Annotated in this window: 38 protein-coding genes; 7 read left to right on the top strand and 31 right to left on the bottom strand. The window is 60.8% G+C overall.

What is annotated here, in order from left to right:
• Positions 1–88 precede the first annotated feature (88 nt).
• Complete coding sequence (locus HMPREF2749_RS00970) at positions 89–874, bottom strand: hypothetical protein (RefSeq protein ID WP_070593066.1); 786 nt, start codon at positions 872–874, stop codon at positions 89–91.
• Positions 875–967: 93 nt separating this feature from the next.
• On the opposite strand from HMPREF2749_RS00970, the gene HMPREF2749_RS00965 reads away from it, so the two are divergent.
• Positions 968–1,987, top strand: a complete 1,020-nt coding sequence (locus tag HMPREF2749_RS00965) for an HhH-GPD family protein (protein WP_070593064.1) — start codon at positions 968–970, stop codon at positions 1,985–1,987.
• Between the two features lie 137 nt (positions 1,988–2,124).
• Here the strand turns inward: HMPREF2749_RS00965 and HMPREF2749_RS00960 are convergent, their stop codons facing one another.
• The 11 genes from HMPREF2749_RS00960 to folP all read right to left on the bottom strand — a co-directional run bounded on the left by HMPREF2749_RS00960 (position 2,125) and on the right by folP (position 15,835).
• Positions 2,125–4,692, bottom strand: coding sequence for an ATP-dependent Clp protease ATP-binding subunit (locus tag HMPREF2749_RS00960; RefSeq protein ID WP_070593062.1), 2,568 nt, complete (start codon positions 4,690–4,692; stop codon positions 2,125–2,127).
• 1,117 nt (positions 4,693–5,809) lie between these two features.
• Positions 5,810–6,163, bottom strand: a complete 354-nt coding sequence (locus HMPREF2749_RS00955; protein WP_012902780.1) for a histone-like nucleoid-structuring protein Lsr2 — start codon at positions 6,161–6,163, stop codon at positions 5,810–5,812.
• 713 nt (positions 6,164–6,876) lie between these two features.
• Positions 6,877–8,460: a lysine--tRNA ligase gene (gene lysS / locus HMPREF2749_RS00950; RefSeq protein WP_083301072.1), complete on the bottom strand. Its 1,584-nt coding sequence runs from the start codon at positions 8,458–8,460 to the stop codon at positions 6,877–6,879.
• Between the two features lie 52 nt (positions 8,461–8,512).
• Positions 8,513–9,460, bottom strand: coding sequence for a pantoate--beta-alanine ligase (gene panC, locus HMPREF2749_RS00945; protein ID WP_049349896.1), 948 nt, complete (start codon positions 9,458–9,460; stop codon positions 8,513–8,515).
• Positions 9,457–10,419 carry a Rossmann-like and DUF2520 domain-containing protein gene (locus HMPREF2749_RS00940; protein ID WP_012902776.1) on the bottom strand — a complete coding sequence of 321 codons (963 nt, stop codon included), beginning with the start codon at positions 10,417–10,419 and terminating at the stop codon, positions 9,457–9,459. Before HMPREF2749_RS00940 ends, panC begins: the two co-directional genes overlap by 4 nt.
• A 128-nt stretch (positions 10,420–10,547) precedes the next feature.
• Positions 10,548–12,386: a PH domain-containing protein gene (locus HMPREF2749_RS00935; protein WP_070593058.1), complete on the bottom strand. Its 1,839-nt coding sequence runs from the start codon at positions 12,384–12,386 to the stop codon at positions 10,548–10,550.
• Positions 12,386–13,219 carry a PH domain-containing protein gene (locus HMPREF2749_RS00930; RefSeq protein WP_049352733.1) on the bottom strand — a complete coding sequence of 278 codons (834 nt, stop codon included), beginning with the start codon at positions 13,217–13,219 and terminating at the stop codon, positions 12,386–12,388. Before HMPREF2749_RS00930 ends, HMPREF2749_RS00935 begins: the two co-directional genes overlap by 1 nt.
• Entirely contained in the window at positions 13,206–13,724 is a 519-nt protein-coding gene (locus HMPREF2749_RS00925) for a DUF3180 domain-containing protein (RefSeq protein WP_012902773.1), read from the bottom strand. Before HMPREF2749_RS00925 ends, HMPREF2749_RS00930 begins: the two co-directional genes overlap by 14 nt.
• A gap of 45 nt (positions 13,725–13,769) precedes the next feature.
• Positions 13,770–14,390, bottom strand: coding sequence for a 2-amino-4-hydroxy-6-hydroxymethyldihydropteridine diphosphokinase (gene folK / locus HMPREF2749_RS00920; protein WP_049349892.1), 621 nt, complete (start codon positions 14,388–14,390; stop codon positions 13,770–13,772).
• On the bottom strand, positions 14,390–14,803 hold the full coding sequence (gene folB / locus HMPREF2749_RS00915; RefSeq protein WP_049340452.1) for a dihydroneopterin aldolase: 414 nt from the start codon (positions 14,801–14,803) through the stop codon (positions 14,390–14,392). The genes folK and folB overlap by 1 nt, the downstream gene beginning before the upstream one ends.
• Positions 14,804–14,875: 72 nt before the next feature.
• Positions 14,876–15,835 (bottom strand): dihydropteroate synthase, encoded by a 960-nt coding sequence (folP, locus tag HMPREF2749_RS00910; RefSeq protein ID WP_070593056.1) that lies wholly within the window; start codon positions 15,833–15,835, stop codon positions 14,876–14,878.
• 229 nt (positions 15,836–16,064) lie between these two features.
• Here folP and HMPREF2749_RS00905 point away from each other — a divergent pair, with 229 nt between their 5' ends.
• The gene (locus tag HMPREF2749_RS00905; RefSeq protein WP_070593054.1) at positions 16,065–16,271 is read left to right on the top strand and encodes a hypothetical protein; all 207 of its coding nucleotides are present in this window, start codon (positions 16,065–16,067) and stop codon (positions 16,269–16,271) included.
• A gap of 161 nt (positions 16,272–16,432) precedes the next feature.
• Here the strand turns inward: HMPREF2749_RS00905 and HMPREF2749_RS00900 are convergent, their stop codons facing one another.
• From HMPREF2749_RS00900 to ppa, 8 genes are all read right to left on the bottom strand, one after another.
• The gene (locus HMPREF2749_RS00900) at positions 16,433–17,398 is read right to left on the bottom strand and encodes an Abi family protein (protein ID WP_070593051.1); all 966 of its coding nucleotides are present in this window, start codon (positions 17,396–17,398) and stop codon (positions 16,433–16,435) included.
• A gap of 453 nt (positions 17,399–17,851) precedes the next feature.
• Entirely contained in the window at positions 17,852–18,436 is a 585-nt protein-coding gene (folE, locus tag HMPREF2749_RS00895) for a GTP cyclohydrolase I FolE (protein ID WP_005507626.1), read from the bottom strand.
• Positions 18,423–20,597 carry an ATP-dependent zinc metalloprotease FtsH gene (ftsH, locus tag HMPREF2749_RS00890; RefSeq protein WP_070593049.1) on the bottom strand — a complete coding sequence of 725 codons (2,175 nt, stop codon included), beginning with the start codon at positions 20,595–20,597 and terminating at the stop codon, positions 18,423–18,425. Before ftsH ends, folE begins: the two co-directional genes overlap by 14 nt.
• A gap of 295 nt (positions 20,598–20,892) precedes the next feature.
• Complete coding sequence (gene hpt / locus HMPREF2749_RS00885) at positions 20,893–21,444, bottom strand: hypoxanthine phosphoribosyltransferase (RefSeq protein ID WP_005504342.1); 552 nt, start codon at positions 21,442–21,444, stop codon at positions 20,893–20,895.
• 197 nt (positions 21,445–21,641) lie between these two features.
• On the bottom strand, positions 21,642–22,775 hold the full coding sequence (tilS, locus tag HMPREF2749_RS00880; RefSeq protein WP_070593047.1) for a tRNA lysidine(34) synthetase TilS: 1,134 nt from the start codon (positions 22,773–22,775) through the stop codon (positions 21,642–21,644).
• Positions 22,776–22,807: 32 nt separating this feature from the next.
• Positions 22,808–23,032 (bottom strand): helix-turn-helix domain-containing protein, encoded by a 225-nt coding sequence (locus HMPREF2749_RS00875; protein ID WP_005504337.1) that lies wholly within the window; start codon positions 23,030–23,032, stop codon positions 22,808–22,810.
• 256 nt (positions 23,033–23,288) lie between these two features.
• Positions 23,289–24,116 carry an S-layer homology domain-containing protein gene (locus HMPREF2749_RS00870; RefSeq protein WP_070593044.1) on the bottom strand — a complete coding sequence of 276 codons (828 nt, stop codon included), beginning with the start codon at positions 24,114–24,116 and terminating at the stop codon, positions 23,289–23,291.
• Positions 24,117–24,349: 233 nt separating this feature from the next.
• Positions 24,350–24,835 (bottom strand): inorganic diphosphatase, encoded by a 486-nt coding sequence (gene ppa, locus HMPREF2749_RS00865; RefSeq protein ID WP_005504328.1) that lies wholly within the window; start codon positions 24,833–24,835, stop codon positions 24,350–24,352.
• Positions 24,836–25,166: 331 nt separating this feature from the next.
• Between ppa and dacB the strand changes: the two genes are divergently transcribed.
• The 5 genes from dacB to HMPREF2749_RS00840 all read left to right on the top strand — a co-directional run bounded on the left by dacB (position 25,167) and on the right by HMPREF2749_RS00840 (position 33,640).
• Positions 25,167–26,747 (top strand): D-alanyl-D-alanine carboxypeptidase/D-alanyl-D-alanine endopeptidase, encoded by a 1,581-nt coding sequence (gene dacB / locus HMPREF2749_RS00860; RefSeq protein WP_070593042.1) that lies wholly within the window; start codon positions 25,167–25,169, stop codon positions 26,745–26,747.
• A 207-nt stretch (positions 26,748–26,954) separates the two neighbouring features.
• Positions 26,955–30,053 (top strand): DEAD/DEAH box helicase, encoded by a 3,099-nt coding sequence (locus HMPREF2749_RS00855; RefSeq protein WP_070593040.1) that lies wholly within the window; start codon positions 26,955–26,957, stop codon positions 30,051–30,053.
• A 532-nt stretch (positions 30,054–30,585) separates the two neighbouring features.
• Positions 30,586–31,827 carry an MFS transporter gene (locus HMPREF2749_RS00850; RefSeq protein ID WP_070593038.1) on the top strand — a complete coding sequence of 414 codons (1,242 nt, stop codon included), beginning with the start codon at positions 30,586–30,588 and terminating at the stop codon, positions 31,825–31,827.
• Positions 31,828–32,068: 241 nt separating this feature from the next.
• Positions 32,069–32,689 (top strand): hypothetical protein, encoded by a 621-nt coding sequence (locus HMPREF2749_RS00845; RefSeq protein ID WP_005507641.1) that lies wholly within the window; start codon positions 32,069–32,071, stop codon positions 32,687–32,689.
• A gap of 219 nt (positions 32,690–32,908) precedes the next feature.
• Complete coding sequence (locus tag HMPREF2749_RS00840) at positions 32,909–33,640, top strand: metal-dependent transcriptional regulator (RefSeq protein WP_005504316.1); 732 nt, start codon at positions 32,909–32,911, stop codon at positions 33,638–33,640.
• Positions 33,641–33,801: 161 nt separating this feature from the next.
• Here HMPREF2749_RS00840 and HMPREF2749_RS00835 read toward each other — a convergent pair whose 3' ends face one another.
• The 11 genes from HMPREF2749_RS00835 to HMPREF2749_RS00790 form a co-directional block, all read right to left on the bottom strand.
• Positions 33,802–34,686, bottom strand: a complete 885-nt coding sequence (locus tag HMPREF2749_RS00835) for a metal ABC transporter permease (protein WP_049349882.1) — start codon at positions 34,684–34,686, stop codon at positions 33,802–33,804.
• Positions 34,687–35,511, bottom strand: a complete 825-nt coding sequence (locus HMPREF2749_RS00830) for a metal ABC transporter ATP-binding protein (protein ID WP_049349881.1) — start codon at positions 35,509–35,511, stop codon at positions 34,687–34,689.
• A 194-nt stretch (positions 35,512–35,705) separates the two neighbouring features.
• Positions 35,706–36,668: a metal ABC transporter substrate-binding protein gene (locus HMPREF2749_RS00825; RefSeq protein WP_049349880.1), complete on the bottom strand. Its 963-nt coding sequence runs from the start codon at positions 36,666–36,668 to the stop codon at positions 35,706–35,708.
• Between the two features lie 301 nt (positions 36,669–36,969).
• Positions 36,970–37,770, bottom strand: coding sequence for an exodeoxyribonuclease III (locus HMPREF2749_RS00820; RefSeq protein WP_070593036.1), 801 nt, complete (start codon positions 37,768–37,770; stop codon positions 36,970–36,972).
• Between the two features lie 211 nt (positions 37,771–37,981).
• On the bottom strand, positions 37,982–38,794 hold the full coding sequence (locus HMPREF2749_RS00815) for an S-layer homology domain-containing protein (protein ID WP_070593034.1): 813 nt from the start codon (positions 38,792–38,794) through the stop codon (positions 37,982–37,984).
• Between the two features lie 508 nt (positions 38,795–39,302).
• Positions 39,303–40,133 (bottom strand): hypothetical protein, encoded by an 831-nt coding sequence (locus HMPREF2749_RS09355; RefSeq protein ID WP_246823470.1) that lies wholly within the window; start codon positions 40,131–40,133, stop codon positions 39,303–39,305.
• Positions 40,048–40,632 carry a glycoside hydrolase family 55 protein gene (locus HMPREF2749_RS09350; RefSeq protein WP_246823469.1) on the bottom strand — a complete coding sequence of 195 codons (585 nt, stop codon included), beginning with the start codon at positions 40,630–40,632 and terminating at the stop codon, positions 40,048–40,050. Before HMPREF2749_RS09350 ends, HMPREF2749_RS09355 begins: the two co-directional genes overlap by 86 nt.
• 404 nt (positions 40,633–41,036) lie before the next feature.
• Positions 41,037–42,383: a glycosyl hydrolase family 28-related protein gene (locus HMPREF2749_RS00805; RefSeq protein ID WP_070593032.1), complete on the bottom strand. Its 1,347-nt coding sequence runs from the start codon at positions 42,381–42,383 to the stop codon at positions 41,037–41,039.
• A 589-nt stretch (positions 42,384–42,972) separates the two neighbouring features.
• Positions 42,973–43,971 (bottom strand): bile acid:sodium symporter family protein, encoded by a 999-nt coding sequence (locus HMPREF2749_RS00800; protein ID WP_371325928.1) that lies wholly within the window; start codon positions 43,969–43,971, stop codon positions 42,973–42,975.
• Positions 43,972–44,150: 179 nt separating this feature from the next.
• Entirely contained in the window at positions 44,151–45,776 is a 1,626-nt protein-coding gene (locus HMPREF2749_RS00795) for a M48 family metallopeptidase (RefSeq protein ID WP_070593028.1), read from the bottom strand.
• 260 nt (positions 45,777–46,036) lie between these two features.
• Positions 46,037–47,173: an acetate/propionate family kinase gene (locus HMPREF2749_RS00790; RefSeq protein WP_005507659.1), complete on the bottom strand. Its 1,137-nt coding sequence runs from the start codon at positions 47,171–47,173 to the stop codon at positions 46,037–46,039.
• Positions 47,174–48,013: the final 840 nt, after the last annotated feature.

Below are 48,013 nucleotides of genomic sequence, written 5' to 3'. Positions count from 1 at the left end.
TTTTTGTTGTCCAAGAAACGGGAGGCAGTTCATATCCAGCACGGGGGCTTTTGCGTGCCCATTCACGGGCGAAAACTATAGAAGTGAACTACTGAATCACAAAGTTCACCTGAGCCGAAGTCACACCATTCACCGTGGCAGTCGCCCAGTAAGATCCCTTCTGAGCGGTCGAAGCGGAGGAGCAACCCAGCACGTTGATCTTACGGTCCCACGCCAGGTCGGTTGCGCCCTCGGCACCTGCGGCCACCTCAGACTTCTGAACGGCGGTCGCCGCGCACAGGCTGCGGGTGTACACCTGAGCCGCACCGGAGGTGATGTTCAGGTCCACGCCGGTGTTCGCGCCCTCGCCACCCACAGCGCAGGGGGTCTTCGAGGAGTTCGTGTAGGTCACGTGGAAGGACACCTGCTCACCGGCCGCGAAGGTACGCTTCGCGGGGGTGACGGTCACCTTCAGGTCGTTCGCGGTGCACGCCGCAACAGCAGCCGCAGTGGTCACCGAGGGTGCGGGGGTAGTCGGAGTCGGCGCGGGCGTGGTCGGGGTTGCTACGGGGGTAGCGGTGGTCGCGCTTGCAGTGGGTGCCGCAGAAGCGGTCACCGAGGGGGTTGCCGAAGCAGTAGCGCTAGCCGAGGCAGTCGCGCTAGCGGACGGGGTTGCCGAAGCAGTTTCGGAGGGGCGAGCACTGAAGCTCTGGAAGGGTGCACCGGAAGCCGTCGCGGTGGAGGCTACGGTAGCCTCCTTCTTGCCGTTAATCATGCCGACCATGGAGGTCACGCCGGCAACCAGCAGCAGAATAATAGCGAGCAGAGCAATAACCGCCACGATGCGACGGCGGCGGTAGACTTCGGGAGGCAGAACGGGACCATTTTCAGACATACTCTTAAGGATACCGGGTTTAACCCTGAGAATCACAGTGAACTCTGTTCATGCAGTTTTGGGAATATATGCCCTGTGGCGTAGGCTTTTCGGATGACCACAGAAGCATCCACCCCTACTCAGCACCTCCCCGAAGGAACCAATGTTGAAGCGCTTCACCAACGCATTAACCAGTGGTTCCTCGACCAGGCACGCGATTTGCCGTGGCGTCGTGACGAATGCACCCCCTGGGGCGTAATGGTCAGCGAGTTTATGCTGCAGCAGACCCCCGTCAAGCGCGTTCTACCCGTGTGGGAGGAGTGGATGCTCCGCTGGCCCACCCCCGCCGACCTTGCCGCCGAGCCCGCCTCGGAGGCGGTGCGCGCCTGGGGCCGCCTGGGTTACCCGCGCCGCGCGCAGCGTCTGCACGGTGCCGCTGTGGCGATTGTGGAGCAGCACGGCGGAGAGGTTCCCGCCGACTACGAGGCGCTACTGGCTCTGCCGGGCGTGGGCTCCTACACGGCGGCGGCGATTAGCGTGTTCGCATTCGGTCTACGCGCGACGGTGATTGATACGAATATCCGCCGCGTGCACGCGCGCGCGGTATCCGGTAAGGCGCTACCCTCGCGTTCGTTGACGGCGGCTGAGACTCGCCTGGCGGAGGCGCTCATGCCCGCCGATACCCCCACCTCCTGCCTGTGGAATGCGGCGACCATGGAGCTCGGTGCGCTGGTCTGCACGGCAAAGTCCCCGACCTGCGAACTGTGCCCGGTGGAGGATCTGTGCGCCTGGGTTGCGGCGGGCAAGCCGGAGGCGGACTACACCCCCAAGGGTCAGAGCTGGCACGGCACGGACCGCCAGGTGCGCGGGGCGGTCATGGCGGTGTTGCGTGCGGCGCATGAGCCGGTGGAACGCGAGCTGATTTTGAGCGCGGGTGTAGCTGCGGCTAGCGATACGGCTTCCCCTGACTTTGCGTTCCCGGCTGATGCACCCGCCGCGGTGCACCGCCCACTCAAGGCGCTGTATGCGCTCTCCCCCGCCGCCGAGCAGCTGCAGCGCTGCTACGCAGGGCTTCTGGCGGACTCTCTGGCACGCGAAGTCGCCCAGGGTGGTGCAGTGCTCGTCTCGCTCTAGTACCTGCCGCAGAAAGGCTCCTGGCGGCTCCTGGGGCTTATAATAGAAACGCCTGAGGGGCGGTACCGGATAATTTCGGTACCGCCCCTCAGGCGTTTAGTGCGCTAAGCCTAGTTACCTAGGACTTATTCCAGAGCTTAGTCATTGCCCTGACCTTCAGCAGCAGGTGCCTCAGCTGCGGGAGCCTCTGCGGCATCCTCGTTCAGCTCCTGCACCGAGTCCAGAGCCAGCTCCTTCATCGGCTGAGAAGAGAAGACGAACTTCGCGGAGTCGCCCTCGCCCTCAACGTCCACGGTGATCTTCTCACCGGGCTTGATGTCGCCGAAGAGGATCTTCTCAGACAGGGCGTCCTCAATGTTGCGCTGCATCTCACGGCGCAGCGGACGAGCACCCATGGACGGGTCGTAACCCTTAGCCGCCATGAGGACCTTCGCAGCGTTGGTCAGCTCAATGGACATATCCTGCTCCGCCAGGCGCTTAGCCAGGCGACCCACGAACAGGTCCACAATCTGCAGAATCTCAGACTCGGAGAGCTGCGGGAAGACGATAATGTCATCCACGCGGTTGAGGAACTCGGGGCGGAAGTGCTCCTTGAGGTTCTCCATCACGCGTGCCTGCATGCGCTCGTAGTCGGCTGCGGTGTCGTCCATCGCCTGGAAACCGACCGGGATGCGGCGGTTCACGTCACGCGAGCCCAGGTTGGTGGTCATGATGATGACGGTGTTCTTGAAGTCCACCACGCGACCCTGCGAGTCGGTCAGGCGACCGTCTTCCAGGATCTGCAGCAGCGAGTTGAACAGGTCGGCGTGAGCCTTCTCCACCTCGTCGAACAGGACCACGGAGAAGGGCTTGCGGCGGACCTTCTCGGTCAGCTGGCCGCCCTCATCGTAGCCAACGTAGCCGGGAGGCGCACCGAACAGACGGGAGACGGTGTGCTTCTCCTGGTACTCGGACATATCCAGGGTGATGAGCGAATCCTCATCGCCGAACAGGAACTCGGCAAGTGCCTTGGCAAGCTCGGTCTTACCCACACCGGTCGGGCCGGCGAAGATGAACGAACCACCGGGGCGGCGCGGGTCCTTCAGACCTGCGCGGGTACGGCGGATAGCGCGGGACAGTGCCGCAATAGCGTGCTCCTGGCCGATAACGCGCTTGTGGAGCTCCTGCTCCATGGTCAGCAGGCGGCTGGACTCTTCCTCGGTGATCTTGTAGACCGGAACACCGGTGGAAGCGGCCAGAACCTCAGAAATAACCTCGGGGGTCACGGTGCCGAATGCGTCGCCGCCTTCGCGCCATGCCTTCTCGGCTTCTTCCTTCTCAGCCAGGACCTTCTGCTCCTGATCACGCAGGCCTGCGGCCTTCTCGTAATCCTGGGAGTTGATGGCGTCTTCCTTCTGCTGGCGCAACTTGGCTGCCTTCTCGTCGAGCAGCTTGATTTCCGGGGGTGCGGTCATGCGCTTGATGCGCAGACGTGCGCCCGCCTCGTCAATCAGGTCGACAGCCTTATCCGGCAGGAAGCGGTCAGAGATGTAGCGTGCCGCAAGGTTCACGGCAGTCTCAATGGCCTCGTCGGTAATGGTGACGCGGTGGTGCGCCTCGTACTTATCGCGCACACCCTTGAGGATTTGCACGGCAAGCTCCTGAGAGGGCTCCTCAACCTGAATCGGCTGGAAGCGGCGCTCCAGAGCGGCGTCCTTCTCAATGTGCTTGCGGTATTCGTCCAGGGTGGTTGCACCGATGGTCTGCAGTTCGCCTCGAGCCAGCATGGGCTTGAGGATGGAGGCAGCGTCAATCGCGCCCTCTGCGGCACCTGCACCAACGAGGGTGTGAATCTCGTCAATGAACAGGATGATGTCGCCGCGGGAGCGGATTTCCTTCAGGACCTTCTTCAGGCGCTCTTCGAAGTCACCGCGGTAGCGCGAACCTGCGACCAGGGAGCCGAGGTCCAGGGTGTACAGGTGCTTGTCCTTGAGGGTTTCGGGAACGTCACCGTGCACGATAGCCTGTGCCAGGCCCTCCACGACGGCGGTCTTACCGACGCCGGGCTCACCAATCAGCACGGGGTTGTTCTTAGTACGGCGGGAGAGGACCTGCATGACGCGTTCCATCTCCTTGTGGCGGCCGATGACCGGGTCCAGCTCGCCCTCACGCGCTGCTGCGGTGAGGTTGCGGCCGAACTGATCCAGGATGGTCGAACCCGCGGGAGTGCCTTCGCGAGAGTTACCTGCACCCACGCCGGCGGTTTCCTTATCGCCAGAGTTGTTACCGGGGTAGCCGGAAATCAGGTCCATAACAGCCTGGCGCACGGCAGCGGGCTCAGCGCCCAGCTTGACCAGCACCTGGTTTGCCACGCCCTCGTTTGCACGAACCATGCCCAGCAGGATGTGTTCGGTGCCGATGTAGCCGTGGTTCAGCTGAATAGCCTCGCGCATGGACAGTTCGAGAACCTTCTTCGCACGCGGGGTGAAGGGGATATGGCCGTTAGGCGCCTGGGGGCCGGGGCCGACGATGTCCTGAACCTGCTCACGTACTGCGTTCAGGGTAACGCCCAATGATTCCAGGGCGCGGGCACCGATGCCTTCGCCCTCGTGAATCAGACCGAGCAGAAGGTGTTCGGTACCGATATAGTTGTGGTTGAGCATGCGTGCCTCTTCCTGGGCAAGCACCACAACACGCCGAGCTCGATCGGTAAAGCGTTCAAACATTTACGCACTCCTTGCATTTTCCTATTGATACAAGAGTACGTTGAGCGCGGCTGAAAGGGCGGGCTGATGGGCGTCTGTTCGCCATCAAGAGAACAGATGAGCTGTTCGGGGCGTTTTAGGCGCGGTTTCGGGGCTTCTGGCGGGGTGCAGGGGTAGTTTTGAGGGGTCTAGCTCACGCAGGTGAGCCTACCTGAAGGTGGATGGGTGCCGCCAGGTCGGTGCTAGCTGTTTTTGTCGGTGCTGACTGCTTCTCCCGAGGCCAGCTGTTTTTGCCGGGGCTAGCTACTTTTGCCGGTCCTAGCTGCTTTTCCCGGGGTTGGCTGCTTTTCCCGGGGTTTCCTGTGCAGAGTGTGCGCATATTGCCGTCGGATGTACCGCGGACAGGTGCTACAAGTGGGTTCCGAGGGTCTACGGTGCCGATACGAGGGTTTGCGGGAGGGGCGAACACACAAGAACCCACATAGACCAACACCTAAACCGCTTGTTTCCTGCACGTGCATGAATATATTGCAGAAATTTTTAAAAATTTATATGTTTAAGTGAGAAATTTCAATAATTCGCAAAAAATATTTGCCGGATAACGCGGCGCTTATTTTCCGGATAATTCCCGCATCATTTCGGCGCCCCATCAAGAGATAATCCGTAAGTTCTGAAAGCCCCACCGAAGATGCAGGGCTCCCAATTATTCGAAAATTTCAGTCAGTACATTCCAGCCCCTTCGATGGAATACCCAACGCAACGATCGCATGAATATCACAGTGCATATCCCCCGCTTTGAAGAGATTAATGCAACATTACCTTTAGTGTTCCTGCCAATGCATGAAACCTAAATGGGGAACCCGCACTCGACACCAGATTGCGCATCCGATTCCCCACTCTTCCTCCTAATAATTCAGAAGCGGGCATCAGCAAAGGATCAATATATTTTACATGTAAATAGTTAATTGGGGTGGGTGATATAAAAACACCCCACCACCCCCAGCAGATATGCAACTCATATCAAGAAATACCGGGGCAAAACTAAAGGCGGACAGTGAGAACACCATCCGCCTTTAGCGCCCGGAGGATTAGAACCCTAAAGCACTAAACCCTCCGACAACGTGAATACTGAGAGCCTTTAGCCCTGAGCCTTCATTGCTTCGTAGTATGCGTCCTGAACATCCTGGTGGATGCGGCCACGGTCAGAAACCTTGTGGCCGTTAGCCTTAGCCCACTCGCGAATTGCTGCGGTCTCGGGGTTGCGCTTAACCGGAGCAGCGGTACCACGGGGGGCACGGGTGCGCTGGGTAGCGGTGCCCTGCACGCGGCGGGACTTCGCTACGAAGGGGCGGATAGCGTCACGCAGGCGAGCTGCGTTTGCGGAGGACAAATCGATTTCGTAGTGAGCGCCGTCCAGACCAAAACGGATAGTTTCGTCTGCGGGGCCGCCATCGAGATCGTCTTCAAGGATGATGCGAACCTTCTGTGCCATTGAGGCACCTCCTCATCTGTTGCATATATCCTGTGGAGTAAACTCAAAAGCCTCTATCGGGATTGAGAAAATAGTGTGCCGGATATATTTATGTACTAATTTTCTTTCATATAGTATCAGAAATATATTAAAGATTCCGAAAATATTCTGAGCTTTGAAACAATACGCCAATCATCCGCAGCGATATATCGCTTCTGTGCATCCCCGTTAAATCTGCACTCGCTACAAGAACATTAAAGTGAAGTTTAGAGTGCAAATACTTTGGATTCTTCCAGGAATCAGACACAGCCCCAAGAGACAATGACACCTAATAATGCGCCCCGGCGTCCCCGACAATCTGAGTGAAATATAGCACCCGTACAAGACTGCACATTAGACCATTCGCACCGTACATTTCAGTTCTATCCAAAAGCGAAATTCTTCCACCTCCCATCCCCTCATTATTTTCTATGTAACGCATTCATGTATAAGAGCAGAAACCCCCGCCAGAGTGAATAGAACAGCATAAATCAGCGCCAGAATGGAGCAAAAAAGCACCGAAAATGCCCCCGACCTGTGCAAATACCAACTCAAGTCCACCTCAGAAGCTATACACCGTGCAAAAGAGTGCGCAGAAAACGGCGGGTACCGCAGATACAACCGTATCCGCGGCACCCGCCGCACTAACACCCCTAAAGGCAAAGTTAAAGAAACCCTAGAGGTGAAGCTAAAACTTAGGCTTCCGGCTTCATCAAGGGGAAGAGAATAGTCTCACGAATACCGGGCTGACGCACCACAGTACCCGGACGCTCCGGATCCTGATCGCCCGCCAGCAACATAATCAGACGGTCAATGCCCAGACCCAGGCCACCCATCGGGGGTGCACCGTGCTCCAGGGCGCGCAGGAAGTCCTCATCCAGCTCCATCGCCTCATCGTCACCGGCAGCAGCCAGCAGCGACTGAGCGGTCAGGCGCTCACGCTGAATGACCGGGTCAATCAGCTCAGAGAACGCGGTACCGCGCTCCATACCGCCAATAATCAGGTCCCACGCCTCAATCAGGGGCTCACCGGAACGGTGCGGACGAGCCAGCGGCTGAGCGCTCGGCGGGTAATCATACACGAAGGTCGGGTTCACCAGGGTCGGCTCAACAATCTCACCGAACAGCTCGGTCACCAGCTTCTCAGCGTCCCACTTCGGGTCGATATCAACCTCGTGCTTCTCAGCAATCTCACGCAGAACGGAAGCGTCAGTCTCAGGGGTGATCTCAACGCCCACAGCCTCAGACAGGCCCGGGTACACGCCAACCCACTTCCACTCACCGAACAGGTCGATGGTGCCGTTCTCAGTCTCAATACGCTCGGTACCGACAGCCTTCGCGCAGGACTGGATAATCTCCTTCATGCGCTCAGCCATCACAAACTGGTCAGCGTAGGTCTCGTAGCACTCCAGGGTGGTGAACTCGGGGCTGTGGGTCGAGTCCACACCCTCGTTACGGAACACGCGGCCAATCTCGTACACGCGCTCAATACCGCCCACCACTGCACGCTTGAGCGGTAGCTCGGTCGCAATACGCATCGTCATCGGCTGATCAAAAGCGTTCAGGTGGGTGCGGAACGGGCGAGCAGTCGCGCCACCGTGCACCAGCTGCAGAACGGGGGTCTCAACCTCAATGTAGCCGTGATCCTCCAGCACGCGGCGGACGGTGCGGGTAATCAGGGCGCGCTTCTTCACCAGCTCGCGAGCCTCCTCGCGAACCATCAGGTCCAGGTAACGCTGGCGAACGCGGGTTTCCTCGTTCAGGTCCTTGTGCAGAACCGGCATGGGGCGCAGCGCCTTCGACGCCATCTTCCAGTCGGTCACCATAATGGACAGCTCGCCACGGCGAGAAACAATCACGCGGCCGGTCACGAACACGTGGTCGCCCAGGTCAACCAGGGACTTCCACTCAGACAGGGACTCCTCGCCCACCTCAGCCAGCGACAGCATCGCCTGGATACGCTTACCCTCGGTACCACCCTGCAGGGTCGCAAAGCACAGCTTACCGGTGTTACGGACGAACACCACGCGGCCACCCACGTGCACCACACGGTCAGTCTCGTCGCCAGCCTTCAGCTCCTCAGCAGCCAGCTTCGGATCGTACTCGGCGCGCAGACCCTCAATGTGGTTGGGCTCCACGCGGTTACCCTCAGAATCCAGCAGACCCACCGGGTATGCCTCGCGACCCGACTCGATCAGCTTCGCACGCTTCTCCAGGCGAATCTGCATCTGCTCGGACATATCAGCAATCGCCGGTGCGGCAGTGTGCTCAGTGCTCACAGTGATACCTATCTGTGTAGTGTGTTGGGGACTCTTCTAAACGAACGAACGCTTAGCGCAGGTCCATGTTGTCAATCAGGCGGGTCGGGCCAACGAACGCAGCAACCAGTGCCAGCACTCGCTCCGACTCCTCAGTCGGCTCACCGAAAGTCATCGGGTCGACCAGTTCCAGGTAGTCAAGGCGCACACCCGGAGTGGAGTTGATACGCTCACGCGCACCGTCCAAATCAATCTCGTGGAAGCCACGGTTCAGCGAATTCTCACGCAGCATCGCCAGGGTGCGGGACAGCACCAGGGCAGACTCGCGCTCCTCATCCGACAGGTAGCTATTACGCGAAGACAGCGCCAGGCCGTTATCGTCGCGAACAATCGACACAGGACGCATAGTCACGTCATGATTGAAATCGCGCACCATACGCTGAATCAGGATGTACTGCTGAGCGTCCTTCTGACCGAAGTACGCATTCACCGGGTGGTTACCGGCTGCGGGGCGAATAATGTTGAAGAACTTATTGACCACGGTCAGCACGCCATCAAAGTGGCCCGGACGGGTCGCACCTTCAAACTTGGTGCCCAACTCGCCGCTCGAAATGCGGATGAGCGGGTCACCATCGGGATACATTTCCTCCACAGAAGGTGCGAAGATGATGCTCACGCCGGCGGCACCAGCCAGGGCAGCGTCTGCCTCCAGGGTGCGCGGGTATGCTTCGTAATCCTCGCCGGGGCCAAACTGCAGCGGGTTCACAAAAATGGAGGCGACCACTACATCATTCTGTTCAGTGGCGCGACGCAACAGGGTTGCGTGGCCGTCGTGCAGGGCGCCCATGGTGGGCACGTAGCCCAGGGATGCGTTCGTGTACTGAACTGCGGTGCCGTTCTGCTCCGCCTCCTGGCGGGCTGTCCGGTCCAGTTCTTCCTGCGCTGCGGCAAGGGATTCGGTGATTGCCGTGCGGAAATCCGCAATGGTGGTCACGACTCGGGGCATCGAAGTCTCAGTCATGACGAGAACTCCTTGTTTTCGGGGGCTGAATCATCAATATCGCCGGGGTGGTTGCGGTCCGAAGACTCACCCAGCAGATTCTCAATTCGTCCCAGTTGTTCATCGTTTAACAAACCTCTATTATGCGCTCTTTTTGCGGTTGCGTGTGCCAGAGCGGCATAAGAGTCTGTAATATCACCTGTTTTCTCATGCTCTGAGTACTCATTCAGAGCCTGAAGGTGAGCCTTCACGGTGCCTGCGTCTCCGCGTGCCACGGGCCCGGTGAGAGCACCCTCACCGCTGGCGAGCGCATTGTCCACGGCGGCTCGCACGAGCGGCCCCATGTAGCGTGCCGGGTCCTCAATACCGATAGAGGCGAGCATCTGCTGGGACTGACCCAGGATGGTCACGAGGTGGTTCGCGGCGTGCGCTAAAGCTGCATGGTAGAGCGCTCGGTCAGCCTCGGCAACGTGCACGGGTTCGCCGCCCATCTCCACCACGAGTGCCTGAGCAATCGGGATGAACGGTGCAGGCCCGGTCACGGCGAAGCAGGTGCCGTTCAGACGCTGCAGGTCCACGGACATGCCGGTAAACGTCATGGCGGGGTGAATCGCCAAACCGATAGCGCCCAGCGCGGTCGCCGGTGCGAGAACCTCGGTGCCGTGACGGCCGGAGGTGTGCACCAGAATCTGACCGGCGGTAATACTTCCCGAGGACGCCAGGTAGGTGACAAGACCCGGCAGCTCATCATCGGGAACCGCAAGAATCAGCAATTCGCTACGCTCAGCAATCTGCTCCACCGGTAGCAGCGGCACATCGGGAAGCAGCATCGCGGCGCGCTCCTGAGAAGCCTCAGACACCGCGTGAACACCCACAATAGTGTGCTCGCAGGCGCGCAAAGCCGCACCGAGGACGGATCCGACCCTCCCGGCGGAAATAATTCCAATGCCCAAACGCGCAGGTTTTGAATGCTGTATCACGGCTTTAAGTATATTCTCCCTTTCACGCCGACCCTGCCGCCGGTGTCACGAAGAACACTGACGGCAGGGCGCGACCTGTAGTTTTGCTGCCCGCTTAGCTGGCTGGTTAGCTTAGCTAGCGGGCTGGCTTAGGGGCGTCCGCTCAGTACCGGCTCAGGTACGCGGTAGTAGGGTTCAATACCCTCCAACCGAACCGTCATCAACCACACCAAATCCTCGCAGATACGCGGCGGCAAGTGCATCATGAGCGTGCGCACCGGGCCGGGCACCGTACCGAAATGCACGCTCGCGCATCCGAAGGCACGCTGCAGCGGGCCCTGACCTCGGCTCACGCTCAGCACACGGCTGACCGGAACAATCGACAGCGTGCGGATAAAGTAGCCGCCACGAATCAGCAGCAGGTCGCCCCGCGTATGCTCACCAACGCTCGAACGTGCCGCATCAGAATCAATGCGGGTGCTCGCCTGCACCGAACCGGCAGTGTAACCGACCGTGGTCACGCCGTTACGCTTCCAGGTGAGCAGGTCCATCCAGCGCGCCGAAGAGGGCGTCACAATCATTGCCGGAACCTGCGGCTTCTGACTCTTCAGCGAACCGTCGGCGGTATCCAGCAGCACCTGCGCCTGCGCCTCATCCAGGGCGGGCAACAGCAGACGCAACACCATCAGCGTTTCCTGCTTGTTGCCGACCGGCAGGGCAACGTTGCGGGTCACCAGCTTCTGGTTGTCGTTCTTCTCAATACCAATACCGGCAATGGTCATCTTGATGCGGTACCAGCCGAACGCACGCCACAGGATGGACTGCTCCACAGCGAGTGCCTGAATACGCTCAACCATCACGTTCTGCGTGTGCGTGCCGGTGAAACCGTAGCGCAGGGTCACGCCGCCCTGACCGCTGGGGGTGATTTTGAAGTTCGCAGCACCGTCAAAACGTGTCCAGAGGGCAACCACATAACCGACCATGGGCGCGAACATACCGGGCAGCATCGCCATGAAAATGAAGAACGGGTTCTCACCGCTCACCACCGCAGCCAAGACGGCTGCACCCAGCATGAGGCACACGACGGGCACCAGCCACACCAGGTGCTCCAGCATGATGGAGGCAATCAGACGCACATTCGAGATGCGGAAAATCGGCGGCTGCGAGGGGTCAGCCGCGACCGGCATCGGCATGCGAGCGCCGCGGCGGGATGCGCCGGGGTACTGAGTACCGGGCTGCTGGGGTGTGGGCTGCAAGTAACCGCCCTGCTGAGGTTCTACCTGCTGATTAGCGGGCTGGGTACCGCCCTGCACGGGTGCGCCATAAGAGGCTTCGTAGGACGCCTCGAACGGCTGATGCAGCTGATCGGCAGCCGGCATGCGCTCCGCCGAAATCTGCATACTGCCGGGCAGCACATCGACCGGGCGGCCAGCCGCCTCCGAACGTAGCAGGTTAATACTCGCCATCGCGGTGCGGCGCAGAACCTCCGCCTTACGGGCTGAAACGTACTTGATGTGTAGCGCCTCCGAAGAGCCGTCAGCCACCTCAAAACGCAGCTCCGACAGGCCCAGCAGGCGCGCCACCAGAGGACGCGAAATGTCCACGCTCTGCACGCTCTCCAGACGGATCGTGCGGTTCTTCTTGAACAGAAAACCGCTACGGCGGTGAATCGCCAAATCGTCCAGGCTGTAGCGGGTAAACCACCAGTCAATCGAGCCAGCAACCAGAATCAGCATGAGCACGGCGAAGCCGATAAGCTGCGAATACGTTGCACTGAAGTAGCTACTGTTCTCATCGAATGCCTGCGTCAGGCGCGCGCCCCACTCGTTCGGCGGGGTGGTCAAAATATTCAGGATGATGCTCTGGAAGAAGCCGAACGCCAGCAGAATAATGAACCAGAGGTTCATGATGAACGTGCGGATATCGGCACGCCACCACTTCTGCTCCTGAGAGTTCGGGGCGTTATTATTCGGAACCGGGGTACTCATTAAAGTGCCGCCATTCGCTCATCGGCGCGGCGCACCAGATCCGCACGCAGCTCCTCCGCCACGTTCAGCGGAATACCGAACAGCACCATCGTGCCGGTGGTCGTACCCGCGGTGCGCACCGTCAGGCGGGCAACACCGCACATGCGCTCCAGTGGACCCGAATCCACATCAACATACTGGATGCGGCCGTACGGCATGGAGCTCATCGAACGGAACACGATACCGCGGCGAGCCATCAGGTGATTCGACTCCAGCGCGTAGCCAAGCGCGCGAGTACGGCGCGGCGTGGTCAGAATCCACCACAGACCCCACAGACCAAACACCGCGACCACCACCAGGCCGACGATGCGTAGCACCTCCGGGCCGCCAAAGAACGCACCCGCACAATACAAAGCCGCACCCGCAAGAATCGGGAACACCAAAGCAGAAATAGTGTGAACAAAACGAACCGTCAGGTAGCCGGAGGCGGCGGGCACCCACTGCGGCTCCGGCACGGGCTGCGAGGTAACCGGCTGGGGGCTTACCGGCTGCGCAGGCTGAGAAGGTGCCTGCTGAGGCGCGTTCGGGTACGCGGCAGCCGGCGGAACCTGCTGACCGTACTGTGCTTGCTGTCCATACTGCGCCTGCTGGTCATGCTGGGTTTGCTGTCCATGCTGGGCACCAGGCTGACCGTAAGCCGCCTGCTGGTACTGCCCATACTGGTTCTGCCCGTACTGACCCTGCTGACCGGGCTGACCGGGCTGACTCTGCCCATACTGACCGTATTGGCCGTTCTGAGCGTCCTGCCCGTACCGACCATTTGGCGAATAACTATTCTGGTTAGGAGCCGACATAGGTTCCTCCCTCTCGCGGCTTTACAGCACCGGAAGAGGAGGCCGCATCCTCATCATCCTCCGGCGGAATACGACAACAATGCTGAGCCCATAGCCCAGCAATCAGCAGGGCAACACTGCCCACACAATTAACAAGGACCTCCCAAAAGACCACCGAAAAACCGCGCACAGACACCATCGCCACATGGTAACCAAGAATCGCAGCGCACCAGCCCGTCAAGAGGGCACCGGTCATGATGGAACCCTGCGCATACGCCACCGCACGCGCCGCAAGAATCGGGCCCATATGCGGCACCTTCTCACGCGTCTGAATACGACGATAACGAGCCACCTGCACACCCAGCCACACGGCACCCGCCGCAACCAGCAGGCACACCGCGCCGAGCATCCACGAAAAATTCATCTCACCAAAACCGGCGCCAATCATCACGGAATTCACCATAAGAGCGGCAGCGGCACCGCACACAGCCGCCACAATAATCGCCCGATAACTCAGGGGCTTCATGGTGTTTCCTTTCGGTAGGTTCCTCTACCTTCCAGAGTGCCACATTTAAGGCTGATCAGGTACCTGCATCTCACGCATATAGCTGATAGCGTCTTCATCCGCCCCAAGCAGCGTGCGGGACAGCTCCGCAACGTTCACGACCTCGCGGCTCAGCGGCGCAGGAACCTCATCCGGCCGCTCCCCCGAAGGCTCCGCACGCCGGGTCACCGTCAAGTGTGCCTGCGGGTCCATCTGCGCCCACGGCACCAGCACGAAAGCACGCTCCTGCGCCCGCGGATGCGGCAAAGTCAGCACCGGATCCTCAGAGATCACGCCGTCATAGTCAATCACGTCAATATCGAGGGTGCGCGGGCCCCAACGCACCAGGCGCTCACGGTGATGCGCCGCCTCCACCGCATTACACAGCTTCAGCAGCTCGTAGGCGCCCAGGTCAGTGGCCACCTCAATGACCGCGTTCACGAAATCCGGCTGACCCACCGGGCCACCCACCGGGGCGGTACGGTACAGCCCGGAGGCGCGCACCAGCTGCACGCCGCCCGCCACCAGGTCGGCGACGGCACGCTCCAGGGTGTCTTCGCTTTCGCCCAGATTCGAGCCCAACGCCAGCACCGCGCGGTGTTTCAGGGTGTTGGGCTTCTGCGTATCGGTTGTCTGGGTGCCAGCCACTAGCGGCCGCCCTCCACGACACGCTCCGCGGCACGCTCACGGAACACGCTCACCGCAACGTTACCGAACGGCAACTCAATCGGCGCCTGCGGCTTCGATACGGTAATCTCCGCCGCCTCCACAAGCTCAAACATCGCAAGGATACCCTCGGCAATGTTCACCGCAAGGGTCTCAATCAGGTCCAGCGAACCGTTCGTCACGTGGCGGTGAATCAGGTCAACCACGAGCGCGTAGTTCGTGGTCTTCGTCAGGTCATCCGTGGCGGCTGCGGCGGAAAAATCACTGTACAGGGTCGCGTCCACGACGAAGGGCTGGCCGTCGCGCTTCTCAAAGTCGAGCACGCCGTGGTAGCCCTTGGCGGTAATGCCGGTGAGGGTGATGCGGTCGTGGCGGGCGTAATCTGCCTGGGTCATTGGGGGTCTCCTAGAGGGTATTCGGGTAATCGGAGGTTGTGGGCGGGGTTGGTGGTTCTAGCTGGCAGAGCCTTAGCTTACGGAGCGCAGCGCGGAGGCGACCGTCACCGCATCCACGCTGGCGGGCACGTCGTGCACGCGCACCGCCCACACGCCGCGCGCCGCCACCAGGGCGGTCACCGCCGCGGAGGCTGCCGCACGGTGCTCAGCCGGGCGCGGCTCCGACAGCGACTGCCACAGTTCGCGTTCCGCCTCGCCCGCATCGGTTGCGGTGAAGCCGCTCGCGTTCAGGCGCTCAGCCAGCGCCATATCCGCCGCCGTGAGGGCGTTCGCGATAAAACGCTTGCGGGAACCAGCAATGAGCAGGCGGTGGCCCAAGCCCTGTAGCTCGTCAAGGGCGGCGAGCAGCTCCCAGTCCTGCATGCCGCCCTTCGCAAAGCCCAGACCCAGGTCAAGAATCAGGTTCTGCGGCAGCACACCGGCGGCAAGGAAACGCTCACGCAGATCGGTCAGCTCCTCCACAACCTCGGTGACCACGCCGCGCGGGTACTCCGCCAGGCTGTCCATGGTCTGGGAGGTGCCGCGGGCGTGCATGAGGATGTACGGCACCTGCAGTTCAGCGGCGGTTTCAATCATTTCATTGCTCACGTTCAGACCGGACACATCGTTGATGATGTGCGCACCGGCGGCAATGGCGGCGCGAGCGGTCTGCGGGTTCATGGTGTCAACGCTGATGGTGGTGCCCATCTGCGCGACTGCCTCGATGACGGGCAGGATGCGGCGCTGCTCCTCCTCCACGCTGATGCGCACGGCACCGGGGCGGGTGGACTCACCGCCAATGTCGATAATGGAGGCGCCCTCGGCAATCATGCGGGCGGCATGGGCGATGGCGTCGGTGGCGGCGTAGTGCTGGCCGCCGTCGCTGAAGGAGTCGGGGGTGACGTTCAGGATGCCCATGATGAGGGTGCGTTCGGCGGCGAGCGCGTCGCAGGGCAGGAGGGCTACACGGGTGGTGTGTGTGGATTCAGTCATAAATTTATCGTACCGAATCTGTGGTGCTCCCATGTTTGCCGCTGTGATTGGAAGGGGGATTGAGGCGGGGGTTGGGACAGCGACGGGACGATTTTGGGGACACAACATGCAATATTTGCATTACAGATACCTATTTAAGGGTATGCTGGGAGGGCACGCATACCGTGCCTGGCGCGTTCCCGGTCGGTGGCGCGCACCCACACATACATACTCTAGGAAGTGACTCATTGTGAACTTGAAGACCGGAGCTTGGATCCTCTCCCTGGTGGCTCTTGCCGCGCTGGTGACTATTGTGCTCGCTGAAGGTGCTCCTGCCGTGCGTTGGATTGCTTTCGGCACCGCGACCGGTTGCGGTTTCATTGCCGTGGGCTTGATCGTGACTCTTGCCCTGGGTTGGGATAATCCGAGCGAGTCGAAGGGTAGCTTGCAGCGTTAGCGGCGGGCTCTTCTAGCTTCTGCGGTGCGGCATGATCGGCGCCGCCACGCCCCGCGGAAGGTACCGGCTCAGAACACATTCTCAGAGCACTTTGGCGATGCGAAAAGGGGCGGAGGTTTTCACCTCCGCCCCTTTCAGCGTGTCTATAAGCTGTGAAGATTTTAGCTCCACAAACGGGTTTCTTCCCACCCTTGCGGTATACCCATAGCCCGCGATACATCAACCCCAGGAACGGAAATATCAGGACGTTCCTTCAGAATCCGGGTTAGAGATTCCGTATCCCCGATTCCGCCCTGGTCCATCAGATATTTGAGGAGGGTGAGCATGCCGAAGGTCTTACACATCTTATGGTTCTCTTCAGCCTGCGGCACACCAAACAGGTCAACAACCTCACGGATTTCAGGACTCTCAACTCTTCCACCTCTCAACACACGTGGCAAACGAGGCTCTGGGTGCAGCTTATTGTAGAACCTACTTTGATGCGCACAAATATTGCGCATTACCCGCAGCGAATTAATCCAAGTTTCCAACTGAGGGTCAGTACACCCCAAGGCTTTCGCGATATCTCGTCGAATATTTGGCGGAGAGACCAAATACAGATTCTGTAGAGCCCCCAAATCTAGAACTTCCACCACAACCCACACGGGCAACTTCCCGCCGTATTGTTCACGGTGATGCTTCACGAATTCTTCTTCAGAAGTACGAATAAGCTGTTCGCTTTTTCTCGTGAATCTGCTCCACGCAGTGCGCCTTTTACTGCCTTGAAGGTCGCACCGGGTTTCATCCTCGTATATGAGTGGATCCACTTCCCCCAGTAAATTCCCTAGGCGGGACCGCAAATACACCTCAAACTGCGAGAAATACGAAAACGCAATGGACCGAAGATTACGGTCATATTCATACAGGGCCACGATATCTTCAAAGACAGTTCCGGGTATGAAAGTATCCGAGCGATGCACGCTTCCCGACGACCGCCGAAACGAATAATAGTAACCACTCAGACGGTAGTAACTAACACGCTCGAGGACATAAACAGCACGTTCTTGCGAACCTACGAGCATCCCCCGCTCTTGCAAGATACCAACCTGCTGTTCATATGATTTAAATGGTTTTACGCTTGAAAACATGTATTATCCATCGCTTGATATCGTTTCATCATTGTAACTCTTTAATAATATCAACATAAGGATATTAAGGGTATAACTACATGCCCTGTAAGCCATCTGCTTTGCTAAGGCAATCATTTAAAAACGATGACCGGTTCTGGACCCATGAGGGGAGGAACCGGTCGCGGTTATTTTCGTTTCAGATGAGACGAGGAACAGCCATGCTTGCACTAACAACGGTACGTAAAGAACGCGATACGTAGCGTTGTTAAAAAAGAAGACCGGTCCTGTACTCCCGAAGGAGTGGTGCCGGTACTAGTGGTACTACTCTACAGCTGATGACGCCCTCTACGCAAGGGCACTCGTCATGCGGCCCAACACATGCGACCGCACAGCGCAGGGGTATAGCGCAAGGGGGCAGGATTCCTTAGAATCCTGCCCCCTGGCGTATAGCTATATGCTCATTGCATGCGCTTAGCGCTGCGAGAAGATCAGGCTCATCGCCTCCGCACGGGTTGCGCCGTTCATCAGCGCACCGCGCACCGCGCTGGTCACGGTCTTCGCGCCCGGCTTACGCACACCGCGCATCGACATGCACATGTGCTCAGCCTCAATCACCACAATCGCGCCGCGCGGGTTCAGATGCTCCTCCAGAGCCTCCACCACCTGCGTGGTCAGACGCTCCTGCACCTGCGGGCGGCGAGCGTACAAATCCACCACGCGGGCGAGCTTGCTCAGGCCGGTAACCTTACCGTCCGGGCCCGGAATGTAACCCACATGCGCCACGCCGTGGAACGGCACCAGGTGGTGCTCACAGGTCGAGTAGAACGGAATGTCCTTCACCAGCACCATCTCAGAGTGGGCGATGTCGAAGGTCGTACCCAGAATCTCGCCGGCGTCCTGGTGCAGGCCCGAGAAGAACTCCGCGTAGGCGCGCGCCACACGTGCAGGGGTCTGCTGCAGACCGTCACGGTCCGGGTCCTCACCAATCGCGAGCAGAATCTCACGGACGGCAGCCTCAATACGCGGCTGGTCGACGGCGTTCTTAGCCTCGCTCATTCTCTGCTCCATTCTGGTTCGGGTTGCCGTTCTCCGGGCGCTGCGCCGGAGGGGCGGGGTAGTTCGGGTACTGCTGGGTGGGCATTGCGACGGTCGGATCGGCGTCCGGGTCGCTGAGGGGTGCCTGAGGCGGTAGAGGCTGCGTAGGTGCTACCGGAACAGTCGGCGCCTCGGCAGGTGCTTCCTCAGCCTTCTGTGCCTCCTGAGCCAGCTCGCTCGGTGCCTTCACCGGCGGGATGTCGGTACGCTCGCGGGTCGGCTTGGAGTACCAGTGCTCACGCTCGGGGCGCTTACGAACGTCCTTGAAGATTTCGGCAATCTCGTTCTCGAGCAGGGTTTCCTTCTCGAGCAGGGCGTACGCCAGGCGGTCCAGAATATCGCGGTTTTCCAGCAGAATCTGGAACGCCTCGTCGTGTGCCTGCTCCAGCAGGGCACGAATCTCAGCGTCAACCTTTGCCGCGGTCGCGTCGGAGTAGTTGCGTGCCGAAGCGCCGCCACCACCGAGGAACGGTTCGGTGTCTTCGCCGCCGAGCTTCACGGAACCAATCACGGCGCTCATGCCGTAGTCGGTGACCATCTTGCGGGCGGTGTCGGTTGCCTTCTGAATATCGTTAGAGGCACCGGTCGAGGGATCGTGGAAGACGATTTCCTCAGCCGCACGGCCACCCATCGCGTACGCCATCTGGTCGAGCAGTTCGTGGCGGGTCGTGGAGTACTTGTCGTCCTGCGGCATGACCATGGTGTAACCCAGGGCGCGGCCGCGCGGAAGAATCGTAATCTTGGTGACCGGCGCGGAGTTACGCAGTGCCGCCGCGACCAGGGCGTGACCGCCCTCGTGGTATGCGGTGACCTTACGCTCGTGCTCGTTCATGATGCGCGAGGAACGCTGCGGACCAGCCATGACGCGGTCAATCGCCTCGTCGATAGCGCGGTCGTCAATCACGTTGCCGTTATCGCGGGCGGTCAGCAGAGCCGCCTCATTCATGACGTTCGCCAGGTCAGCACCGGTGAAGCCGGGGGTGCGCTTAGCGACCTGAGCCAGGTCAACGGTGTTAGCGATTGGCTTGCCTGCGGCGTGCACGCGCAGGATGTGTTCGCGGCCCTGCATGTCGGGGGCGTCCACACCAATCTGACGGTCAAAACGGCCGGGACGCAGCAGTGCCGGGTCCAGAACGTCGGGTCGGTTCGTTGCCGCAATGACGATGACGTTCGAGTTGCCGTCGAAGCCGTCCATCTCAACCAGCAACTGGTTCAGGGTCTGCTCACGCTCATCATTACCGCCGCCCATGCCGACGCCGCGGCGGCGGCCAACAGCGTCAATCTCGTCGACGAAGACGATGGCGGCGGGGTCGCTCTTCGCTTCCTTGAACAGGTCGCGCACGCGGGACGCACCCACACCCACGAACATTTCAACGAAGTCAGAGCCAGAAATCGAGTAGAACGGCACGCCAGCCTCGCCCGCCACAGCCTTGGCGAGCAGGGTCTTACCGGTGCCGGGAGGGCCGTACAGCAGAACACCCTTGGGGATCTTTGCACCCAGGCGGGTGAACTTTTCGGGTTCAGCCAGGAACTCGCGGACTTCTTCCAGTTCGGCGAGCGCCTCGTCCACGCCGGCGACGTCGCTGAAGCGAACCTCCGGCTTGTCCTTGGTGAACTTCTTCGCGCGGGACTTGGAGAAGCTCATGACGGAGGAGCCGCCTCCGACTCGTCCCATCAGGAACCAGAAGAGCACACCAAAGAGCAGAATCGGCAGCAGCAGGGACACCAGGGAGCCCAGGAAGCTGTGCTCAACCGGCTGGTCCGTGTAGCTTTCCAGCTCGGCGGATTCCATTGCCTTAGCAACTTCGTCGCCGCGGGGCTGCACGTAGTAGAAGCGCACCGACTTACCGTAGTTGTCGTTGCCCTTCTTGTAGTCGTCCTTAAGCTGCAGCTCGACGCGCTGGTCGCCGTCGTAAATCTTTGCGCTCTTGACCTGGTGGTCGTTGAGCAGCTGAAGACCGACGTTGGTGTCCACCTGACGCGAGGGCTGAGTGAAGAAGGAGGCCATGAGGAAACCCAGCATGACTACGATAGCTGCGCCCGGGAAGAACCAGGAGCTATGAATCAGCTTCTTCAGGAAGGCCTCCGAGCCTTTCTGCGGAGTATTGGGGTTTTGCGCCAATGCTTTGTCCTTACGTTGCGGCTGTAACCCGTTGGGGTGCGGCATGCCTGCCGGAACACCCAACGGTGCAACCTTAAATGTACCCTACCCCGGCGGGCGGCTAGGTACCGGGCTTCTCTATTTCACCTGCGGGCTAAAGGGTTGTAGCACTCGGCGGGGGTGAAAGTGCATCTTCTGCGGCGGGTACATCCGCCCCCGAGTACATTCGCCGCCGGGTACAGCAACGCCCCGCTCCCCCACAAGCGTGAGGAGGCGGGGCGTCACCACCTTACAGCATGGTTGCTGAGGTGAAGGCTTAGGAGTAAACGTGCGGGTGCAGGGTTGCGACGCAGTCCAGGTTGCGGTACTTCTCAGCGAAGTCCAGGCCGTAACCAACAACGAACTCGGGCTCGATGTCCCAGCCGACGTACTTGACCTCAACGTCAGCCTTGACGACCTTGGGCTTGCGCAGCAGGGTGCAAATCTCAACGGAAGCTGCGCCGCGAGAAATCAGGTTCTGCTGCAGCCATGCCAGGGTCAAGCCGGAGTCAATGATGTCTTCAACGATCAGGACGTTGCGGCCCACCAGGTCGGTGTCCAGGTCCTTGAGGATACGCACAACGCCGGAGGACTTGGTGCCGGAACCGTAAGAAGAAACAGCCATCCAATCCATGGTGTAGTGGCCCTTGAGAGCGCGGGAAAGGTCAGCCATGATCATGATGGCGCCCTTGAGAACACCCACCAACAGCACGTCCTTACCGGCGTAGTCTTCGTCGATGCGCGCCGCCAGTTCGGCGACCTTCGCGTTAATCTCTTCCTTGCTGAAGAGAACGTTCTTGATATCGTCCTGCACGTCGATAGCCTGCACGATGTATTCCTTCGTATTCTTTTAGACGCTCTGCGCCTCCGCCGGGGGCCCCGGGTGCGGGGGTTTCATGCCTTCCCACAGCGGACAATGTGGATGGTGTTCGCCTTAAGTATGGCTTAAAACGGCGCCGCGGCGCACCTCACCACGCAGATAGTGTGTGCTGAGGATGCTCCGCGGGCATCTAGCTGGGCACCTAGTTAGGGTCGAGTTGGCACTAATACGAGCACGTCCAGGCGTTCACCGGTTGCCGGATGCACAATTTTGCGGCGGCGGTACGCGCTCACGTGACCGGGCATCTGAACGGGCCCAGCTACCGCGTATTCGGCGGTGAAAGAGTCCAGCGCCTGCAGTCGCTCGAAGCCGGGGTTCTCTCCCCCGGCGGTCTTGCAGGCGGTCGCAAGCACACGCAATCGAAGCGCCGGGTGTAGCGCCGCCACCTGCGCACGGTCCAGTAGCACGGCGTCCTCACGTTCGATGCCACGCACGGTGGTTCCGGCGGGTAGGAGCGCCTGCTCGTAGACTACCTGTGCCTGCTCGTCGAGGTATTCGGCATCGGGGCCGGCCACCGCGGCGGTGCGCGCCAGGGAGCGGGCGACGTCCCCGCCGAGGTGCTCCTCCAGGTAGGGCAGCACACTGTGGCGGATACGGGCACGCATGAGGGTTTCGTCGGTGTTGGTCGGGTCGATCCAGGGGGTGAGGGTTTCGGCATCGCAGATGTCGAGCATGTCGGTGCGGCGCAGACCGAGGAAGGGACGCAGGTAGGTGACGCCCCTTTCGACGCGTACGGGCGGCATACCGGCAAGGGAGCGTGTGCCGGAGCCGCGGCTTAGGCCGAGTAGCACGGTTTCTGCCTGGTCGTCGAGGGTGTGGCCGAGTAGTACGGCGCGGGCGCCGGTGGCTTCGACGGCTTTCGTGAAGGCGGTGTAGCGGGCGGTGCGCGCCGCCATTTCGGGGCCCATGTTCCCGACGGGAACCTGCACTTTTTCGGTGATGACGGGGTGAAGCCCCAGGTCGGTGAGGGTCTGCGCGGTCTGCGCGGCGACTGCGGCGGAGTCTTCTTGCAGGCCGTGGTCGACGATGATGGCGCCTACGCGCACGTCGCCGCGGCGGGCGAAGTGCGCGGCAATTGCCGCCAGGGCGAGGGAGTCGGGGCCGCCGCTGCAGGCGACCAGGAGCAGGGGTAGATCGGCGGGGTCCGCGGTGGAGGCGGTGCGGGAGCGTCCGGTGGCTTTGATGCTTCCGGCACCGAGGAGCTTTTCGAGGGAGGCGGCGAGGTGGCGGCGGGCAGTGCCGACGGCGGGGTGCAGGCGTCCTGCGCGTCCATTCTGCATGGTGGTTCCTTTATATAGGCGTGCGGGAGGGGTTAGGTGAGAGGGTTAGTAATGGCCAGCTCAATGCCGAGCTCTTGGGCGACCTTGAGGACCGCACCAATTGACGGGCCGGGTAGCCCACGCTCAATATCGCGGATCGTTTTATCGCTGAGCCCAACCATCCATGCCAACTCCATTTGGGTGATTTTTTCGTACTTGCGGACGGCGCGAACCTGGGCACCAAATTCCTGTGCGAACCCCGTTGCGTCGAATGCCATGGGGGTTTCCTCCTCACCGCTACAGAACCTCACGTTATACGAACTATTCTTCGTAATATGCCCATAATAGCACCTCGAGAAGCTCTCTGAGGCTATTTTCCGAAGAATAGTTCGGTTACGCACCCTTCCACGGAACCTCCGAACACAATCAAGGAGCACAACAAAAGGGGGCGTGCCCACCGCCTCCAGCACGCACGAAAACTCGCACGAACCAGACACGGGGAACACGCCCAGCAAGCCCTCCGCTCACCTGCCGCTAGGACAGCGACTGCAGACGAGCCACAATGGGCGCCAACTCCTCGTGGTAATCAAGAACCATGAGAGGGGTGAAAATAGTGCGGTACGAAGCGTAATAGAAATCCGGTGTTTTATTGAAATCCCACGGCGTGTACCCGTTAGTGAAGAAGTTAGTGTCATACGCCCGAATATCTCCCCCCTTCGCCAGCGCATGCTGGTACACCCAGCTCATTGCTCGATGCAACTCACTCCCTTCCTTAATGGGAGCAGCACCCTTCTCAGCACGCACAGCATTCGCCGCATCCAGGGATTCCAGAGTCACCTTGGGGCTACCCGCAGCACGATAAAGGAAGGTAAAGTAGGCGCCACGGCTCGCCGGAGTGTCATAGTGGAAGGAGCCGTCAGACCAACCAGCGCTCAAACCCACGCGGGTCGCCCAGATAGCAACCTTATAACGAGCATCGCCCGGAGTCAGGTCGGTGTACGGGGACTTCTCCGGCAGGTTCTTCACCTCGGGTGAACCCGCCAGATGGTACAGGTACTCCAGCAAGCGGCCACGCGAGATAGTCATGACCCCGTTCGGCAACTTATCTTCATCGGTTGTAGCCAGCCCAACAACCTGATTCTTCGTAATCAGGCCAGTGCACTCTGCCCACTTCAAACTGCTTATAGCGTTCTTGCCGTAATAGAAGTACATATCAAAACAATTAATATCAAATTCCAGCTCTTCAACAGGCTGTGCAGATTTCGGATGAATGTATGCCGCCTGGGCTACACCCTGGCCCATATACCCCATAGCCAGTGCCAACAGTGCCGCCGCGCCGCGGGTCGAAAGGTTTTTCTTCATTTTCTATCCTCGGTGAAAGGTGTGAGAGTAGAAGAAGAGTGAATCCCTTTGACCATACCCGGAATCTGCACCTCGCGCAATCAACTACGCCCGGCGTGCAGGCAGATGCGGCGAAAGACACAACAAAAAGGGGGCGTGCCCACCGCCTCCAGCACGCACGAAAACTCGCACAAACCAGACACGGGGAACACGCCCCCCTGATAAAAACCGGGTGCACCTAACGGTGCGGCAGCTTAGTGACCCTCAGCTGCGAAACGGTCGATAGCCTCCTGGACCATCTTCTCAGCAGCAGCCAGGTCTTCCCAGCCCTCGCCCTTAACCCACTTGCCGGGCTCCAGGTCCTTGTAACGCTCGAAGAAGTGCTGAATCTCAGCCTTCAGCTGCTCCGGAACATCAGCCAGGGACTTGATGTGGTCGTAGCGCTTGTCGGTGGGAACGCACAGAACCTTAGCGTCGCCGCCAGCCTCGTCGGTCATGTTGAACACTGCGACCGGGCGGGACTCAACCAGCACGCCGGGAACAACGTCAACGTCCAGGATCAGCATTGCGTCCAGCGGGTCGCCGTCCTCACCGAGGGTGTTCTCGAAGTAGCCGTAAGCGGTGGGGTACTGCATGGAGGTGAACAGCACACGGTCCAGGCGCAGGCGGCCGGTCTCGTGGTCCACTTCGTACTTCACGCGGGAGCCGCGGGGAATTTCAATAGTGACGTCGAGTTCCATCGGAACCTTCTTTCTCGTGAGTTAGAGTCACTTTCGCGGCGACTTCGGCGCGCAAGGTGCGAAAGTTAGGTGTTGAACTCACCCATTGTAACCCGTTCACGCACACCGAAACCGCGTATTTGGCGCCAAAACCAGCGTAATTTACCACGCTCACACCACAGTTAACATTCCGCCTAGTCCCGCGCCCGCCAGCACACCCCGCCGCCGCACCCCGCCACCATGCCGGACAGGTCAGATAGGGGTTATAAGGGGCAGCAGGAGCACGGCATGAGCATCCCAGCACCGGCGCGTAAATTCGATAGGCACCCCATCCGCCCGCTATGCTCAAAAGATGCCTTCCAACAAGCACAACACCCAGACCACCACCCTCACCCGCCGCGCCGCCCTCACCCTCGGTGGCATGTTCCTCCTCACCGCCTGCGGATCCGCCGCAACCGAACAGAAACGCCCCGAAGGTTCCGCAAGCCCCACCGGCAGCGCAACCGGCAGCCCCACCGGCACCGCCGAGGCGACCGCCTCCGCAACCCCGAGCGCCACCCCGACCCTCGCACCCGCACTGACCGAAGCGGAACAGGAGCAACTACGTGCCGCCCTTACCGCGCTCTTCGCAGACGGCACCTACCCGCAGTACAGCCTGCTCGTCACCGGCATGGACGGCAACCTGCCCAGCATCAAGGCGGCCACCGCACCCGCCGACCTCTACGCCGCCAACGCCGACACCGCACGCGTACCCGCCTCCACTTTTAAGGTGCTGACCCTGTTCGCACTCAACCACTACGCGAACCTGCAGGCGCGCCTGCGCACACGCGTCACCCGCGACTCCGCCGGACTGTACCTCATGGCAGGCGGCGACACCCTGCTCGGTGCGGGCGCCTCCAACCCGAAGCAGATCGTGGGGCGCGCAGGCCTGACCACCCTCGCCGAGCTAACCGTGAAGGCACTGAACGAGGGCGAAAAGCCCACCGCGGCGCTACCCGTCTACCTGGACGGCACCTTCTTCACCGGCCCCAGCGTGAACCCCGGCTGGGAAGACGCCGACGTGGCGTCCGGCCAGATCACGCCCATCCACCCGATTGCGCTCGAATCGCACACGGTGCCGGGCAAGTCGACCGCAAGCAACCCGGTACGCCCGGATGATGCGGCGGTTGCCGCCCAGCAGGCGTTCGTGGATGCACTCAACACCGCCGGCAAGGAGTCCGGCCTGAGCTTCACCCTGGCTGAGCGCCGCACCGCCCCCGCGGAAGCGGTCGAAATCGCCGCGGTCGAATCGGCAACCCTGCTTGAGCAGGCGCAGCACATGATGCTCGAATCCGATAACGCCCTGGCTGAGGTTCTCGGTCGTTGCGCCGCCATTGCCGCCGGTAAGGAAGGCAGCGGCGAAGCGGCACAGCAGACCGTGCGCCAGGCGCTCGTGGACGCCGGCGTGAACATTGAACACCTGGTGCAGGCGGACGTATGCGGCATGTCCCTAACGGACCGCGTGACCGCCCGAACCCTCGTGCAGGTTGTGGCTCTGCTGAATGCTGACGAGCATGCGGAGCAGCTGATGAGCACGTTCCCGGTCGCGGGCGTGAGCGGCACCCTGACCGGTCGTTTTGGTGCGGCAAACGCCGTGCACGCGCGCACCTTTGTGCAGGCGAAGACCGGCACCTTGTACACGGTGTCTTCGCTGTGCGGTGTGGCGACCCGACCCGACGGCACCCGCCTGATTTTCGCGATTATTCTGAACGATCTGGGCGGTGCGGATGCGCTGCCCGCCGCGAAGGAACGCGTGGACGCGGCGGCGGCGGCGATTGCGAACCGTTCGACTGCGCCGAGTGCTTCTGCCAGCCCCTCTGCGGTAGCGGCGAGCGCTTCGGCGGCGCCCGCGGCGGCAGTTTCTACCGCGGCCGCGGCGAGTGCAGTCTCCTAGTGTGTTCACCCGGATAGCCCCGAAATCCCCCCTAAATCATCCCACTTAGGTTGATTTTCTGTAATGTTTCACGTGAAACCTGAAAATCAACCTCTCGGGGTGAGAGGGGCACGGGGTGCCGACAGACTCCTCAACCGGGACTCGCGCCCGCTCACCCGGCAGGGTTTCACGCCCGCTTTGTTTCTCTCCTCCAGCAGAAAAGTCACCATGGACCTTACCTTCACCCTCGCTGATCTGACCGCTACCTCCGCCTGCGAGCTGCGGCTCTACACCGAGCTTCGGGAGCGTGCGCAGAAGCAGTCTGCCCACCCGACCCACGAGAAGTTGGAGCGCGCCCGCGAAGCGTACCGCGAGTGCCTGCGGGCGCTAACCGCCGGTGGAATGGTCGGCTGTGGAGTAGGCAGCAGTGAGCACGCGGGCGGCACAGCGCGCCCGGTGCCGCTGGTGGCGACCTCCGCGGCGGGGCTGACCTACACGGTGGAGCTCGACCGTCTGGAGTACTCGCCTGAGAACAGCACCTCCGAGAGCAATACCGCCCGAATCGCCTGCACCCCGCACCTGGGTGAGGCGGCACATCGGGCACTATTGCGAGGTGCCCTGGCGGCGCACCTGCTGACCGCTAGTGCAACCGAGAGTGCCGAGAATGCCGCGCGCCTCGACCTTCATCTGGGGCACGGCGCGGATGAGTACGGCGCAGAACCTGATTCGGAGCCCACTGAGCATTCCTCCCCCGTTCCTCAACCTCACCGGGTTGATTCGGCGCGTATTCTGCCGCTAATTCGCCTGCAAGAGCAACGTCTCCTGCTGCTCACCCAGGCGCTGAACGAGGGTGTAGAACCGGCGGAACTTGCCGAGCGCATCCCCTATTTTCTGACCTGCGACGAGTGCCCGGCGTGCCTGAACGCGGCGGCTTCTCTTGCCCTCGCGACCGATGCCCCGGAGCTCGTCACCGAAGACACTGCCGAAGATACCGCCGAGAATCCCGAAACTGAGGAGCACCCGGTCATGTACCGGGTGCCCGCCGCCGTCGAGAACGACAGCGAACAGTACCGCCTGCAGTGCCTGCTGGATGCCCAGCTCGCCTCCCTGGAGGAGCACGCGGCGGAGCACGGCTGGGGTGCCGGTGAGCTTGAGGCGGCGATGCTGTTGTCCATGACGAATTATCACCGCCGCGAGCGTGCCCCGTTCTGGCGTGAGCACATTCGCCGCCTGGAGGACGGCCCGACGGCGTGGGTGGCGAGCCGCGATTACGCGTACCTTAATCGGGTGCAGGTGCTTTCGGTGGAGCATGCGCATGCTCTTCTGAATACCCCCGCAGACCTGGAGGCGCTAGCCGCCGCCATGAAGGAGCCCACCGAGGTTGAAGACGCCCCCGGCTGGTATCGTGTGCGCGGCGCGCAGGTGCGCCTGTTGCGTGCGCGAATTGAGGCTGACCCGAGCCTGGTGATTGCGCCCTCTGACCGTGCGGTGTTTTGTGCGTATGAGGCGGGTTTGAGCCCGCAGATTGCGCTGGACCGTATGGAGTCGCAGGTGAATTATTTCCGTGCGTCGAATCCGGGTGAGCGTGTGCCTGCCGAGTTGGCGGCGACGGGTTTCTTTGGCATGCGTGTGCTGGCGGTGGCGCAGGGCGGTTTCCGTGCCGGTTCCGCGGATTCTGTGGACCCCGAAGAGGCTGCCCCAGAGTCCGGCAAGTCGACCGGCGAGTCGGCTGGCGAGTTCTTGGAGGTGCTTCTGCAGGAGCGCATCCGCGTGAAGGATGAGCCGCACGGTGCCCTGCCTTCGGGTATTGGTCCTGGCGATCCGGTGTCTACGGCGACGATTGAGGCGGCTCTGCAGGCTGATGTGCACGGGCTGCTGTTCAACGGCACCCTCATGCCGAGCGACCCCGTGCTTAATGGCCCCGTGCCCGGCGAGGATTCCAAGCCCTCCAATACCCCCTCCTCCCCCAGCACCCTGCCGAGCGTGCTCGATGCGGCGGCTTCGCTGACGGGGGTGGAGAGTGCCTCCACGGATTTGTTGTTCCGCCGCGCGCCGCGCCTGAAGAAGGGCGCCTCGAACGCCAAGAATGCAGAAAATCTACCCCTTGAGGTTGATTTTTCCGCCTCTGACCTGCCCACGGTGGATGCCGTGCACGCGGCGGTTCGCGCTCTCGACCATTCCTATGTGGCGGTTCAGGGCCCTCCGGGTGCGGGTAAGACCTTCCTCGCCTCGCATGTGATTGCGCGTCTGGTGGCTGAGGGTGCGAAGGTGGGCGTGGTGGCTCAGTCGCATGCGGTGATTGAGAATCTCATGTTGGCGTGCTGTGCCCGTGATGGTTTTGATGTTTCGCGTGCGGTGCGTCTGCGCGGTAAGTCGGTGACTCCGGACGCCCCGTGGTCTGAGGTGTCTGATTCTGAGCTGGTGGAGCTGATTTCTGGTGCGGGCGGCCTGCTGTTTGGCGGTACGGTGTGGGATTACGTGAGTGAGCGTCGCGTGCCTGCCGGGTCGCTAGATGTTCTGGTGGTTGATGAGGCGGGCCAGTTCTCGCTCACGAATACGGTGGCGGCGGCTCGTGCGGCTCGTTCGGTGCTGCTGTTGGGCGATCCGCAGCAGTTGCCGCAGGTGTCGACGGGTGTGCACCCGTACCCGGTGGATGTTTCGGCGCTGGGTTGGTTGTCTGATGGTGCGGCGGCGTTGGATCCTCGTTTTGGCTATTTCTTGGGTGAGTCGTGGCGCATGGATTCGGCGTTGTGCGAGCGGGTTTCGTGGCTGTCGTATGATGGCGCGTTGGCGAGCGCGGCGGCGACCGCCGGTCGTGCCCTGCAGGGCGTTGAGCCGGGTCTGGTGTCGTATCCGGTGGAGCATGTGGGCTGTTCGGTGCGTTCTGTGCAGGAGGCGCAGGCGGTGGTGGATTGCGTGCGCGAGTTGTTGGGCAGTGAGTGGGTTCCGGCGGCTGGTGCTGAGCCGCGCCCGTTGGCGGCGGAGGATTGCATTGTGGTGGCGGCGTATAACGCGCAGGTTGATTGTGTGCGTGAGGCGCTGATTGCTGCTGGTTTGGCGGATTCTTCAGGTGCTGGCGTGCGTGTGGGTACGGTGGATAAGTTCCAGGGTCAGGAGGCTGCGGTGGTGTTGGTGTCGTTGGCATCGTCGCGGGTTGATTCTGGGCGCGGTGCCGGGTTTGTGCTGTCGCCGAATCGTTTGAATGTGGCGGTGTCGCGCGGTCAGTGGCAGGCGGTGTTGGTGCATTCGCCGTGGGTGGCGCGTTCGGTGCCGCAGGATGTTGAGGAGGTGCTGGCTCTGTCGGGCTTCGCGGGCCTGGTGGAGTAGCACCCCTAGTGCGGCCCTTATTCTGCGCTCTTCTACACTCCCCCACCCGCTGCGTTGCGGGGCTGACTGTAACAGGGTCTGGCGGTGTGGATTGGCGGAGCCTGGTTGCGGGCGTCTTTGGTGTGCCCGGAATCGGGTCAGCCGGGTTTAGTCAGGGCTCAGCCGGGCGGAAGCACCAAGAATGAATTATAGTCAAACTAACCCTAATGTCAATACTCAAAATGAGGAAAGTTTTTCAACCAGCGTTCATGTATATGATTAACATCTCTTATAGAATCTAAAGTATCGCGCGACACACTTCTTGTGCGGGGGTGGCTCCCGATGAGCCGCCCAGTGCACCCTCAACCACCCCGTGATGACCGGCGGGCCCGTCATGACCGGCGGGCACAGGCGAAAACAAGCGAATACAGGCAGGCACAGCCGGCTGTCGGGGTATTCACTCATACGATTGCGCGCTACGAATTGCGCACAATGAACTACGCACGACGGACTGCACGCCGCGCGACACCCAACCCCATCGTGGAGGTCCCCCATGAGTGTCAACACCGAGCTACTCAAGAATAGAGATTTTCGAAATACTCTCTTTGCCATTGGAGCCAACCAGCTCTCAGACTCGATGAGCTATATCACCACGCCCATCATTATTTTGGCGCTGACCGGCTCCCCCGAAGCTGCGAGTATCACCCTCTTCGTCGCGGGTGTTCTCGCCACCTGCGCCGGAGCAATATCTGGAACGTGGGTCGACAGAATCGGCCCCTCAAAGTGCCTGGCACTGTCCTGTATCGGCCAGTCACTGTCCTGGATAGCGATTCTTCTCTACCTCGTTTTCAACGTCACCAATATTTACGTTTTGGTGATCACGATTTCTCTCGCCGCTATCATTTCCACCTTTGACTACCCGAGTGAACAGTCCATCATCACCCGTGTAGTCCCCAAGGAACACCTGGGGTACGCCTCCGGTATGGGCGAGACGCGCGAGTCCACCGCTAACCTGCTGGGCGGCCCGGTCGCCGGCATCATTATCGGCTTCTCGACCGTGCTCATGACCGCAGTTCACGCGGTCGTCAACCTGCTGGCATTCATCGTCGCGCCCAAGAGCTACGGCGCTAGTCGGCAGCCCGCAGAAGAGGAGGAAGGCGAGAAAACCAGCTTCTGGCAGGACTCAAAAGCCGGTTTCGAGTACATCCTGAAGAACAAAGTACTGGTGTCCATTGCGTTCGTTTCAACGCTTGCAAACTTTGGAACGGTCGGCATTCCGCTCACCTTCATCTACTACTACACCCTGGAGGGCGCACACCCGCTCTTCATCGGCATCTTTGCGAGCGCCTTCGGCGTGGGCGTGTTGCTCGGTTCGTTCCTGGTCGGCCCGCTGACCGAGAAGTTTGCGCTCGGCCCGTTGGGTATCACCTCCCTGGCCATCATGTCGGCCTGCTACCTGTTGCTGCCGGTGGTTCATTCGATGCTGTGGGCGGTGTGCCTGCTGATTGTGCTGGCGGGTATTGTACTCCCCTCCTTCAATTCGAGCATCATTGCGTACATTAACGCATCCACCCCGGAGCACATGATCGGTCGCGTGCACTCGGTGCAGGGCATCCCGAACATGGCGCTGACCCCGCTGGCTGTTCTGCTGGCTGGCTTCCTCATTGTTGATTGGGGTATTACGTACACGGCACTGTTCTACGCGGTGTTCATTTTCCTGTCGCTGGTGGTGATGGTATTCCAGAAGCCGCTGCGTCAGCTGCCGCATATCTCGCAGGTAACGAACGCACAGTAGTTCCGCGGTAGCCCCGTCTATCAACTCCACTCAACGCCCCCGAAAGCGAATAATTCAACGTGCACTTGCATGAAAATTATTTTCCTTTCGGGGGTGTTCTACGTCCTTTCGAGGATTTCTGCACACAGTGCATGCTCACGATAATTCCCCTTATCAATGCGTATTTTTAGGGGTTTAAATGTTGCCGGTATTACGGCGAACCTTACGCCGCTTGTTGAAGGTTTTACGGCATAATAGGAAGGTGTTCGTTCTAACCTTTATTCAACGTTCCGCACAGCACTCACTCACTGCACTGTCGGACGAACTCGCAAAGCTCAACCCGCGTGTTGCCTTCGCCCAGACATACCCTGACGAAATTCAGGGCGCCTTCGACCGCGCCAGCGACGCACTCCACGCGGCGCTCATTGCCGCGCGCGATAACGGCTTCTGGGTCGGCATCGGAATCGGCGAGCTCAACATCCCCCGATTCGCAGGCGCACTCGGCGCCGTCAGCACCACCGACTGCACCGGCGACGCCCTCGAATTCTCACGCCTCGCCGTCGAAGAAGCACAAGGAGGCGCACCCGTACGCTGCATCAGCGTCAGCGCCGACAACCGCCACCTCGCCGACCTCGCCGCAGGCTCCGCACGCCTGCTCTACCGCGTATGCGCCGACCGTACCGACGCCGAATGGCGCGTAGTAAACCTGCTCGTACCCGGCGTGCGCGGCCAGCAGAAAGCAGCCGCAACCGCGCTCGGCATCACCACCCAGGCGGTCAGCCGCACCCTCGTCCGCTCCCTCTGGCATGAGGAGCAGGCGGCACGCGGTGCCCTCATCGAGCTGCTGACCCGTATTGACCGTTCGCGCCGCCGCGCCACCTAACCGCCGCCGCGCATCCCTCATTCTTTCGCGCCTGCCAGCCTTTCGTACCTGGTACCTGCCAGCCTTCTGTACCTGCCGGCGCGGAACCGAACACCTGATCCCGCCCGTGATGGTCGCCCCCTGCCAGGGGTGAACTATCCGGGCGGGACGCTTTTTAAGCCCGCGCTGAATACCCTGTAGCTCGACGGGCAAAACCAGAGAAAAGGTAAACTTATCTTTATGCCTCTTTCAGAACTTTCCGTCAGCACCCAGAACTACCTCAAGGAAATCTGGAGCCTCGAAGAATGGACCAAAACCCCTGCCACCGCATCCGCCCTGGCAGAACGCATGGGCCTGCGCATTTCTTCGGTATCTGACGGCCTCAAGCGCCTCGCCGCCGCCGACCTGATCGAGCATCAGCCCTACGGCGCTATTGAGCTCACTGAAACCGGCCGCTCCTACGCGCTGGCAATGATCCGCCGCCACCGCCTCATTGAGACGTTCCTCGTGGAGACCCTCGGCTACACCTGGGACCGTGTGCACGACGAGGCGGAGGTTCTGGAGCACGCGGTATCCGACTTCATGGTGGACCGCATCGACACCCTGCTGGGGCACCCGACCCGCGACCCGCACGGCGACCCGATCCCGGATTCTTCGGGGCATATTAGTTTTCCGCAGACCGTGCCGCTGAGCCAGTGCGAACCCGGCGAAACAGTCGTGCTCGAACGCATTAACGATGACGACCCGCGCCTGCTGCGCTACCTGCAGGGCCACGGCTTTGTGCCCGGCGTGCGCCTACACATTGAGGAGGGTGCGCCCTTCTCGGAGGCGGTGAACGTGAGCGTGGTCGGTGCCGGTTCCGGCAACCTGCACGAGACGGACGCGGCCGGTGCGGTGAAGCCCGGCGGCACCATTATTCCGTTGGGTGCGGAGGCGACCGCCTCCCTGTTCGTGTCCCGCACGGTGCGGTAGATACAGGGCTCTAGCAGCGGACTTCTAGCCCGGAAATCCGGGCGGGTACGCGCCCCTAACCTTCAAAAGATAGCAATAGGCGGAAAGCCCCACGGTGGGACTTTCCGCCTATTGCTGTATGTTGTGAGCGTACTCAGTGGGCTTTCACAGAGTGAGCTTTCTTAGGAAGCTGACGGCTCAGTTTTCGTTGCACCAGTGTTGAGCCGGCGGGCACGCATCCTGCCCAGCAGACCGTAGCGCGGGGCGAACACGTACGCCAGGGCGAACAGTATGCCCTGCGTGACGACCACGGCACCACCGGGGGATACGTCCGCGTAGTAGCTGGCGTACAGGCCGGTCAGCGTGCCCACCAGGGACACACCCACGCTCACCGCGAGCATCGGCACGAACCGGTCGGTAATGAGGCGCGCCGTGGAGCCGGGGATGACGAGCATCGCCACGACCAGCACCACACCCACAATCTGCAGCGCCACCACGGAAGTCAGCGCCAGCATAATGAGTAGCAGCGCACCGAGCAGACGCGGACGCAACCCCACCGCCTGCGCAAAGCCCGGGTCGAAGGCGTACAGCACAAAGTCGCGGCGCTTGACCAGCAGCACGGCGGCAACCACCACCGCGAGGATAGCGACCTGCCAGACGTCCGACCAGGACACACCCAGCACGTTACCGAAGAGAATATGGTTCAGGTCGGTATTCGACGGCGTAACCGAAATCAGCACCAGACCGAACGCGAACAAGGTCGTAAACACGATGCCGATCGCGGCATCCTCGCGCACGCGTCCGCTACGCCGCACCCCGCCGATGAGCGCCACCGCCACGAGCGCGGCAATGACCGCACCCACCGCGAAGGGCGCACCAAAAATGTAGGCGAGCACCACGCCGGGCAGCACCGCGTGCGAGATCGCATCGCCCATGAGCGACCAGCCGAGCAGCACGAGCCAGCAAGAGAGCAGGGCGCAGACGGCGGCGGCGATGACGGTGACCACGAATGCGCGGAGCATGAAGGGCAGGGTCAGCGGCTCCACCAGAAAGTTGAGGATGTCCATTTAGTTCTTCCCTTCCGCAGAGCTGATCGTAGTAGTGCCAGAGGTAGTAGCGCTGGAGGCGGCAGTCGGCGCGCCGGCGTCCACTTCCATGCCGAAGGCACGCACCAGGTTCTCGGGGGCGAGCACCTTCTCGGGGGTGTCGTGCATCAGAATATCGCCGCGTAGCAGTAGTGCCTCGTCGGCGAACTGGCGCAGGCTCGCCAAGTCGTGCGTGGAAACCAGCACGGTCGCGCCCTCGTCACGCAACTGTTCGATGACCTGAATGAGCATCGCTTCGCTGCGCTTGTCCACGCCGGCGAAAGGCTCATCCAGCAGCAGCAGCTGGGCGCCCTGAGCGATAGCGCGTGCCACGAAGGCGCGCTTACGCTGACCGCCCGAAAGCGCCCCAATCTGACGGTCGGCAAGGTCGGTCAGTTCCACGCGGGCGAGCGCCTCATCCACGGCGGCACGGTCTGCGGCACGCAGGCGGCGGGTGATGCCGAGGTTGCGGTAACGGCCCATGCTGACGACCTCACGCACGGAGATGGGGAAGGTCCAGTCGATTTCTTCGCTCTGCGGCACGTAGCTGACGAGTCCGGCGCGGTGGTGGTGCGCGTTCTTGCCGCGGCTGCCACGGTTACCGCCGACGGGCTGCCCGTCGAGGGTGATGCTGCCGGCGTGCATGGGCACGACCCCCATGATGGCTTTGAAGAGGGTGGATTTGCCGGAGCCGTTCATACCGATCAGGCCGCAGATACGCCCGGTGTCCAGGGTGAAGGATGCGCCGGTGAGGGCGCGGACTGGCCCGTAGTTCACGTGCACATTTTCGCAGCTGAGAAGTGACATTCGGTGGCTCTTTCGGGGTTTCTTCGGTGTGTTGATGAGTTGCTTGTGTGAGCGAGTGTTAACGGCGTGGGAGGAGCGGAGCCATGAAGGCGACCGCCCCTCCTATCCTATCGGGGGTTTGGGGTTTACCCGGGGTTTTCGATGCCGGGTTTGACCCTGGTTTAGCCCGGGTTTATTCGGGCTTTATGCCGAGTTTAGGAGTTGCCCTTGAGGCCCGCAACGATGGTGCGTGCGTCGTAGCGAATCATGTCCAGGTAGGTGGGCACGGGGCCGTTCGCCTCGGAGAGCGAGTCTACGTAGAGCACGCCGCCGAATCGTGCGCCGGTGGCGTCTGCGACCTGGCGCATCGGGTTGTCAGAGACGGTGGATTCGCAGAACACGGCGGGCACCTGGTTCTCGCGCACGTAGTCGATCGCGGAGGAAATCTGCGAGGGGGTCGCCTGCTGTTCGGAGTTGACCGCCCAAATGTACTTTTCCTTCAGGCCCGCGTCTGCCGCCAGGTAGGAGAAGGCACCTTCGCAGGTGACCAGTGCGCGCTGGTTCTCGGGCAGGGTGGAGATTTCCTTGACGAGCTCGTCACGCACGCCCTGCAGCTGCTTCTTGTAGGCTTCACCGCGGGTCTTGTAGTCGGCGGCGTGGCCCGGGTCGAGGGCGCTAAATTCGCGAATCATCACGTCCACGTACTTTTGCACGTTGCTGGGGCTCATCCAGGCGTGGGGGTTGGGCTTGCCCGCGTAGGCGTCCTCGGTAATGGAGATGGGCGTGACCCCCTCGGAGACGGTCACGTGCTTAGCGTGGGATTCTTCAACGAACTTCGCGAACCAGGATTCGAGGTTCAGGCCGTTGTCGAGCACCAGGTCGGCGGCGTGCGCCTTCTTCAGGTCGGAGGGGGTGGGCTCGTACTCGTGGATCTCTGCACCGGGCTTGGTGAGGGATTCGACGTTCAGGTCGTCGCCTGCCACGTTGCGGGCGATGTCTGCGAGCACGGTGAAGGTGGTGAGCACGGTCTTCTTACCGCTGCTGCTCTTAGCGCCTTCGGTGGTGCTGGAGGTGCTACCGCAGCCGGTGAGCACGAGTAGCAGGGTGAGTGCGAGGGCGGCGCAGAGCGCCTGGACGAGGCGGCGTGCGTTGCTACCTGCGGGGGTGAAAGCGTTCATGAGGCATCCTTCATTGGAAGTCACGGGTTTGAGTATGTGGTTGATGTGTGGAATTTGCCGCGCCGGGACGCTAGGGACACGGTGTGTCTGCGCAGGCATCATAATGCGCTTTTGCCTGTCGTCCCGGGCGGAATTTAATAATAGTTCGGCTAGCCGAACTTTTCAACTAAGCCACACAGAAAACCTTGAAATATTGGCAGAAGCCCAGAGACAGAAGCACCGGCAGACACAGTAAGGAGGCGAGGGATCCCTCCCCCGCCTCCTTGCTGCACGCGGTTCTACGGCAAGCTATGCGCTCGGATTAGTCGGCAATCTCAACCACGACCGGCGTGTGGTCGCTTGCGCCTTCACCGGCGCGCTCCACCTTATCGATCCAGGCACGTTCCACGCGTGCGGCAAGCGCGGGCGAGAACAGCTGAAAGTCAATGCGCATACCCTCATCCTTGGTGAAGCGGCCCGCCTGGTAGTCCCAGTAGGTGTATTCACCCGGAGTGTGCGGGCGCACTACATCCACCATGCCCTCTTCGAGTAGGGCGGCGAAGGCACGGCGTTCGGGTTCGGAAACGTGGGTCATTTCGTTGCGCAGGAAGTAGTCTATATCCCACACGTCGGCATCCTCGGGGGCGACGTTCCAGTCACCGACCAGGGCAAGCTGCGACTGCGGGTTAGCAGCCAGTTCGTTGTGCACGTTCTGGCACAGCGCCTCCATCCAGTGGAGCTTGTAGTCCATGTGCGGGTCGGTCAGGCCGCGGCCGTTGGGCACATAGAGGCTCCAGACGCGCACGCCGCCGCAGGTCGCACCGATCGCGCGCGCCTCCAGCACCTCGGGTTCGCCGGGCTTACCGAAGTGCGGCTGATTATCGAAGCCGCGCTGCACATCTTCGAGGCCAACTCGGGAGGCGATTGCCACGCCATTCCACTGATTCAGGCCGAAGTGCGCAACCTCGTAGCCCATGAATTCGAAGAGGTCGAAGGGGAAGGTTTCGTCCTTGGTTTTGGTTTCTTGCAGGGCGAGCACGTCAACGTCGTGTTCGTCGAGCCAGTCTTCGACGCGGTTCTCACGGGCGCGGATTGAGTTGATGTTCCAGGTGGCAATCTTCATGCCTTCTAGCTTAGCGGGTGCAGAGCATGCACCTTTCATTGCACGGAAGCGATTGCGCGGCGGCACGGGCGCTCGCAACCTGCCAGAACAGCACAGCACCCGGAACAGAGCACCGCCCGCCTGCGCAACCTTCGGGTCGCACCGGCGGGCGGTGAATATATGCGCTAGTCAGCACTGCATCTAGTCGGTATTACCCCTAGTCAACGGCTTCCTAGTCAACGGCGGGAGTGCCCACAACCTTCAGGCCCTTATCACCGTACGCCTTGAGCATGTACAGGGCATCGGAGAAGTACAGGGGGCTGGCGGGGTCCACCACGTCTGCTACACCATCGCCATTGCGGTCAACCTCAGGGTATGCACCCAGGGTGCGGGCTGCCCAGCGGTTTTCGGTCTTGAACTGCTCAGCCTTCTTGGCTTCGGCACGTAGCGGACGGCGGATCTGTCGCAGGCGTGCGGCACCGTCGGGGCTACCTGCGGCACGATACAGGAACGCGGCGAGGGTGTGGCGGGTGGCGTACTCGTCCGGGTGGAAGAGCCCGTCATCCCATCCGGAGGTGATACCCGCGTCCGCTGCCCAAATGTACGCAGCATAGTTGGGGTCGGCGGTGGGCACGTCCTTGTAGGGCGAGGTTTTCGGGAGGTCCTTGACGGTCGGCGATCCCGCCATGCGGTAAAGCATGCGTACGAGCTGGCCGCGGGTGACGGTTGCGGTGCTGTGGCGGCGGGTGACGGTGTATTCTTCGTTGTCGAGGTAGCCGTGGCAGACTGCCCACACGCCGGGAGTAGCGCTCATTGTGCCTAGGAACGTGGCGACGCATTCGGCGTAGCTGGGGTCGTCCTTGGGCTGGTGAAGTTTGATGAGGCCGTTGGCTGCAGCAGGTTCGGCGGCGTGAGCTACAGCCTGGTGGGAGGCGATGGCGGAGGTGCCTACGGGCAGGGCACCGAGGGCGAGGGCGAGGGTGAGAGCGAAGGTGCGGCGTGCGCGAGTGGTGGGTGTGAGTGCTCGGGAGATAACCGGAAGCATGGGCTGTCCTTATGTAATTGTGGTTGGGAACCGGCCGGAAGGAACCGATTTTTGGGTCGACTTTGGGGTCGCCAAATGGAGCGAATAAGAAAAGGGGAAAGGAGTGCGTTGAGGAATAGTGAGAAGCGGCAATGAATAGGGGCTGACGTGCGGCTATACGCGGTTTTGGTGTGCACCAATGATGTGCGTGTTCCACATACTGTCGCACGGCTATGGTGGTACACAGTGAATGGACTGTTTTACACCGCCATAGAAAGTTTAAAGTACATATTGATATTTTATTCAATATTTAATTGAGACTTTTATCAACTAAAAATTAAACATTGTTCTAAACAACAAAGCAGCTGCGAATGGTACATATTCCATTCGCAGCTGCCCTGATTCTTAGCCGACATGTGGCGGTATAACGCGCCCACTAGGGCACACGCGCCTCCCTCACGATTCACAGGAAAGTTCCGAACCGGTTCGGGCGTGTCTACTAGCTGCCGTCAGTTGCCGTCAGTCTCTACTAACCGCGCATCACGTTGTAGGCTTCCTTGGTGAGCTGACCGGCGGGCGAGGTGGAGTGGCGCAGCTCCTCAACCTCAATGACCACGTTCGCGCCAATCTCGCCGGTGATGTACACGCGGCGGCCGAGCATATTACCATCGCCGATGCGGTCGTCCTTGGCGGTACCTTCAGTGATGCGCAGGTCGTAAATCTTGTTTTCAATGTAGAAGCCGTACAGGGAGGCGGGCTTCTCCGGCGGGTTGTAGGAGACGGGCGCGACCATGCGGGTACCGCGCGCGTTACGGCTGATGTACCAGTTGGCGGCCTCGTCGGCGCCTGCGGCACCGCTGACTGTGCCAGCCCAGCTGGAGCCTTCCGCTTCGCATCCGATGAAGACATTGTGCGCCCACTCAACGAGCCAGCCGTGACCCGCGTTGGAGCGGGCGGTGCAGCCGATGAACATGTTGCGTTCACCCTGCACAATCCAGCCTGCGCCGGCGTGGCGGGTGGCGGGCTCGTAGAGGGCGTTCTTGTTGCTGGTGCGGTGGTTGCTGTTGCTGGAGCAGTTCTCGAACTTAGCCTGCGCCGCGTACACCTCGATACCGGCGTAGGAGCCTCCGCTGAGGTTCGCTTCGGCAACGTCTACGCCGCGCAGCTTGTTGTCTGCCGCGCCGGAGTTCTGGCCTTCGTTGGGGCGGCGGGGGTGGCCGGCGGGCTTGCCAAGCAGCAGGCCCTGGTTGAGGGTGCGGCGGATGGTCACGTCGTCAATTTTCATGCCCTGGTCGTCCAGGCCGAGCACGGCAACGCCGATGGCGGTGTCCCAGACTTCCACGCCGGCGATAACGGGCACGATGTCCGGTTCGTTGAGCAGGTCGCCGGTCAGGTGGGTGTGGAAGATGACGCCGGCGACGTTGTTCAGCGGGGCGGTGTGCGCATCGAGCGGGTAGCTGCTGATGGGGGGTGTTTGCGGCGTTAGTGCGGATGTGCAGGTTGCGTACGCCCATGCGCATGGGCTTGTTGGCGTTGTAGTTGCCGTAGACGGGGGTGGTGTAGCTGCCGACGTGGAACACGCCGGTGTATTCGGTGTGGCCGTTGGCGGTGGTGGGGATGGCGCGGTCGGAGTGCGCGATGACGACGGTTGAGGAGCCGTAGCCGAAGATTTCGACGCGGTGCTTGATGTCGATGAAGGGGTAGGAGACGCGGTAGATGCCGCGGGGTAGTTCTACGGATCCGCCACCGCGTGCGGCGACGTCGTCGACTGCGCGCTGGATGGCTGCGGTGGAGTCTTTGGCACCGGTGGGGTCTGCGCCGTAGTTGATGGCGTTGATGCTCATGGGCGTATCGGGCATGAGGGGCTCAATTCTTTCGATGGGTACCGCGTTCGGTGCTGAAGGCGGCGCGGGTGAGTGAATTGAGTGAATACGGCTGTATGCGGTGAATACGGTGCTACGTGGGTGCAGTGTTGAGTTTGCGTGGTGCGGTGTGTTGGGCGCATTTCTGCGGGTGTTTTGACGTGTGCGGGTCTGTGCACCGGCAGACCTGCCTCCTGCTCAAGGGTACCGCATTGGGCGTGTGGAGGCGATGACCGGGCGCTGTGATGCCCGCTCCCCTGCCCTGTTTTTCTACGGTTTTTCGGCCGTTTTGTGGGCGGGTTAAACGCCGAGGGGCGGGGATTACTCCCCGCCCCTCAGGCGTATGCGTTTTAAGATTTTGTGGTCACGAGCCTCAGCCCGCAGAGCCTAACTCGCGAGGGTTAGCCCATGAACACGCCGTTGCCGCGCTTCTCCAGCTGCTTCGGCGCGAAAGTCGCGTGGCGAATATGATCCACCTCGATGAGCACATTATCGCCCATAGCGCCGGTCACGTGAACGCGGCGGCCAACCATGTTGTTATCACCAATACGGTCATCCTTCGCGGACGCAGTCGTAATGTGCATATCGCGAATGTTGTTCTCAATGTAGAAGCCGTACAGGGAAGCCTTCGCCCAGCTGTAAGGGTTGTGCGAGCGAGGAGCCACGAAGCGGCTACCGCGTGCGTTACGGCCAATGTACCAGTTCGCTGCCTCGTCGCCTCGAGCAGCGCCGGTAACAGCATCCTGGAAGCTGGAGGACTCGCCCAGGCAGCCAATGAACTGGTTGTTGCCCCACTCCACGAGCCAGCCGTGACCGGCGTTCTCCTGGGCGGTGCAGCCAATGAACATGTTGCGGGTGCCCTGAATGAACCAGCCTGCACCCACGTGGCGGGTCTTCACTTCGTACAGGGCGTTCTTACCCTGGTTACGCTTGTTGAACCAGCTGGTGGACGCCTCGAACTTGGACTGAGAAGTGTAAATCTCAATACCGGCGAAGGTGCCGTAGCTCATGTTTGCGTCAGAGACGTCAATCATGGAGAACTTGTTATCTGCTGCGCCGGGGGTGTCACCCTCACGGGGGCGCAGCGGGTGGCCGACGGGCTTACCGACCAGCAGGCCCTGGCGCAGGGTCTGGCGGATGCGCAGCTTGTCAATCTTCATGCCCTGGTCGTCCAGGCCCAGGATTGCAACGCCGATGGCGGTGTCCCAAATCTCGATGTTGGACAGGGTGGGCACTGCGTCCGGCTCACCGGGATTAGCGTCCGCAATGCGGGTGTGGAAGATGACACCTGCAACGTTGTCGACGGGCTGGGTGTGCTTCTCCAGGAAAATCTGGTTGCTCTTAGAATCCAGCGGCAGGTTGTACTTGTTAGTGCGGATGAACAGGTCACGCACGCCCATACGCATGGGCTTGTTCTGGTTGGTGCCACCGCTCATGGGGGTGGTGTAGCTACCGGTGTGGAAAACGCCGGTGCATTCGTAGCTACCGTTCTTGGTGGAGGGGATACCCTTGTCGGTGAAAGCGACGATTCGGGTTGCCTGACCGTGGCCGAAAATCTCGACGCGGTGCTTCATTTCGATGAAGGGGTAGGAGACGCGGTACATGCCGCCGGGAATCTCCACGGAGCCGCCGCCCTGCGCAGCAACATCATCGATAGCCTTCTGGATAGCACTAGTGGAGTCTCGTACGCCGGTGGGGTCAGCGTTGTACTTGGAATCGCATACGTTCACGCTCATGATGGTAGCCATGGAGTGTCCTCTTTCTTGGCGGATACAGACAGCGATTAGCGCATAGATGGAATCTAAGCGCGTCATTAAGCTGAGTGTATCCAGTTGTGTTTGAGTGAATAAATGGTTTTGAGCTTCCTTCCGGTTGAGTGAGTGAGTCTCTTCCGGTGCGGGATGCGGGCGGGGAGTGAATCCGCTGCATCAATGCTCGTGGGCGGTGTGAGGGAGTGAATCTCAACCATTCCCACATGAGTCATAAATTCTTGCATACAGGATGCAAATCTGTCTAACCCATCGACAAAATATTCTAGGGCAAAATTGGGGCTTTTTCACCGCTCAACACCCGATAGTGTTGATTGTCTCGCTGGTCACTTTGATGCAATAGAGTGCACATAACCCACAGAAAACCAACTGACCAGTACTAATACCACATTTTGCACGCATATGCACTAGTCAGAGAGTTTTTCGATGAATGCGCGCTATATCACTTCATAGACAGGTCATCCAGTCCCAAAGAACCCATTAAAACCCCTCATCAGAGGCTTATCTCACAGGCTCAGAGGCCCCCAATAGCACCCGCCGAGCACCCCGGCAGATAGGGTTCAAGCCCCTACTGAACTTCCTTCGCGGAGGCGGCACCCACCACATCCAGGCGCGCATAGCGGCCCGCAAGCCAGGTACAAATCATCAACTGAACCTGATGGAAAATCATGATCGGCAGCATCATCAGACCCAGCGAGCCCGCACCAAAAATAATGATTGCCATCGGCAGGCCAGCCGCCAGCGACTTCTTCGAACCGCAGAACTGAATCGTAATGCGGTCGGCACGGTTGAAGCCCAGACGCTTAGCCAGCTGGTCAGTCAGCCACAGCATGAACGCCACAATAATCGCCATGAGCACGACCAGCAGCACGATCTGCCACCACGCCACGCGCGTCCACACGCCCTGCACCACTGAGGCGGAGAACGCCGAATACACAATCATCATGACCGAGAACTTATCCAGCCACTTGGTCGTCGGCTTCTTGGCGAACTCCCCCACCCAGCGGCGCGTCAGCTGACCGAGCACGAACGGCAAGAACAGCTGAATGGCAATGTCCAGGAAAACCGTTCCGGAGAACTCAATATGGCCCGTGTTCATCAGCAGCATGGCGAGCAGCGGGGTCGCCACCACACCCACAATCGAGGAGAGCGAAGCGCTCACAATCGCCGCCGCCACGTTACCGCCCGCAATGGACGTAAACGCGATGGACGCCTGCACGGTCGAGGGCACAAAGGTCAAGAACAGAATGCCCATATACAGCCCGTCACCAAGCACATAACGCAGTGGTGAAAGCGCCAAACCGACCAGGGGGAACAGCACGAACGTGCAGCTCAGAATCATCAGGTGCAGACGCCAGTGGGTCAGGCCGCGAATAGCCTCCGCGGTGGAGAGGCGAGCGCCGTACAGGTAGAACAGCAGGGCGACCGCGAACTTCGTTCCGGTGCTGAACCATTCGGCGAAGTCGCCGCGCGCCGGCACAATAATTGCGAGGATGACCGCGCTAATGAGCATGGTCAGCAGCGGGTCGAGTTTGATGGAGCGAAGTGATGAAAGCATGGTTTCCATTCTATGGCCGCACCCCGCGGCGGATGCTGGGGCGGGCACATCTTCTCACCTGAGGGTCACACGGGAAGAGCTTAGGAGTATGCAGGAGGCGGTTAACAGCCGAACCCGCCGGAGTGCCTTAGCACCCCGACGGGTTCGTGAAAGTTATTGAGCCGTGCGGCTCAGGTCAGGTGTAACGGTTACTTCTTGTCGCCGTCGAAGCCGTAACCGTAGGAGCCACCCTCAGAGGAGTTGTTGCCGTACTGGCCGTAACCGTACTGCTCGGACTGGCCGCTAGAAGGCTGCTCCGGAACAGACTGACCTGCAGCAGGCTGGCCTGCACCGTTCTGGGTTGCACCATTCTGAGCTGCACCGTTCTGACCTGCGGCAGGCTGACCGAAGCCGGGCTGCTGACCGTAGGCAGGCTGACCCGGTGCGGGCATCTGCGGGCCACCGGGAGCACCCGGTGCCGGCATGCCACCGGCGGTAGCGTACGCATCCCAACGCTGGCCGTGGAAGGCACGAGCCTGCTCGGTGAGCCAGCCAGCGAACAGCGTAGAGTTCGCATCGAACGCGGGGGCGTTCTCGGGCTTGGAGTACACGTCCACGGTATCCAGAGTGTGGTCAGCCCACGCGTCTTGGTGCTCATTCATGAACTCGGTGGACTGAATCGGGTCAGGCCACATGTGTACCGGCTCAGACGCCGGGATCAGGACCGGAACGCGCGGCGTGCCGTCCTTGGTCGGGTTCTCCGTCGGGCGCCAGAACAGGCGGCCGGGCTGGGTACGGTCACGCAGCGCGTGCGCACGCCAAGTGAGAACGGGGTGGCTCGCGATGAGGTTCACGTACCAGACGGCAAGGCCTCGGTCAGTGACGGCACGGTCGGCAAGCTCATCGAAGTTAACCTGCTTGTTCAGGTACTTACCCGCCGCAAGCACCTTGACGGCGCCCTCAGCGCCCTCGGGGCAGAAGCGGTAGCCGAAGTTGTCGGCGGTGTACTCCTGCGAGCGGGACAACGCACTCGACAGCATCGGAATCTGGCCGAAGAGTGCCGTGAAAATTACACGGAAATAACCAACGTGACCTGCGGCGATGTGGCCCACCTCGTGACCGATAATGAAGCGCAACGCCTGCGGGTCGCGGGACTTACCGCCAATCTCGAACAGATCAGAGTACAGGCCGATGTAGCGACGGAAACCATGACCTGCCGCGAACGCGTTGATGGTGCCGTTACCGCTGATAACGTACGCATCCGGCACACGGCGCAGACCCGCAGCCTCAGCTGCTTCGGCAATCATCTGGTACGCCTCGGGGAACTGGGTCGGGGTGATGCGCACACCGTTCACACGCTGCTTAGCGTAGAAAATAGCACGCCCAATGAAGACAACAAGCGGACCCATAAGGAGGATGGCAACCACCTGGTAAATTGTCTCCTGCAGGCTTGCAGCGGTGCTACCCACATAAGGCGTGTGCATCGATTCTTCACCAGACCTGAAGAAGTAGCGCATCATCGAGCTGAACAGGTCAGCCATCGCCATGAACAGCACAATGTAGCCGACCGCAGTGACCGCGTAGGCGGCGACCAGCCACGGAATTTCGGAGGGGTGACGCAGCGCGTGCAGCACCTTCGGCGGCAGCATCGACTGGTAGGCGAAGAGCTTCGGCTGGGGCAGGGGGCTGACCGGCTTCTGGCGCTCGTCTTCGGGGAGCCAGCCGGCGGAGAGGTCCTGCGGGAGGGGTTCACCGGGGGCGTGGAATGCCTGCTGGCCGGGCTGGGCGTTGAACTGCCCGCCGGGCTGCTGGTGGTTTTCAGGGGGTTGAGTCATGTCTCGTCCGCTTCGTATCGAGTGTTATCTGATTCCACTCTATCGTTTTTGGGCACTTACTAGTGAATGTGAATGCGCTTTTTCTCATAGAATGCCCATTCGCGACGCTACAGCACGCCACAGCGCCGGGGCACACAGCGCAGAGACCCCGGGGCGCACCGCCTTGCGGGCATAAGAAATCCGCCGCGACACCCATACGGAATGGGTACCACGGCGGATTACTTTACGCTGAGCCGCCTACACGGCGGGGTGCGTGGGGCTTAGAGGCTCTTGACGAGTTCCTCGGTAGCCTCAGCGATAGCCTTCTCCTCGTTGGTGGGGATGACCAGCACCTTGATAGCGGAATCCTCGGTGGAAATCACGCGCGGCTCGGGGGAACGCTTAGCGTTCTCCTCCTCGTTGTACTTGATACCGAGAGCACCGAGGCGGTCCAGGACCAGCTTGCGGAAGTCGCCGGAGTTCTCACCGATACCAGCGGTGAAGATCAGCGCCTGCGCGCCGCCAACAACCAGGTTGTAGCCGCCAATGTACTTCATCAGGCGGTAGGAGGTCATGTCCAGTGCGAGCTGTGCACGCTCGTCGCCGGACTGTGCAGCCTCAACGACCTTACGCATGTCGTTGGAGCCAGCCAGTGCGAGCAGACCGGACTCCTTGTTCAGGATGGTGTCCAGGCGTGCACCGTCGATGCCCTCACGAATCAGGATGGTGGTCAGTGCCGAGGGGTCAATGTCGCCGGAGCGGGTACCCATGATCAGGCCAGCCAGCGGGGTGTAGCCCATGGAGGTGTCGACGGACTTGCCGCCCTTCACAGCGGTCACGGACGCGCCGTTACCGAGGTGAGCAACGATGCCGTTGAACTCGTCGCGTGCAATGCCGAGCATGTCAGCTGCAACGTGGGAGACGTACTCGTGGCTGGTGCCGTGGAAGCCGTAGCGGCGGATGCTGTACTTGTCAGCCAGGTCATAGGGGATCGCGTAGCGCCATGCTTCTTCGGGCATGGTGGAGTGGAACGCGGTGTCGAAGATAGCAACCTGCGGCAGGGAGGGCCACTTGTGCATTGCTGCGCGCATGCCCTGAGCGTGTGCGGGGTTGTGCAGCGGTGCCAGCGGGGAGAGGTCGTCGATCTGCTGGACAACTTCCTCGGTGAGCAGGGCGGGGTGGGTGAACTTCTCTGCACCCTGCACCACGCGGTGGCCGACTGCCTGCAGCTCACGGCCTGCCAGGACGGGCTCAAGCTTCTCAGACATGATGTCGAATGCGACTTCGTGGTTGGGCACGTCGGTGCCGATGTTTTCGACGAGGCCGGAGGTCAGCATCTGCTCTGCCTCGGGCAGGGAGGTGTCACGCACCTGGTACTTCAGGGAGGAAGAACCAGCGTTCACAACGAGAATAAGCATGAAAGTATCTTCTTTCGTAGTTTTCTTTTCGTTCCATTCTCGCACTTTTCGAGCCTGCGTGCGAGACGGTCCCGACTGTGTTTTTAACGGGGTTTTTAACGGGGGTTTTACTAGGGGCAGGAGGCACGGGCTTGGTGGGGTGGAGAGAACGCCTGGAAGATAGGTTTAAGGTATGACCTAATTACTGGTGGTGTTTTCAGAGCTTAGGTATAGTTGGGGTTAGCAAGGTAAAGCAAGAGACCCTGAGGTAGTCGCCGCAAGGCGAGGAGGTATAACGGGTGAGCCGTAGTGGGTATGCCGGTGGATTCTGGCCGAAGCTACGGACCTTGTCATGGGTATGAGGCGTGGTCCCAGTAGGGTAGCGCCTCATAACGCTTTAAGGGCGGGCTCTCACCGGGTTCGCCTTTTCTGTCCGCTCTTTTCTGTTCAGTGCGCTTCCAACGCCGGAAGCCGCGTGTACAGAAAACCGCATACACAGATTTCTGCATTTCTGCACCCCACACCACCCAGTATGTGATACAGATTACATGGTGGCCAAAAGCTGGATGATTTCCGTGTACTATAAGAGCAACAAGAATTTTGCCGACACGGCAATATGGCTCAGAGTTTGAGCTACCATCATGGAGATTATCAGACGACCCTAAGCCACCACCTTTAGCACGCTGTGACTCCAATGGATTATGTAGGAGACATAGGGACTTGCTCACTATGACTCCGATTTGCAGTCATTTCAGATTGCAACACAAAAATCACCGCTGGCGCCTGGTTTACCCAGGCACCAGCGGTGATTTTCTCACTGTCGTCCCGTGCCACCACAGCACGACGTCTGACAAGACTCTC

Origin of the sequence: Rothia sp. HMSC075F09 (assembly GCF_001810515.1) — a bacterium.
Taxonomy (GTDB): Bacteria; Actinomycetota; Actinomycetes; order Actinomycetales; family Micrococcaceae; genus Rothia.
The sequence above is the reverse complement of the archived record's forward strand: the minus strand, read 5'-3'. Positions and strand labels throughout refer to the sequence as shown.

What these genes read in the sequence shown, in the direction of transcription:
- HMPREF2749_RS00970 (WP_070593066.1), bottom strand. Translation starts at nt 874, where the DNA reads ATGTCTGAAAATGGTCCCGTTCTGCCTCCCGAAGTCTACCGCCGCCGT.
- HMPREF2749_RS00965 (WP_070593064.1), top strand. Translation starts at nt 968, where the DNA reads ATGACCACAGAAGCATCCACCCCTACTCAGCACCTCCCCGAAGGAACC.
- HMPREF2749_RS00960 (WP_070593062.1), bottom strand. Translation starts at nt 4,692, where the DNA reads ATGTTTGAACGCTTTACCGATCGAGCTCGGCGTGTTGTGGTGCTTGCC.
- HMPREF2749_RS00955 (WP_012902780.1), bottom strand. Translation starts at nt 6,163, where the DNA reads ATGGCACAGAAGGTTCGCATCATCCTTGAAGACGATCTCGATGGCGGC.
- panC (WP_049349896.1), bottom strand. Translation starts at nt 9,460, where the DNA reads ATGACTGAGACTTCGATGCCCCGAGTCGTGACCACCATTGCGGATTTC.
- HMPREF2749_RS00935 (WP_070593058.1), bottom strand. Translation starts at nt 12,386, where the DNA reads ATGAGTACCCCGGTTCCGAATAATAACGCCCCGAACTCTCAGGAGCAG.
- HMPREF2749_RS00930 (WP_049352733.1), bottom strand. Translation starts at nt 13,219, where the DNA reads ATGTCGGCTCCTAACCAGAATAGTTATTCGCCAAATGGTCGGTACGGG.
- HMPREF2749_RS00925 (WP_012902773.1), bottom strand. Translation starts at nt 13,724, where the DNA reads ATGAAGCCCCTGAGTTATCGGGCGATTATTGTGGCGGCTGTGTGCGGT.
- folB (WP_049340452.1), bottom strand. Translation starts at nt 14,803, where the DNA reads ATGACCCAGGCAGATTACGCCCGCCACGACCGCATCACCCTCACCGGC.
- folP (WP_070593056.1), bottom strand. Translation starts at nt 15,835, where the DNA reads ATGACTGAATCCACACACACCACCCGTGTAGCCCTCCTGCCCTGCGAC.
- HMPREF2749_RS00900 (WP_070593051.1), bottom strand. Translation starts at nt 17,398, where the DNA reads ATGTTTTCAAGCGTAAAACCATTTAAATCATATGAACAGCAGGTTGGT.
- folE (WP_005507626.1), bottom strand. Translation starts at nt 18,436, where the DNA reads ATGAGCGAGGCTAAGAACGCCGTCGACCAGCCGCGTATTGAGGCTGCC.
- tilS (WP_070593047.1), bottom strand. Translation starts at nt 22,775, where the DNA reads ATGCAGAATGGACGCGCAGGACGCCTGCACCCCGCCGTCGGCACTGCC.
- HMPREF2749_RS00875 (WP_005504337.1), bottom strand. Translation starts at nt 23,032, where the DNA reads ATGGCATTCGACGCAACGGGGTTCGCACAGGAATTTGGTGCCCAGGTT.
- HMPREF2749_RS00870 (WP_070593044.1), bottom strand. Translation starts at nt 24,116, where the DNA reads ATGAAGAAAAACCTTTCGACCCGCGGCGCGGCGGCACTGTTGGCACTG.
- ppa (WP_005504328.1), bottom strand. Translation starts at nt 24,835, where the DNA reads ATGGAACTCGACGTCACTATTGAAATTCCCCGCGGCTCCCGCGTGAAG.
- dacB (WP_070593042.1), top strand. Translation starts at nt 25,167, where the DNA reads ATGCCTTCCAACAAGCACAACACCCAGACCACCACCCTCACCCGCCGC.
- HMPREF2749_RS00855 (WP_070593040.1), top strand. Translation starts at nt 26,955, where the DNA reads ATGGACCTTACCTTCACCCTCGCTGATCTGACCGCTACCTCCGCCTGC.
- HMPREF2749_RS00850 (WP_070593038.1), top strand. Translation starts at nt 30,586, where the DNA reads ATGAGTGTCAACACCGAGCTACTCAAGAATAGAGATTTTCGAAATACT.
- HMPREF2749_RS00840 (WP_005504316.1), top strand. Translation starts at nt 32,909, where the DNA reads ATGCCTCTTTCAGAACTTTCCGTCAGCACCCAGAACTACCTCAAGGAA.
- HMPREF2749_RS00835 (WP_049349882.1), bottom strand. Translation starts at nt 34,686, where the DNA reads ATGGACATCCTCAACTTTCTGGTGGAGCCGCTGACCCTGCCCTTCATG.
- HMPREF2749_RS00830 (WP_049349881.1), bottom strand. Translation starts at nt 35,511, where the DNA reads ATGTCACTTCTCAGCTGCGAAAATGTGCACGTGAACTACGGGCCAGTC.
- HMPREF2749_RS00825 (WP_049349880.1), bottom strand. Translation starts at nt 36,668, where the DNA reads ATGAACGCTTTCACCCCCGCAGGTAGCAACGCACGCCGCCTCGTCCAG.
- HMPREF2749_RS00820 (WP_070593036.1), bottom strand. Translation starts at nt 37,770, where the DNA reads ATGAAGATTGCCACCTGGAACATCAACTCAATCCGCGCCCGTGAGAAC.
- HMPREF2749_RS00815 (WP_070593034.1), bottom strand. Translation starts at nt 38,794, where the DNA reads ATGCTTCCGGTTATCTCCCGAGCACTCACACCCACCACTCGCGCACGC.
- HMPREF2749_RS09350 (WP_246823469.1), bottom strand. Translation starts at nt 40,632, where the DNA reads ATGCCCGATACGCCCATGAGCATCAACGCCATCAACTACGGCGCAGAC.
- HMPREF2749_RS00805 (WP_070593032.1), bottom strand. Translation starts at nt 42,383, where the DNA reads ATGGCTACCATCATGAGCGTGAACGTATGCGATTCCAAGTACAACGCT.
- HMPREF2749_RS00800 (WP_371325928.1), bottom strand. Translation starts at nt 43,971, where the DNA reads ATGGAAACCATGCTTTCATCACTTCGCTCCATCAAACTCGACCCGCTG.
- HMPREF2749_RS00795 (WP_070593028.1), bottom strand. Translation starts at nt 45,776, where the DNA reads ATGACTCAACCCCCTGAAAACCACCAGCAGCCCGGCGGGCAGTTCAAC.
- HMPREF2749_RS00790 (WP_005507659.1), bottom strand. Translation starts at nt 47,173, where the DNA reads ATGCTTATTCTCGTTGTGAACGCTGGTTCTTCCTCCCTGAAGTACCAG.